Here is a 56,118-nt window from a genome sequence, read left to right on the forward strand (position 1 = left end):
CGAGCAGTTGGAGAAGTCGAAGGCCGGGGAGACGAAGTTGGCGACAATGTTGATCCCGATGGTCGCGGTGATCATCGTCAGCAGGCCGATAGCCACCGCCAGGTCGTTGCCTACGCGGCTTACGGTTTCAATCGGGTCGGTTATCATCCGGCCGAACAGCGACTGCGTCCCGGAGACAATCACCACGGTAACGATAGAGAACAGCAGGAAGTTGAACGGCAGGCCCCAGCGGTTGCCGCGGCGGATTTCACCCATGCTTTTGCCATAGCGCGAGAAGTCGCCAAAGTTAAGCAGCGGGCCGGAGAAGTAGGAGACCACCAGCGCGGTCGCGGTGATCATCTGCCAGGTTTGCTCCCCGGCGCTCAGCGACTTGCTGGCGAGGGTAAAGGAGATTCCATCGAAGCCGGTCTTGTATACAATCCAGCCCGCCAGCGCCAGCATCACCACGTAGACCGCCGGACCGGCGATATCAATGAAGCGCTTGATGGCGCTCATCCCGTGCCAGAACACCATCGCCTGCAGCAGCCACATGGTGGCGAAGCACAGCCAGCCAAGATGCGACAGCCCGAGGAAGCTGCTCGCGGTGAGCGTCGCCAGCGACGGCCAGAACTTTAGCATCACCAGCATCAGCGCATTGGCGGCCAGATAGGTCTGGATCCCGTACCAGGCAAAGGCGATAAGCCCGCGGATCACCGCCGGAATATTGGCGCCGAAGACGCCAAACGCCTGTCGGCAGATCACCGCATAGGGCACGCCCGCCATCTGGCTCGGCCGGGCCACCAGGTTGGCGCACAGCTGGACAATACAGATGCCGACCAGCAGGCACAGCAGCACCTGCCAGCTGGCTAAGCCGAGGGTAAAGAAACTCGCCGCCACGACGTAGCCCCCCATGCTATGCACGTCCGACATCCAGAAGGAAAAGATGTTGTACCAGCTCCAGTTCTGGTCGCGCGTCGGCGCCAGATCCTCGTTGCACAGCCGTGGACTGTAGCCGGCGCTGGAGCCCGTGGCCTTAACCTGATGCGTATTTTGTGAATGTGGCATGAAACCTGCTCCTCTTGATGAAACCCCTGAATATGGATTGCTGAGGCTGTTGCAGGAATTAGGCCAAAATAGTTAATCTTGTATGCAATATTTAATTTTTATGTATACAGTTTGATGTCGAAACGTGAATACGGAGCCGGTTAATGAGTCACGAAAATCGTCTGCACGCCGCGCCAGGCCTGCAGGACAAGGATGAAGCCATCTATCAGGCGCTGATGACCGCCATCGTTGAACACCAGCTGCCGCCGGGCAGCAAGCTGCCGGAAGAGGCGTTGGCGGAGGTCTTTGGCGTCAGCCGCACGGGGATCCGCAAGGTGTTGCAGCGACTCGCCGCTGTGCAAATGGTCACTCTGACGCCCAAGCGTGGTGCACAGGTTACCAGCCCCACGGAAGAAGAGGCGCGGGAGATCTTCCGCACCCGAGAGCTGCTGGAGGTCGCCAATCTGCCCGACGTACTTGCCCGCTGTCAGCCGCCGCATCTGGCGGCGCTGGAGGCGATCATTCGCCAGGAGCAGCAGGCGCATGAGGCCTGCAACGGCCCGGCAGCGATCCGCTATTCAGCCGAATTTCATATTCAGCTGCAGGCGATCTCCGCCAACCAGGTGCTTACCGAGATGGTCACCCGCCTGAGCCAGCGCTCGTCATTAGCCGTTGCGGCATGGGGATCGCCGTGGCGACAGGGCTGCCGCTGCGACGATCACGGGCAGCTGATCGGGCTGCTGCGCGCCGGGGAGCTGCAGCCGCTGAGCGCGGCGCTGACCCACCACTTTGCCCATATCGTTGCCAGCCTGCGCTTTGACACCGCGGGTGTTTCCCTGCCCGATTTCGCCCGGCTGTTTGCCGGCTACAAGGAGTCGTAATGTCCTCTGTTTGTATACAAGTGATTAATCCCAACACCAGCCGCGCCATGACCGAGACCATCGGCGCCGCCGCGCGGGCGGCGGCCGCGCCGGGGACCGAGATTGTGGCGGTCTGCCCGACGGAGGGCGTGCCCTCCATCGAAGGGCACTTCGATGAAGCCATCGCCGCGGTCGGGGTGCTCGAACAAATTAAGGCCGGGCGCCAGCAGGGGGTCTCGGGTCACGTGATCGCCTGCTTTGGCGATCCGGGGCTGCTGGCGGCGCGGGAGCTGGCGCAGGGGCCGGTGGTTGGCATCGCCGAGGCGGCGATGCATATGGCCACCCTGGTCGCCACCCGCTTTTCCATTGTCACCACGCTGCCGCGCACGCTGATTATCGCCCGCCACCTGCTGCACCAGTATGGCTTCTACCACCACTGCGCCGGGCTGCACGCTATCGATCTGCCGGTGCTGGCGCTGGAGGACGGCAGCGGTCGGGCGCAGGAGCAGGTACGTCAGCGCTGCATTCAGGCGCTGAAGGAGGACGGCTGCGGGGCGATTGTGCTGGGCTGCGGCGGGATGGCGACGCTGGCGCAGGAGCTCACTCGCGAGCTGCATGTACCGGTCATCGACGGCGTCAGCGCGGCGGTAAAAATGGTCGAGTCGCTGGTGGCGCTCGGCCTGTCGACCAGCAAGCAGGGCGACCTGGCTTTCCCGGAAGCAAAAAATTTAGGCGGCAGGTTTCAGTCATTTAACTGATGGTGATGAATAAAGAGGTGGGAGATGGATCAGCAGTCAGCGCTTTTTAATCAGGATTATCCTCGCGATCTGCGCGGCTATGCCGGCCAGACGCCGCGCGCGCCGTGGCCGCAGAATGCGCGTATCGCCGTACAGTTTGTTTTAAATTATGAAGAGGGGGCGGAAAACCACGTCCTGCACGGCGACGCGGGCTCCGAGCAGTTTCTCTCCGACATTATCGGTGCGGCCAGCTACCCTGACCGACATATGTCGATGGACTCGCTGTATGAGTACGGCAGCCGCGCCGGGTTCTGGCGCATTCACCGCGAGTTCAGCCAGCGCGGGCTGCCGCTGACCGTGTTCGGCGTGGCGATGGCGCTGGCGCGGCATCCCGATATCGTGGCGGCGATCAAAGAGGCCAACTACGACGTGGTCAGCCACGGCTGGCGCTGGATCCACTATCAGCATATGGATATCGAGACCGAGCGCGCGCATCTGCAGCAGGCGGTGCAGGTGTTAACCGATCTCTTCGGCAGGTCGCCCACCGGCTGGTACACCGGGCGCGACAGCCCCAACACTCGCCGGCTGGTGGTCGAGCACGGCGGCTTTGATTACGACAGCGACTACTACGGCGACGATCTGCCGTTTTGGGTCGAGGTGCCGTGCGGCGACGGTTCGCGTAAGCCGCATCTGATCGTGCCCTATACCCTTGATACCAACGACATGCGTTTTGCCACCGCGCAGGGGTTCAATACCGCGGAGCAGTTTTATACCTACCTCAAAGATAGCTTTGACGTGCTGTATGAAGAGGGGCGCGAGGCGCCGAAGATGATGTCTGTCGGCATGCACTGCCGTCTGCTGGGCCGGCCGGGGCGCTTTCGGGCCCTGCAGCGCTTCCTTGATTACGTCCAGCAGCATGAGCAGGTGTGGGTCTGCACCCGTCAGCAGATTGCCGACCGCTGGCGGGAAACCTATCCGTTTCGTCGCTAGCCGATAGCCGGGCCGGAGTTCGCTCCGGCCCGGCCAGGGCTGCCGCGTTCATTAGCTCATCAGGCTCACCTGGGCGGCGACAATGCGCCAGCCGAAGGGAAAACGCACCCACGTCTGCTGCTGGCGGCCCACGCGATCGCTGCCCTCACGGGTGAACTCGGTGCTGCAGACCGCGTAATCCTCGCCGAAGCTGACGATCACCGTGTGGCGCAGCTCGCGCTGGAGTCCGGCCGCCGGACGGGCGGCGCGGAAAGCGCGGATCTCGTCGGCGCCGTAGAGATTCTCCCCGGCGCCGAGGCGCACCGTGCGTTTATCCTCCCAGAACAGCTCGTCGAGCACCGCGACGTTGTTGCTGACCAGCGCCTCTTCATAGCGATAAAAGGCGGCCGTGACCTCGGCCAGAACGCGAGGCCGGTTAATATTGTCCTGATCGATCATGCTATTACCTCCGCAGGGCTGGCATCGGTCAGCCCCATCTCTTCCAGTACGCGCGCCGCCCGCAGGCAGGCCTGTTCATTAAACGGGGCCGCGATCAGCTGCAGGCCAATCGGCCGCCCGGCGGCGCTGCGCAGCGGCACCGTGGTGACCGGCAGGCCCACGAAGGAGATGGGCTGGGTGAGCATCCCCATACTGGCGCGGACCGGCAGCTGCTGGCCGTTGATCTCCATGGTCTGCTCGCCAATGAGCGTGGCGCTGCACGGCGTTGCCGGCGCGATCAGAATATCGGCGTGGGCAAACAGCGCCTGGAACGCCCGCTGGGCGTGGCGGCGAAAGCGCTGGGCCTGAATATACCAGCTTGCCGGGACCATCGCCCCGGCCAGCAGCCGCTCCCGGGAGTGGGGCTCGAAGCGCTCCGGCTCGCGGCGCAGGGCGGGCAGGTAGTGGTTGCCGCCTTCGGAGGCGCTGATGATAAACGCCGCCGAGCGGGAGAGCTCGGCTTCGGGGAACTGCAGCTCCTCGCGGGCGTCGAGCGCCTGCGCTACCTGGGCGACGGCGGCGCGGGCGTCGTCATCGCACCAGCGGCTAAAATAGCCGCCGAGTACCGCGCAGCGCAGGCCTTCGAGACCGCGCGGCAGCAGGTTGCTGGTGCGCTCGCTGGCCTTATCGGCCTGGAAACCGTCGCCGGGATCGCGCCCCTGTAGCGCATCGTAGACCGCGGCGAGGTCGCCGACGCTGCGGGCGAGGGGGCCGATGTGGTCGAGGCTGGCAACAAACGGATGGCTGCCGGATCGCGACAGGCGGCCAAAGGTCGGCTTGAGGCCAAAAATACCGCATAAGGAGGCCGGCACGCGGATGGAGCCGTTGGTATCGCTGCCCAGCGCGAACTGCACCAGCCCGGCCGCTACCGCCGCCGCCGAACCGCCGGACGAGCCGCCGGCGATGCGCGCCAGGTCGTGCGGGTTACGCGTCGCGCCGTAGTGGCTATTTTCGGTGGTAAAGCCGTAGGCGTAGGCGTCCATATTCAGCATCCCTGACAGCAGCCCGCCTGCGGCGTGGAGCTGGCGCACCGCCCAGCCGTCGGCCGTGGCGGGCGCGCGTTCGCTAAACAGCCGGGCGCCGGCGAGGGTGGTCTGTCCGTAAACATCGAACAGATTCTTTACCGCGTAGGGGACTCCGGCCAGCGGCGGCAGCGGCTGCTTACCCCGGCGCAGGGTATCAATGCTGTCCGCTTCGGCCAGCATTCGCGCTTCCGTCACCGTGGTCCAGGCGTTGATGTGCGGGTTGACCCGCGCAATGTCGTCCAGAGTCCGGCGGGCGATCTCCCGGGCGCTGAGCTCCCCGGTCTGCAGGGCGCGCTGGATCTCGCTAATCGTCATTTGGTTAAGCGTCATGCTTTATACACTCCGGCGATTTCCAGGCGTTCGTCGAGGGGGAAGGCCATCAGCGGTTCGGCCATGGCGGCGATGCGGCTGAACTGCAGCTGAAGCTCGGCGCGGCGGGTTTCATCCAGCTCCAGGCCGAGGATCTGCTCCATTTGTGCCAGGTACGTGCTCCAGTCGAGCGTCACTTTTTGCATGCTGAACTCCTAATAACCGGCGGCTGAGCCGTTGCTGCGCGGATCGGATGCCCCTTCGAAGAGGCCATTTGGATGACGGACGATGGCGCCGGCGTGGCCCATGGCCTCGCTGAAATCGTCCAGCACTTCGACCTCATGACCCAGCGCCCGCAGGCGGGCGATGCTCTGCGGCGTAAAGCGGCCCTCCAACTTCAGCGAGTCGGAGGTTTGTCCCCAGGTGCGGCCCAGCAGCCAGCGCGGCCGGGAGATGCTCTCCTGCAGCGGCACGCCCTGCAGGATGTAGCGGGTAAAGAGGGCGGCCTGAGTCTGCGGCTGGCCGTCGCCGCCCATCGAGCCGTACACCATCACCCGGCCGTCGCTGAGGCGGGCCGCCGCCGGATTAAGGGTGTGGAACGGCTGCTTGCCGGGGGCCAGCGCCAGAAGATGCTGCGGATCGAGGCTGAACGAGGCGCCGCGGTTCTGCCAGACAATCCCGCTCTCCGGCAGCACCACGCCGCTGCCGAACTCGTGGTAGATACTCTGAATAAAGGAGACCGCCAGCCCGCTGTCGTCCATGACCCCCATCCATACGGTATCGCCGGGGCCTTTGCCGGCGCCCCACGGGGCGGCCTGCTGGTCGCTGACCCGCTCAGCCAGCGCCTGCAGCGCCGCCGGTTCCAGCAGGCTCTGAATATCGACATCGAGGTGGCGCGGGTCGGTGATATGGGCGTCGCGCAGGCTAAAGGCCAGCTTGGTGGCCTCAACGATGCGGTGGACGGTCATCGCCTCGTCGGCCTCGGCCATCGCCAGGCGATCGGTAATGCCGAGAATGGCCAGCGATACCAGCCCCTGGGTTGGCGGCGCGAGGTTCCACAGCTCGCCGTTCTGATGGGTCAGTTTTAGCGGCGCAGGGCGGCGGGCGCGGTGCTGGCGGAGATCGTCGAGGGTGACGGGCAGTCCGTACTGCGCCATGCCCGCGGCCAGGGTTTCAGCCAGCGGGCCGCGATAGAAGCTGTCCAGCCCCTCGTCGACCAGCCGCCTGAGGGTGTTGGCCAAAGCGGGCTGGCGAAAGCGGCTGCCGGCAACCGGCGGCTGGCCGTCGACCAGAAAGGTTTCGGCAAATCCCGGCAGCGAGCGGAGCTCGGCAAACTTGCCGGCGGTGGCGCTGGCCTGGGATTCGGTGACCGGGATCCCGTCGCTGGCGTAGCCGATAGCGTCTTCCAGCAGACGCGCCAGCGGCAGCGCCTTGCCGCTCAGGGAGTGCGATACCCGGAGCGCTTCGTCCCAGCCGCTGACGGTCCCGGCGACGGTCAGCGCGGCGCGCGGGCCGCGGTGCGGGATCTGCCTGAGGTCGGAATAGGCCTCCGGCGTCGCCCCCGAGCCCGCCGCGCCGCTGGCGTCTATTGCTATCGGCTCCCCTTGGGGAGGGACGATGAGCCAGAAGCCGTCGCCGCCGAGCCCGTTCATATGCGGATAAACCACGGCGATGGTGGCCGCCGCGGCGACCATTGCTTCGATTGCGCTTCCGCCTTCGCGCAGTACGGCAAGCGCGCTTTGGCTAGCCAGGTGATGGGGGGCGACCGCCATCCCACGGGTGGATACATGACTGTGCATTCGTTGTCCTCGTGACGCGATGTATTCTCTCAGGGTGCAAAAGCCGTTCCACTTCTGAACCCAAAGTTTCATTCCCTGCCGCCGGTGCTTTTTGCCGGAGTGGCACGCATCGTGAAAGGAGAGGTATTCAAGGTCATACGCGCCGCGGGTCGGGTATAAACGGCGACAACAGCGCGAGACGCAGCGCCAGCGCATAGGCAACGCGGAATATGACGGGTATAGTGCGATGAAACAAAAGTTACAGGGGCCTTATGCAACAGCTTGATGAACGACTCAAAGGACAGTACGCCTCCCTGTCGCCCCAGGAGCAGCGGGTGGCGGATTTTATTTTCGATCACTTTGATGACCTGATTAGCTACAACAGCGCCGAGCTGGCGCAGCTCAGCGGGGTGTCGAAAGCGACGGTGAGCCGCCTGTTCAAGCGGCTGGGGTACGAGAAGTATAAGGATATGCGCGACGAGCTGCGCACCCTGCGCCAGAGCGGGATGCCGCTGACCGATAACCGCGACGCGGTGCAGGGAAACACGCTGCTGGCGCGCCATTATAAGCAGGAGATGGCCAACCTGACCCAGTGGGTCAACGCCCTCGACGCGCGCCAGTTTGCCGAAGCGATTAACGCGATGGTGAGCGCCGAACGGGTGGTCATCGTCGGCATGCGCAACGCCTATCCGGCGGCGCTGCACCTGCGCCAGCAGCTGCTGCAGGCGCGCGGTCAGGTGCAGGTGCTGCCCCAGCCGGGGCAAAGCCTGAGCGAGGAGCTGGTGGATCTGTCGGCCAGTGACGTGGTGGTGGTGATGGCCTTTCGCCGCCGCCCGCGCCTTATTCGGCCGCTGCTGCAGCAGCTCCAGGCTAGCGGCGTGCCGGTGCTGCTGATGTGCGAGCCGCAGGCGCACGGCCTGTTCCCGCTGGCGCGCTGGCAGCTCTGCGCGCCGCTCGATAGCGTCTCGGCCTACGATAGCTACGCCTCGGTCAACAGCCTGATCAACCTGCTGGCCAACGCTTTTCTGCATGAGATCCTCGATAAGGGCCGCCCGCGGATTCACGATATCGCCACCCTTTATCAGCAGCTGGACGAGCTCGAGCAGCGATAATGGGGCGTCAGTCTGGTGCTTTGCATTATTTTAGTGCGGGTTTCCGGCGGTGAGAGAAGGCGATATTGCCGCGCATTCTCTCTCTCTTCCTTGTTTCATCACTCTTTTATGGCATCTTCCGCCTCGGCAGCGGCGCGGCGTATATCTGGCACATTAGTTGCAGAAGTTTATTTAAAGAATCTTTTGTTTCATACTAACGTAACGGGTAAACATCATGAAAAAACTGTTGATCGCACTGGCCGGGGCCGCCTGTCTGTTTACGCAAATGAGCGCGGCCAGAGCCGACCAGCTGCAGGATATCGAAAAGCGCGGCGTTATCCGTATCGCGGTGCCGCAGGATTTCCCGCCGTTTGGCTCGGTGGGCACCGATCTCCAGCCCCAGGGTTATGACATCGATATGGCGCGCTACCTGGCAAAGCAGATGAAGCTCAAGCTGCAGCTGGTGCCGGTAACCAGCGCCAACCGGGTGCCCTATCTGCAGACCGATAAGGTCGATCTGGTGATCTCCAGCCTCGGCAAGAATGCGGAGCGCGAGAAGGTGATTGCGTTCAGCCGCGCCTACGCGCCGTTCTTCCTCGGCGTTTTCGGGCCGAAGGGGGCCGAGCTGAAGGATGCGGCGGCGCTGAGTGGCAAAACCGTCGGCGTCACCCGCGGCGCGGTGGAGGACATGGTGCTGAGCGAGCTGGCGCCGAAAGAGGCGCAGATCAAGCGCTACGAGGATAACAACACCACGCTGTCAGCCTACCTCTCGGGACAGGTGCAGTACCTGGCGACCGGCAACCTCGTGGTGGCGGCTATCTCCCGGCAAAATGCGCAGAAGGCGCCGGTACCGAGCTTTATGCTGAAAGATTCGCCGTGCTTTATCGGCCTGAAAAAGAACGAGCCGGCGCTGAAGGAGAAGGTGGACGCGCTGATTGAGCAGGGCGTTAAGGACGGCACGCTCAACGCGCTGTCGCAGCAGTGGCTGAAAGCGCCGCTGCCCGCAGGCTTTGGCGCATAAGGCCCCGGCATGACGGAGCAACTTCATTTTTCTGAGCTCTGGCCGCACTGGCCAGAGCTGCTGGCGGGGCTGTGGGTCACCGTGCAGCTGACGGTGCTGGCGACGGCGGGCGGCCTGGCGATAGGCATTTTCGGTGCCGCCATTCGCAGCGGGCGGGCGACGTGGTTCAGCCGCATCTGGGGCGGCTACGTGGAGCTGATACGCAATACGCCGTTCGTAGTGCAGCTGTTTTTTATCGTCTTTGGCCTGCCCAACCTGGGCTTAAAGATGACCGCCGGTGAAGCCGCGCTGCTGGCGATGGTGATCAACCTCGGGGCCTACAGTACCGAGATCGTGCGCGCCGGGATTCAGGTGACCCCCAAGGGACAGTGGGAGGCCGGGCGCGTGCTGGGGCTGAGCCGCACGCAGACCTTTATCCAGGTGGTTCTGCCGCCGGCGCTGCAGCGGATTTATCCGGCGCTGGTGAGCCAGTGCATCATCGTGATGCTGGGGTCGTCGGTGGTTTCGCAGGTTTCCTATGAGGAGCTGACCTTCGCGGCGAACCTGATCCAGTCGCGAACCTTCCTCAGCTTTGAGGTCTATCTGGTTACCACGGGGATCTACCTGGTGCTGTCGATAACAATGCGCCAGCTGCTGATGGCAGCAGGGCGAAAATGGCTGGGAGTACGGGCATGATGGTCACCTTTACCGACTGGGACATTATCCGCAATCTGCTGCTGGCCGGGCGCTGGACGGTGCTGCTGTCGCTGGTGGCGTTTCTCGGCGGCGCGCTGGTGACGCTCCCGCTGCTGCTGCTGCGCCTCACCGGCGGCCGCCAGGTCAGGCGGCTGATCCGCGGCTACGTTGAGCTGTTCCAGGGAACGCCGCTATTAATGCAGCTGTTCCTCGCCTTCTTCGGCGTGGCGCTGTTCGGCATCGACGTCTCGCCGTGGACCGCCGCGTCGATGGCGCTGACCTTCTACACCAGCGCCTTTTTACTCGATATCTGGTTCGGTAGCATCCGCGCGCTGCCGAAAGGGCAGTGGGAGGCCTCGCGCTGCCTGGGGCTGAACTTCACCCAGACGCTGTGCCGGGTCGTTGCGCCGCAGGCGCTGCGCATCGCCATTGCCCCGACGGTGGGCTTCGCGGTGCAGGTGGTAAAAGGTACCGCCCTGGCGTCGATTATCGGCTTCGTCGAGCTGACCAAGGCCGGGACGATGCTGACCAACGTCACCTACCAGCCGTTTAAGGTCTTTGCGCTGGTGGCGCTGGGCTACTTCATTCTGTGCTACCCGCTGTCCCGCTACAGCCGCTATCTGGAGAACAAATTCAATGCCTCTCATCACCATTAATCAGATGCAGAAGTACTACGGCGACAACCACGTGCTCAAAGGCGTCGATCTGGATATCGATATGGGCGAGGTTATCTCGATTATCGGCCGCAGCGGGTCGGGAAAAAGCACGCTGCTGCGCTGCATCAATGGCCTGGAAGGGTATCAGGACGGCAGCATTAAGCTGGGCGGGATGACCATCACCGACCGCGATTCGCAGGCCCGCGAGATCAGCCGCTCCGTCGGGATGGTGTTCCAGAACTTTAACCTGTTCCCGCACATGACGGCGCTGGAAAACGTGATGCTGGCCCCGCGGCGGGTGCTGAAAAAGAGCGCCGCCGAGTGCCGCGAGCTGGCGCGGCAGATGCTGGAAAAAGTGGGGCTTGGCGACCGCCTGGACTACTATCCGGCCAATCTTTCCGGCGGCCAGCAGCAGCGGGTGGCGATTGCCCGGGCGCTGGCGATGTCGCCGAAGGTCCTGCTCTGCGATGAGATAACCTCGGCGCTGGACCCCGAGCTGGTTGGCGAAGTGCTCAAGGTCCTTGAGCAGCTGGCCGCCGAGGGCATGACGCTGATCCTCGTGACCCATGAAATGAATTTTGCCCGTGAAGTGGGCGACCGCGTGGTGTTTATGCATCAGGGGCGCGTCTGGGAGCAGGGCGACAGCAAGACGCTGTTCGCCAACCCGCAGACCCTCGAGCTGAAGCAGTTTATCTCCTCCGTGCGCGGCTTAAATCAATAAGGAATTAACGATGGATATCACTCAGTTTTCGCAAATTAACCCGCCGCCGCGCCTGCTGATGGGGCCGGGACCGATCAACGCCGACCCGCGCGTGCTGCGCGCCATGTCGAGCCAGCTTATCGGCCAGTATGACCCGGCGATGACCCACTATATGAACGAAGTGATGGCCCTGTATCGCGGCGTGTTTCGCACCGATAACCGCTGGACGATGCTGGTAGACGGCACCTCGCGCGCCGGCATCGAGGCGATTCTGGTCTCCGCCATCCGTCCCGGCGACCGGGTGCTGGTGCCGGTATTTGGCCGCTTCGGTCACCTGCTGTGCGAAATCGCCCGCCGCTGCCGCGCCGAGGTCCATACCATTGAGGTGCCGTGGGGAGAGGTCTTCAGCCCGCAGCAGATTGAGGATGCCATCCGGCGCGTCCGCCCGCGCCTGCTGCTCACGGTGCAGGGCGATACCTCCACCACCATGCTGCAGCCGCTGGCCGAGCTGGGCGAAATCTGCCGCCGCTACGACGTGCTGTTCTATACCGATGCCACCGCGTCGCTGGGCGGTAACGCCCTCGAAAGCGATGCCTGGGGGCTGGACGCGGTATCGGCGGGGATGCAGAAGTGTCTCGGCGGCCCGTCCGGGACCTCGCCCGTGACCCTGAGCGCACGGATGGAGGAGGCTATTCGTCGCCGCAAGTGCGTAGAAGAGGGGATCCGCACCGAGGCCCATCTCGACGGCGTTGATGAGGCTATCTACTCCAACTACTTCGATCTCGGCATGATCATGGACTACTGGGGGCCGGAGCGCCTCAACCACCATACCGAGGCCACTTCGGCGCTGTTCGCCGCCCGCGAATGCGCCCGCCTGATCCTTGAGGAGGGGCTGGATAACGGCATTGCCCGGCATAAGCTGCACGGCGATGCGCTGCTGAAGGGGATCCAGGCGATGGGGCTGGAGACCTTCGGCGACCTCAGGCACAAGATGAACAACGTCCTCGGGGTCGTTATCCCGCAGGGGATCAACGGCGACCAGCTGCGTAAAATCATGCTCGACGATTTCGCGATAGAGATAGGCACCTCGTTCGGCCCGCTGCACGGCAAGGTATGGCGTATCGGCACGATGGGCTACAACGCGCGCAAGGATTGCGTAATGACCACCCTCAGCGCCCTGGAGTCGGTGCTGAACCACCTCAAGTTTGCCACCACCCAGGGCGCCGGTATGCAGGCGGCATGGGATCACTACCGCAGCGAGACTCCGCAATGAGCCAGACGGTACGCCAGCAGGCGGAGTGGGCGCAGGCCGCGGCGCGGGTGATGGCGCGGGCCGACGAGCTGGCCGCGATCAGCGAAAGCGCGGATGCGCTGACCCGGGTCTATCTTTCACCGCAGCATCTGCAGGCTAACCAGCAGGTCGCCCGCTGGATGAGCGAGGCCGGGATGCGCGTCTGGCAGGATAGCGTCGGCAATATCTGCGGCCGCTACGAAGGTGAGCAGGAGGGCGCGGCGGCTATTTTGCTGGGTTCGCATCTCGATACCGTGCGCAATGCCGGGCGCTACGACGGCATGCTGGGGGTGCTGACGGCGATCGAGGTCGTACACAGCCTCTATCTGCAGGGACGACGGCCGGCGCGGGCGATTGAGATTGTCGGCTTCTGCGACGAGGAGGGGACCCGTTTCGGCATCACCCTGCTCGGCAGCCGGGGGGTGACCGGCACCTGGCCCGAGGGCTGGCTGGCGCAGACCGACGCCAAAGGCATCAGCGTGGCGCAGGCGATGGCGCAGGCCGGGCTCGATCCGACGCGGGTCGCGCGCTCTGCCCGCCGGGTGGAGGAGATTGCCGCCTATCTGGAGCTGCATATTGAGCAGGGGCCGTGCCTCGAACAGGCGGGGCTGGCGCTGGGCGTGGTTGAGGCGATCAACGGCGCGCGTCGCCTGAACTGCCGTTTTCTGGGCGAGGCGGGCCACGCGGGGACGGTACCGATGAGCCACCGCCGGGACGCGCTGGCCGCCGCCGCCGAATGGATGACGCTGATTGAGAGCCGTACCCGCCAGCAGGGGGGCAACCTCGTGGCGACGGTGGGCACCCTGCACTGCGCGCCGGGGGCGGTCAACGTGATCCCCGGCGAGGTCACGCTGAGCCTTGATATTCGCGGTCCGCACGAGGATCCGCTGGAGGCGCTGCTGGATACGCTGCTCGACGATGCGCGGACGATTGCCGACCGCCGCGGCCTGCAGTTTGGCTGCGAGGAGTTCTACCGGATTGCGGCCACCGCCTGCGATCAGCGGCTGCAGCAGGTGCTGAGTACGGCCGTGTGCCGGGTGCAGGATTGCTCCCTGTCGCTGCCGAGCGGCGCCGGACACGACGCCATCGCGATGGCCGAACGCTGGCCGGTAGGTATGCTGTTTGTCCGCTGCAAAGGCGGCGTCAGCCATCACCCTGCGGAGTCGGTGACGGCGGCGGACGTTGCGCTGGCGATCGCCGCGTTTAGCCAGGCAACCCTCGCCCTGAGCGATATGACCTGACGCTCTTCCCCCCGCGTTGGCGCCGGAAAACCGGGGGGATGTGTAAAGAAATTAGCACTAAATGCTAAAAATGCCGCAGGCGATCGCTATACCATCCGCGGCACTGACCTCGTCGCCATGGATTGGTAGTCAGTTGGAAAAATTCCGCGGGGTCAGTCCACTCTCTTCCTCCACCGTTGATACCCCCTTAGTGCTCCTGATTTACGCCGCCGCAATGCGGGTTTTTGATGTGCCGAATCTCATCGGGCTGGTATGCTGCGTTTTGAGAGAGACAACGTTGTTTGAGAGACATGCCAATGCCTGATTTACAAAAACATTTGCCTCCCAAGGCCCCGCTGGCCGCTGGCCGGGCCAACCTGCTGCCCGCGCTATTGGTGATTATCGCCGTATCGGCGCTCTGTATTTTTATCTCAAAACCCTTAGGCCCCTGGAACGTGATATTTGCCAACTCCGGACTCTATATCGATCTGCTGGCCCTGCTGTTTCTGGTATTTATGCTGTGGAATTCGGCAAAAGTCAGAATGAGCCACGTGGCGGTAAACTGGGTGCGCTACGGGCTGCTGCTGTGGATCGCCGGCGGTACCTTCGATTTAATGGATGAGATTTTCGTCCAGCCGCGATGGATGGGCTACTACTGCGAAGATCTGCTGCGCCTGTCCGGCATGCTCCTGACCACTATCGGGATCTACAAAATTATCGATCGCATTAACATCCTCTACGTCGACGCGCGCTCGCAGTCGCTGAAGGATGAATTAACCCAGCTGCCCAACCGGCGCTTCTTTATCGATACCATTCGCGAAAAGCAGGGCCACCAGCTGGCGCTGATGATTCTCGATATCGACTTCTTCAAGAAAATAAATGACACCTACGGCCACCTGATGGGCGATGAGGTGCTGTTTGCGCTCGGCAAGCAGCTGGCAAAATTAACCAGCGACAAAATACAGCCGGCGAGGATTGGCGGCGAAGAGTTCGCCATTATCGTCGACGGGATGTCGCCAGAAGAGGTGCGTAGCCTGGCGCAGTCGATTCTGGAGAACGTCCGCACCATTCTGATTAACAGCGATTACCCGCTGTCGGTGAGCATTGGCGTCGGCATGCGCGGGCGCGATGAGCCGCAGGAGGCGTTTATCAAGAAAGTAGATGAAGCGCTCTACAAGGCGAAAAACAGCGGCCGCGGCCGGGTGGAGTGGGCCGCAGCCTGAGGCGGAAATTACGCCTGCTGCGCGCTGCGGCAGTGGCGACGATATTCTGAAGGAGAGCGCTCGGTGTAGCGTTTAAAGACCCGGCAAAAATAGTTGCTGTCAACGAAGCCGCAGTTATGGGCGATCTCTTTGACCTTTAAATCATAGCCGCGCAGCAGCTTTTTGGCTTTTTCCAGCCGGACGCGGGTCAGATATTCGTTGAACCCAACGGAGCCCGACTTCTGGAATATATGCGAGAGGTAGTTGGGGGTAATATGGAAACGTTTCGCCACCGACTCCCGGGTTAAGGGCTGGCTGAGGTTGTCCTCCAGAAAATCCTGGACGGCCAAAAACAGATCGCGGCTCCGGCTAACCTGCATCTCAAGGCCGACGAGCTGCTCAAGACAATGGTTTAATAGTGCAGACACCACCAGCCTGGCGGTGACCGGGTCCGGCTGAAGGCAGATTTCATTCAGCGCCAACAGCAGATACGATCCGACGCGAGGCCCCAGTCGGGCGACGTTCTGCTTCTCCGTGTGCAGCTGCTTGCCATCCCAGCGCTGGATGCAGAATCCCAGCTTTTGTCTACCGAACAGGATACTCAGCGTAGAAGCCGGGCCGGTCCACTCCGGTAGCGTCCATTTCCCTGCCTGCACGTACAGCACCTGCGATAGCGTTAGCTGGCTATCAGACAGCGGCAAACCGCGCTCTTTAAGCTCGCCATCGAGGACAATTTCCAGCCGGGGGAAGGGCACTTTATAGGCCAGCTCAGGGACCGATACGTCCGGCTCCGGGAATCTGACCTGCAGCGTATCCTGCTGATTGACCAGGCGATGTAGAATTTCAGGCAGATCCGCAATCATCCTCTAAACCCCGAAAGATAGCTATTATCCTTTTGATTATAAACTATTTTATAAATTAATGACGCGATTGGATCACCTTGCAGAGCGCTGGCTTCGCCGCGGGCGGTAGCAGATGCGAAGATTTTGATGGCAATCACAGTTTGCTCTCCCGCGTACGGATATCCAGTTTTTCGTAGGATTAGCCTCATGTATTTCAGCAGGCCGGCGTTTAAAGTTTATTTCGTGTTATCGAAAGGTTAAGGGAAATAAATATGGAACATCAGTCTGCCGTATATCTGGATGCGCTTGGCGCCAATATTGCGCTCACAGAAAAGATGAAAGAGGAGCTGAATACCCTCGGCTACACTGTGGTGCATCGCGTCGCCGACCCGCAATGGCTGGAAGCAATGCGGGACCTTATCGACGCGATTGTTGAGAAAGAGGGGGATAATCTCGCCATCGAACACCATCAGGAAGCCACGGCGACCCGTATTGCCAACCTGATTAACAAGGGGGTGATTTGGGAGAAAGTTTGGTCCCATCCGCTGATCCTCTCCGCCTGTCGCTATATTTTTCAGGGCGATTTTAAGGTTTCCAGCCTCAACGCGCGGGAAGCGTTGCGCAACGGCGGCAGCCAGCCGCTACATGCCGACTGGAAAAAACCGCGGCCGGATTTTCCGAAAGTGCATCTGGTCAATACGATTTGGGCCATTGATGATTTAAGCGCCGAAAATGGCGCACCGCGCATTATTCCCGGCACTCATCTGCGACCGGAACTGCCGGAGGAGGTGCTGGAGGACCCCGAACTGCCGCATCCTGACGAGGTGGTGTTCGCCGCGCCAGCGGGAAGCGTGATGATTTATAACGCCCATACCTGGCATGGCGGCACCTGTAATCACATCGGCAGCAGAAGGCGCGTGCTGCACGGCCTCTATATTGACAGACAAGATACGCCGCAGCAGGACCAGCAGCGCTGGCTCAAACCCGAAACGGCAAGTCGTCTCACGCCGGCGCAAAAATGGTTGCTTGATGTGAAGTAGGCCAGCGCAATAAGGGCGGATTCAGGGGATCCGCCCTTTGCTGAAGAGACGCTCAGGGAATGTCCAGATAGACGACCGGTTTTTTCATGATGCACTTCACCGCCTCAATAATCTGCTGCGGCTGAAGTAAAAAAGTTTTGATACTGGTTTTAATGGTTCGAACGCCGATAAACCGTTGCGCATCGTCAATTTCAATATCTGTCACCAGCAGCACCACGTCGGCGTGGGTAATATCGTCAGGGTTGATCTTATTCTCAACGCCTAATGCGCCCTGGGTTTCAATTTTCATATGCCATTTTTCATGGTGCCCGACTTTTACCAAACGTTCCGCCGCCATATAGGTATGCGCCACGCCGCTGACGCAGGCGGTCACCGCTACGATATTCAGTTCCATATTCTCCTCCGGGCGCTAGCCGCCGATGGTGACGTGAAAACCCGCTTTCTCAGCCATCATCCTGAATGGCTCAATCTGTGAGGCGTCCGGGGCTTTAATTTTCGCCATCGACCACTTCCTGCCGAGCAGCGCGTATTTAGGCTCGCCATATTGATGGAACGGGAGAAGATGGATTTCAGGAAGCTTAAAGGGCGCCAGAAACGCCAGAATTTGCCGGAAGTTCGCTTCGCTAAGCGTATACCCGGGAATGAGCGGAACCCTGGGAATAACCTGAATGCGCTTGTCCACCAGCCTGCTGAAATTATCTAACACCCGCGGTACATCGATCCGCAGCTGAGCCTGTGCACGTTCAATATCCATGATTTTCAGATCGAACAGCACCTCATTGCACTGTCTGGCGAGCAGGTAAAAGCGGCTGAATGCAGCATCGCCTGCCGTTTCAATTGCCGTGCGTATTCCCAGCTGGCGTAAGGTTTGCAGGAAGCGGGTTGCAAACCCGGCCTGCATTAATACTTCGCCGCCTGACAGGGTGACGCCGCCGCCGGAGGCGCGAAAGAAAACGTCATCCTTGAGGACTTCCTTAACTAAATCATTCAGCGTGACGTCGCGGCCGATTTGCTCCCATGCGCCGGAGGGACACTCTTCGACATCCTGCTGGCAGCGCGTACAGCGCAGGCATTTGCTCTCCCGGCGTACGGTCTCTATTTTAGCTGAGATAGACTCCGGGTTGGCGCACCACGGACAGAGGTGCGGACAGCCTTTAAAAAAGACCACCGTCCTGATCCCCAGGCCATCGTTCAGCGAGTAGCGCTGGATGTTAAAAATGCGCGCCCGATCGGCGCGCGTCTCCAGAACCTCACAGCTGATGCGCGGTGCGGTGGATAATGTCATCCTGAATCTCCTTTGATAGCTCGACAAAGAAGGCGCTGTAACCCGCGACGCGTACCACCAGACCGGCAAAATCCTGGGGACGCTGCTGCGCTTCGCGCAGGGTATCGGCATTGACCACGTTGAACTGGATATGCTGAAGCTTGAGTTTGCTGAATGCCTGCAAAAAGTCAGCCAGCTTATTGAGGCCGCCGTCGCCGGCAAGGGTAGCTGGCGTAAACTTCACGTTAAGCAGCGTACCGTTGGATAAAAGATAGTTGTCCAGCTTGCTGACGGATTTCAGTACCGCCGTCGGCCCTTGAGAGTCCTGGCCGACCATGGGTGAGAGCCCGCCGTCGGCTAGCCGATCGCCAGCCAGACGACCGTCTGGCGTGGCGCCGACGACTGACCCCAGGGGCACATGCGCTGAGACGGTGTAGGAGCCCGGCGTGAAATGTCCGCCGCGCGGATTGAGATGTTGCTCGACTTCTTTACAATAAAAACGCAGCAAATCGGCGCTGATATTGTCGACCTCATCGATATCATTGCCATATTTTTCAAAACGGTTAATCAGCCGCGCGCGGATTTTTTCCCCTTCCTTGGTTTTGAAATTGGCCTTAAGAACCTGAATGAGCTCATCAAAACTCATCCGCTGCTGCTCAAAAACCATTCCCTTTAGCGCATGCAGAGAGTCGCTAAGGTTGGCGATACCAATGCCCTGCACGCCGGAGAAGTTATAGCGCGCTCCGCCCTCGGTGATATCTTTACCGCGTTCAATACAGTCCAGAATAAAAGAGGAGAGCAGGGGAACCGGCGCCTGGTCGCGATGGCCGATATCGCAAATATTGCTGCCGTTAATCATCAGCTTGATGTAGTGGCGAATTTTTTCGCGGATTTGGTTGAGCAGTCCGTTCCAGCTCACGTCGGGATTGCCTTCATTCTCGAGGATGACGATCTCCATAACCTTGAGCAGGTTAAACATCGCAATATCGTGCAGTCCGTAAGTTCGCCCGGGGATCGACAGCTCAACGCAGCCGACGACAGCGTAATCGCGAGCATCCTCGAGCGATACCCCGCGATTCAGAAACGCCGGAATCACGACTTCATCATTAAAGACCTGCGGGATACCTGTCCCAAAGCGGATCGTTTCCGCGGTCTTACGCAGGAACGCACGGTCGATCAGTTCATTGATGCGAACGCCAAGATTAGGCTGCGGTAGCCGGACTTCCTGATACGCATCCAAAGCCAGAAACGAGAGTACGTTCACCGCGCTGCGCCCGGTTTCGCTTAGTCCGCCGAGCAACGCGGTGTAGCCGGTTGGGAAGCCGGCAAAGTAGCGAGCGCTGCTTGACGAGCGCAGCAGGACGATATCGTTGCACTTGACCCACAATGACTCCAGCAGCTCCTGCAGGAAAGCCGGATCCTGGCCCCGATTTAACGATGTCTGATAGAACGGCAGCATGTACTGGTCGAAGCGCCCCAGCGAGAGGGAGCTGGCGTTAGACTCATGCTGCAAAATAATATTCATATACCAGAACAGCTGGCAGGCCTGGTAGAAATCCTCCGGGCGATGAACCGCGTTATGCCGGGAGATCGCGGCGATGGCGGCGAGCTCCTGACGCCGCCTGGCGTCGCTGCAGGCGGCGGCCATCTCGTCGGCCAGCAGCGCATAGCGCAGAATGTGCCGCTGCGAGGCCTCCAGCAGAATCAGCGCGGCCTGATAGAAGTGGTTGCATGGCGCGCTTTCGGCTGCTGCCCTGAGTTCTGCAACCAGGGCCGCGAGGCCATTATTGAGCAGTCGGGGGTAGTCGATAATGATATGCCCCTGGCCCTTATCGGTCTGGTTGACGCTGAAAATCTGGGTGCTGACGGCCGCTTTGACCTCATCGGTCATGCGGGCGTTAATAAAGTCTTTCATCGAGCGCTTTTCCCAGTAAGGAAACAGCGCTTCGCGGTAAATACGCTTATCTTCTTCGCTGATGGCAAAACGATCCTGGGGGCGAGAGGCGAAACCGTCCAGTTCGTTCAGTAACCAGTAAGGGTCCATTTCCGGGGAGACGATCCCGGCCCGCGGCTTGACCGTGCGGTTGCCGGCAACGAGTTCATCCTCACGAATCGAGATCTGCACATGGTCAAGGATCCACGCGGTGGCTTTCGCCCGGCGTAACACTACCGGCTCACCCGCCGTTTGTTTGTGGCTTGCGGTATACAGCAGCGCCCGCTCAAGCGAGATCTCCCGCGGCTGGGCGAACAACCTCTCTTTTAAGCGTTGAGTACGATTCGTCATGACAAACTCCATGTTAGTCCGGCGGAGCGCCAGCGCGCTCCGCTCTGTTCAGGCTTTCTGTGCAAGATGGCCGTCGATTTTTTGCATGATGGCCTCCGCGCGTTTCACCGCATCGCTGATATTGACGCGGACGATGGTTTTAGCGGAAAAACGCTCTTCAAACTTGATGCCGATATCCCTGGTCATGATCACGATATCGGCGCGGGCGACATCCTCCGCCGTCAGTTCGTTTTCGATCCCGATAGAGCCCTGGGTCTCGACTTTGATCTGCCAGCCTTTAGCTTTGGCGGCGCTCTCCAGCGACTCGGCGGCCATATAGGTATGCGCGACTCCTGACGGGCAGGCGGTGACGGCAATAATGTGGGTCATAGACTTATCCTCTCTGCTTCTCAGTTAATTTCGAAATCAAGATCCAGCTCGTCATCGGCATTAGCGGCCGGCGTTTTCTTTTTTGTCAGCGCCTTAAGCGTGATGACGCAGGCGGCGGTGACGCAGGCGCCGACCAGCAGGCCCGCGATAAATCCGCCTTTACCCTGCACGACCGGCAGCACGATTAGCCCGCCCCAGCCGGCATAGCACTGGACGCCGAGCAGGGCGGTGGTGACGCAGCCGCTGGCGGCGCCAATCATAATGGAGGGGATCACCCGCAGCGGGTCGGCGGCAGCAAAGGGGATGGCACCTTCGGAGACGCCTACACAGCCCATCACCAGCGCGGCTTTGCCGGTTTCACGCTCTTCGGCGCTGAAATATTTGCGCCCAACAAGCGTTGCCAGCCCCATGCCCAGCGGTGGAATGGCGATACCGACGGCGGCGATGGCCACGACGCTATAAATGCCCTGGGAGACGCAAATCAGCATAAAGGCGTAAGCCACTTTATTCACCGGGCCGCCCATGTCGAAGGCCAGCATCAGGCCCATGATGATGGCGAGCAGGACAATACTGCCCTCGCGCATTCCCTGGAGCCATCCGGTCAGGCTGGCGGTCAGCGCACCGACCGGCTCGCCTAACCCCCACATCATGATCCCGGCGGTTATAAATGTGCCGACGATCGGGATGACAAATATAGGCATCACCGAACGCAGCACCTTGTGGACCGGGATCTTCTTGAGGTAATAGACCACCAGACCGCCGATCATCCCGGCGATCAGCGCGCCAAAGAAGCCGGCGCCAAAGCTGTTGCCTACCCACGCCCCGATGGCGCAGGGCGCCAGAGCCCCACGATCCGCTATGGAGTAGCCGATATACGCTGCCAGAAAGGGCACCATCAGCGTTAAACCGGCGACGCCAATATCAAACAGTTTTTTCAGATTCGGATCGGTCGCGACATCCGGGACCGCGCCCTTGCCGTACAGCATGACGGAGATGGCGAGCAGGATGCCGCCGGAGACCACGAAGGGGATCATATGTGAAACGCCGGTCATGAGATGCTGGCGTGTATTTTTTAGTATTTGCACCAGTTCGTTCATTGCTTGCTCCTGAGCGTGCTCTTCGCTCGTGACGGTATTGATGCCTCAACAGTAGGAAAATGGCGGTACAGAAAATAGAAGAGAAAAAGTGCATTTACTGGATATTTGTAAGGTGAGAATAAAATTGCGATCCACCTCAAATCTTAGCGTTGGCGGGTGTAAAACCAATTTACATACCGCATTTGTGACCGCGGGCATGAAAAAGAATGCTGTGTACAATAGTCCAGTAATTAAGAGTTATTTCGCGTAGTGCTGGCAGGGTTCTTTCTTTACCTTTTGGGTAACTAACGTATTGCTCAGGAGAAAGGCGATGGCTCTGGTCATTAAATTCATATGCGATTTGTCGAATGGCGTTCACGCCCGCCCGGCCAGTCTGGTCGAAACGCGCTGCAATACCTTTTCGTCCACCGTTGACTGGCTGAATACGCGCAGCACAAGGCGCGGGAATGCGAAAAGCGCGCTGGCCATCATCGGTACCGATACCGTTAAGGGGGATGAGTGTCAGTTAATCATCAGCGGCGATGACGAGCAGCAGGCCTTTGCCGCGCTGTCGACGTTTATTGTGGAGGAGTTTCCGCACTGCGATACGCCGCTGGCAAGGGTGAACAGCGTAGACGTGCAGCCGGTTCCTGAATCGCTTTCCCGCCTGAACCCGACGCTATTTCGCGGCCAGCCCGTCTGTGGAGGGAGTGCGGGAGGCAGGCTCAGTCATCTGAAGTCTCTTGCGCTCAGCGATCTCGGGCCGCTGCCCGCTGCCGGCAGTATTGAAGAGGAGCAGGCGCTGCTGGATAAGGGATTGCTGCTCCTGGTGAGGAATATCGAATTCCGCCTGCTGGACAACGACGGTACCGCCGGCGCCATCCTTGAAGCGCATCGTTCTCTGGCAACCGATGCTTCCTTGCGCCAGCATCTGCTCGACGGGCTGCTTGACGGATTGAGCTGCGCACAGGCGGTTGTCGCCAGCGGCGAGCACTTCTGCTCCCGGTTTAGCGAATCCGCGAATAGCTACCTGCAGGAAAGGGTGCTCGACGTCCGCGATATCTGCTTTCAGCTGCTGCAGCATATCTACGGCGAGGCCCGTTTTTCGGCGCCGGGACAGCTGAACGCGCCGTCAGTTTGTCTGGCAGAAGAGCTAACGCCCGGCCAGTTTCTTGAACTGGACAAGACCCTGCTCAAAGGCCTGCTGCTGCGCAGCGGCGGGACCACCTCGCATACCGTGATTCTGGCGCGTTCGTTTAATATTCCTACGCTGGTTGGCGTCGATATGGACGCGCTGCTCCCCTGGGTCGGCCAGGCGGTGCATATCGACGGCAACGCCGGGCTGGTGGTGGTCAATCCCGATGAGGCGGTCGCGCGCTATTATCAGCAGGAGGCCTGGGTTCAGGCGCAGGTGCATAGCCAGCAGCAGGCGTGGCTGGACAAGGAAGGGCAGACCCAGGACGGCCTGCGTCTGGAGGTGGCGGCAAATATCGCGCACGCCGTTGAAGCCGCTGCGGCATTCAATAACGGGGCGCAGTCGGTAGGTTTGTTCCGCACCGAAATGCTGTATATGGACCGGCCAGGCGCGCCGTCCGAGTCCGAGCTCTATAATATTTTCTGCCAGGCGCTGGAGCCGGCCGCTGGGCGCAGCATTATCATCCGCACGATGGATATCGGTGGCGATAAGCCGGTGCCCTATCTGAATATTCCTGCTGAAAACAATCCGTTCCTCGGCTACCGTGCGGTGCGGATTTATGAAGAGTATCAGGCGCTGTTTCATACCCAGCTCAGGGCCATTCTGCGCGCCTCCGCGCACGGTTCGCTGAAAATCATGATCCCGATGATTTCGTCGATGGAGGAGATTCTGTGGGTGAAAGATCGGCTGGCGGAAGTCAGGCAATCGCTGCGCGATGAACATATCCCGTTTGATGAGAAGATCCCGCTCGGCATCATGCTGGAAGTGCCGTCGGTGATGTTCATCATCGATCAGTGCTGCGAAGAGGTCGATTTCTTTAGTATCGGGAGTAATGACCTGACGCAATATTTGCTGGCGGTAGACCGCGATAACGCGAAAGTGACGCGTCACTATAACAGCCTCAACCCCGCTTTTTTACGCGCGCTGGACTACGCGGTTCAGGCCGTGCATCGCCAGGGAAAATGGATTGGTCTTTGCGGCGAGCTGGGCGCGAAGGGCTCCGTCTTGCCGCTGCTGGTCGGCCTCGGAGTGGATGAGCTGAGCATGAGCTCGCCGTCAATTCCGGCCGCGAAATCGCGCCTGGCGCAGCTCGATAGCCGGGCGTGTCGCCAGCTGCTGAACCAGGCAATGCGGTGCCGAACCTCGCTGGAGGTGGAACATCTGCTGGCCCAGTTCCGTATGACCCAGCAGGACGCCCCGCTGATCGCCAGCCAGTGCATCACCCTGAACAGCGACTGGCGCAGCAAAGAGGAGGTGATTAAAGGCATGACTGACAACCTTCTGCTGGCGGGCCGCTGCCGCTATCCACGCAAGCTGGAGGCCGATCTCTGGGCGCGGGAGGCCGTATTCTCCACCGGGCTGGGCTTCAGTTTCGCCATTCCGCACAGCAAGTCGGAACATATCGAACAATCGACCATCAGCGTTGCCCGCCTGGCTCAGCCGGTGGCGTGGGGCGACGACGAGGTGCAGTTTGTCATTATGCTGACGCTGAATAAGCACGCCGCCGGCGACCAGCATATGCGCATTTTCTCCCGTCTGGCGCGGCGCATTATGCATGAAGCGTTCAGAAACTCGCTGGTCATGGCACAGAGCAGCGACGCTATTGCTGAACTGCTACACCGCGAACTCGAACTGTAAAGCGCTGCGGACTCTGCGGACCTGAGAAGGGCGCGGAAAAAGCAGATACCCGAGCCCGGCGTCTTCGAGAGTCAGGCCGCGTCAGCGACGCGGCCTCTATTCTGCAGGCCAATGCCAGTAGCGTTTCCTGAGGGATCCTGTGCATTATTCCTGAATAGAGAATCGTCCAGCGTATCTGGCGTTCCACTTATAACAACATTTACAGCGTTAACGCCTGTTCCGCATGATAGATTGATGGGTAGCGATTTTATGGCTTTTATTGAATTGCCAGTGAACGCGTCGGTGCGATTTAATATTCGGGTAGTGATAGTAAAATTCCCCTTGGGCTGTGTGGATGCAAATAGAGAAAACGGAAATAACATAGTTAAAAGGCCGGGTGTTACCATCACTCTTTTAGTAAAACGTCCCTGTTTTATCAGGTGTAATAAATAAGAAAAAATACACATAAAATAAAACACCTACCTCTATGATTCATAATGCTCTACATACTTAATGTAGTAGCAGACTCCATCCGAAAGATAAGTGATGTTGTAAGTCCCCCTGAAATTATAGGATCTCAGGGGAAAGAAAATATCTTTAATAGAGACCATCCCGGTCGCTCAATCCACTGTCCAGGCCTCGCTAAACGCTTCGCAGATAAAAATCTCAGCCAGCCCGCTGATTTGTTTCAAGCGTAACACTTCGTCCTGGTCCATCCCGAGTTCTTCACCGATCCGTTTTTCATTCCATCCCAGACGCGATAAGTCCCGTACAATATCGGACATTGCCGCAATCTGATGCTTTCCTCTGGCGCGATTATGCCGGATTGTGGCGGCAATGCGTTCTTTTTGTCCCCGCTGTGAGTCCTTGATAAGGGTGACGGGAAGATACCCATAAAGTCGACGAAACAGTTCCGGTCGTGACGATCCAATAAGATGCCGGTGAAACCCGTCAACAACAAGGTGTGTGTCCTGGTTCCGGGAAACGACAACCGGTTGTGTGAATCCATCCGCTTCGATAGAACGTTCCAGGAGTTTCTTCTCGACTGTCGCCATAACGTTTGGATTATAGTCATTGGCTTTTATTGACGAAGCCTTTACCCAAAGAACGCAATCTACAGGTTCATTACAGAAGGGGCTATGAATATGGATCAACTTTTTTAATTCGTTAATGGCCTGTATTTTACTGTTTACATCCTCAAAGGACCCCAGATAGCTGGCTACAGATTTCATTATCTCAGATGTCATTGCATTATTTTCCATTCTTCTCTTTTTTTACGTATTAACTGGCAATATTTTTCATAGTGCTTTGATTTTGTAGGACTGAACGATAGCAGCCGGCACCAGAAGTCATTTTTGAGTATTGTTTTACAAATTCTTCGCCAGGATGGCACATCCCGATAACCCAGATCGTTCTCCTGTGTGTCAGGAATATCCTCCGGATAATCCCGGACCTTATACCAGCTCAGGTAGATTGCAATTTTATTGCGATAATGCTCCGCGGTGCTGGCCGGCATGCTGTCCAGCAAAAACATGGCATAGCTTCGCCAGGTGAGATGCGCTGGTTTCTGAATTTTTGTGTTGAGGGCAAAATACCCTCCGCTTTGGTTGGCGTAAATAGCGCCACTATGCGCACCACAGACCCGCCGACACATTTTCTCCCAGGTTTCAGGTTCGAGCGTGTGATACAGCCATAACCCCCGCCGCTGTTCAGGACCAAAGGGCTCACAAACCCTCATGTTTCTTAATGGCACCCCTGCGCGATACATCAAATCATAGAGCGGGTTATAAGGAAGTTTGGATTTCGCGTTAAAGATCCAGATATCCCTGGTCTTCCAGTCATACAGCGGGTAGCAGGTGTAGCTGAAACCTTCCGGAGAAGCGGTTGTCCAGGGTTTGTCAGTTGCATAACGTAATTTCTTTTTCGATGTTAGCGCCATATATCTGTGCAATGACTCATCCGTGCGAATGCCAATTAATGAAGCCAAACTTCGTCCTGCAGCGAGCCATGTTATAAATTCAGGAATAAATGACTCGAAGGTCATGGCATCTTCATAAAACGGAAAGAAAGCGGGATCGGTGATCGCATCCTCAGGTGGCTGACGAACCCATTCAACGCCCGGTTGCCAGGCCGTCCACTCTGGCTGGTACTGTGATACGCCACTGACGGTGGTTAGTGGTAAGGCCACCCAGTAAAAATGGGAGATGACATCCTGATAGGTGCTCTTCATTACCTGGATATGCTGAACAGTTAAGGAATACTGAGCTTCCCAGTCAACGAAAAGAACACTAAATTTTTTGCGTTTTTGCCTGGCTACGGCTGCAGCTAAATGGAACAGTACGGTCGAATCTTTCCCCCCTGAAAAAGATAAACATACCCCCGCGAAAGTATCGAATACCCACTCCAGACGTAATATGGCGGCATCAAATACATCAATATCGAGTTTTAAAGGATTCACGCGTTCCTCACGTAATAGTTCATTAGTTCCAGCCTTATTCCATTGCCGGTCGATCACGTTAAGGGGGGGAACTGGCGTCCCCGGGCGTGGAACCGGATCGGGGAAGTGTCCCCTTAGGGGACATTGAAGGTAACGACATAGTTCGTAGATGTTATTCGGCTCATGGTGGGGTTAGGTGGCGAACCGCCTGCGGTCACGCTGCAGCCTATCGGGACGAAGATTGCCGGTTGGTACGTAGTGTATGTCTCCACGGGGCAATCCCCACCCCCTCCGGTCGTGTATGTTTCTACGATGCTAGTGTCGGCAGCCATAAGGGTGAATTCTAAGTTGTAGCCGTGTTCCGTGAAGCCGCTGGCTGTTGTCGTGATCAGAGCGTCGCAAAGGAATAATTCACACGTAAGCATGTCGGGGTATTGCACCGAGATGGTACCAGTGAAATGCTCCAGAGGGATATTTTTGCTGGTCCACGGGTTGACATCCATATAGCAAGTGACGTCCAGGGAGTGCCGCACATTAACGGTGGGGGGGACTTTAGCTGCGAGATCAGCCAGCGTGCTCGCGATGGCTGATGGTCCGTCGTTCCAATAATTGACGAGGGTGTTGCTGGGGCGGTCGTAGATAGTGCAGTTAGATACTCTTGCGTCAGATGACATTATTAGTATCGATTCGACATTGTTCGGCGTGTTGTAGTTTGGAGAGAGCAGGTAATCGGTCTTGGTCGTACCAGCATGCGCGAACCCGGAGGTGAGCGCGGCGAGGATTATCAGAAATTTCATGATCTATGTTCCAATATTATTTGTGAGGGCGCCAGCAGCATTAAACAAACTATTTTCCCAAATATCCCATCGACGTCATACGTTTGCACCCGTCGTACAGCCTCATCGTGAGAACTAACTGCCGACGAGTTTGCTCATAAAAAAGCCGCACCCGTTGATCCTGATGGTTTTGTAACGCTCGCGGCGACAAGGTGGTCCTCTGACTGTCAAAACAAGGGCTCAGCCAATCAAATCCATTACTCATTTTTCCGATTTGCATTTTATGTGGATGTTGTTCAAAACCACCGAATTCAAAAAAATAACCGAGTTGGGCAATAGTACTTCTGAGCTGCCAGTGCGTTCGCGTAAAAAACAAGAAATCGTCCATATACCTTGCATAATAAAATCCGTCATTCTCTTTTGGTTCGGTGAAATAACCATCTATGTGTTACGGTAAAGCTGCACCAGTTAGCGGGCTAAGCGCACATCCCCGGGGAATACCTGCAAGGGGGCATGTATTTCCCCACCGAACTCAACGCTGTAAAACACATATTGTTCAAGAGGTGAGGTGAGATATCACAAGAAATCATAAAGCATCATTACTTATAATTCAGATTAATATATGTCAATTACAGGTATTCAAATCTCAGGTTAATCACAGATACAAAACTTCCGCCTGTAACCTTTCCGGGTTTTGTCGCTACATATCCAGCATCAATTGGCAGATAATAACTGCTACCGGATGAATGCATAACAGTAAACGTTCTGTCGCCTGCAGGTCTGGCAAGAGTACCATTAACGTACACTTTCATTCCTAACCCACTGGCACTCCCCGTATTTTTAAATAAATCAGGGTTATCATTATCGGCTATGCCAAATGCAACAACGTTTACTATTGGGGGTAATGGGCACGTTATTCCTATTTTTACATTGTGACTATTAGTTCGATTGTTGTTGATAAATAACTTAGCAGGTATATCATCAAAAAAAACTGTATAGATAGGCTTATCAAATGAACAAGTATTAATAGGCCATTGTCGAGTCACTGTAAAGGATGTCGTGTCTCTATATGCTGCCATAACAGAGGTGGAAGTCATATAAAAAACCATAAAAAATATGATTATCGTAGATACCCCATAGCTGATTTTCATTACAAATTCATCCCGTGTATTTTGTGAAACAATCCATCAACATTGGCCACCGACCATGTGAGAGCTTTCTCCTGAAGACGCTTTAGTATTACTAGTATCCCCGATTTCATTAAGGTAACCATGTGGAGTACCTTTTCGTGTCATTATCCACCCATTCCCGGACTATTATTTTTAATTGCATGGTCATTTACTGGCATTCAGCGGTGATCCTGTTAATGACAGACGTCTTTGTCATGTCGCTAAGACTGTAACTGGTAGTGCAGGACTGACCACTATCTTTACCCCATTTCGCGCTGATTTCCCCTCGTTCTGGCATGCCTGCCATGTAAACTTGTCCGTCATCACCCACAAGACCGGTGGAGTTAACGGTGGTTACAACAGTGCCAAATGGTAATACTTTACCCTTGTGCATCAGTGTGAACAGGATGCGCTGACCCCGACGAACATTAAAGTCAGTCCTCACAATGGCCCCCTTTGTTGGCACAACGTTCGCCACGCCACCGTCGGCAAGATCGGTTTCATCATCCAGGGCTTGGGTATCGACAGCCACGCGGTTTTCACGATAGGCAGAGGTATAAGGCTTGATTGTAAATCCCCGCCAGTCGGTTCTGACGCCGGGTTCATTCTGAATGCTGACGTCCGAAACCCCATCTGTCGCAATCAGTACCGAGGTTTCTCCGAGAGGCTGCCCAAGCGTCAATCCGTCACGGTGCAGGATCATGCCGCCGGAGGCATTGTAGCTAATTTGCTGGTAGTCCCTGGCGTAGTTGTATCCAACGCCGGCATTCCCGTACTTCGCTTTATAACTTACGCTGGCATTACCCGACTGGCTTTGTGCTCCGCCCCCGATGCTGTGAGAAGCGCTCCAGTCCAGATTCCTGTCTTCCAGCAGCGTTCCGCTGACGCCCGCCATTGAACGCGTGTTCCCTTGCCCATCCCGGCTACCATAAAACGTGGCGTACACGGATGGGGTGTCGGAGGACGAACCAAAGAGTTTTTCCAGCGGCACTGAAACTGATAAGCCGATCGTTTTGTCAGTAAATGACGAAGCACCCGTACTTTTCTGGCGAGAATAGCCATAGTTAATCGAAAAGCTTGCCGGACCGACAGTGCTGCTGTACCCGATCTGCAGCGAGTCGTTGCTCGCACCGTCATTCCAGAAAGTTTGCCTGACTCCACTTAACCAGAAGGAACCAAAGCTGCCCACGGACTGGGATATATTGGCTTCAAAACGGGCCCGTTTACTGTTATTAAGATTGTAATAGTCGTATGTTTCCGGAAGCCGATTACCGTTCTCGTCTAAAGCATTCGGGTCAGACAGGCGGCCGCTCATTCTTTTCAGTGCCGTTTCATCTAGAGTATGAAAGCCTTTAGTTGAGTAGCGATAGCCCGTTAGACGAAAACGTGTTCCTGTTTCATTGAAGGAGCGGGCATATAGGAAACGTACTGACTGTCCGGTATAGTCTTTCCCGTTAGTCAGAGTGCTGTTGGCATGGGTAATATCAGCAGATACAGCACCCAGCCGCCCAAGATTAACCCCTGCTCCCGATTGAATAGCACGATAGTCAGCGGAATACTGAATTCCTCCATAAAGCGTCACATCATGAGGCCCACCCCATGCAAGGGTGCCCTGAAGGAATTCAGGACTTTCGTAGCGGGAACCGGAGGCACTTCGGTATCGCGCCGCAGTTAAACCGTATTTAAGACGGCTCTCGCGCAGCAGAACAGGGACTGAAGTATACGGGACAGTGAAAGTACGGACCTGCCCACTGGCCTCTTTGACGGTGACATTCAGGTCTCCACTGGCCATCATGGAGTTCAGGTCGTTGATTTCAAAAGGTCCCGGTGGAACTGATGTTTTATAAATCGTATAACCGCTCTGCATGATGGTCACCTCAGCATTACTTTCCGCTGTGCCGCGAACGACGGGGGCAAATCCACGCATTGTATCCGGATACATATTGTCATCCGTCGCCAGCTGAATACCACGAAAACGCAGCGCATCAAAAATATCCCCCGAGGTCGTTCCTTCCCCGGCAATAAAGGTGCTCTTGAGCGGAATAACGGCTCTCTCCAGATAGGAGTTAATTCGTTGCCATTGCTGACGCCGGCCGTACTGACTTTCATAATAGTTCCAGGCACGATAGTCCCTCAGGCGCCATGGCCCGATATTCACTCCGCTACCCAGGTTCAAAAAGTAACTCTTATTGTTAAAGGTGCTTGCGACCCGATTATTACCGCTTAAGTTATAGTTTAAAAATGCTGCGGTTATACCATTATCCCAGAGAGTAGGGTCAATATATCCCTGAGATGTGTTGCGCACATACATCTGAGGTATACTGACATCCAGCCGAAGTTTAGAAATGCTGAAAGAATAGAAAGCCGCCGGAATATATTGTGTTAATTCAATACAGTTGTTCTCTGCCGCTAACTCAAACCCGGGAAACAGTTCAGTCTTAACGCCGGCGTCACTCAAATCTTTTAACGAAAGGCAAGGGAGAAGACCACTGCTGTCCTTTACCCCTGATAACGAATTAACAGGTAATGATATAAAGTTAACAACTCTGTTTTTTATGTAATTGTCATTAACATAAATATCAACCTGGTATTGCCCTGGTAATTGACTTCCATCGGCACTGAACTTAGATAAATCGGCAATCTCGCCATTGTTATTTGTATTTAGAAATTCGGTTGGAAAAAACATCTCAGCCCAACTCTGAGTAGTAAACAAACAAAGGGAAGCTGACACAAAATAAGCTAAATTTTTATAAGGGTTCATAACCTGAGGCCAGAAAAATAGTTAGGGTTATCAATTTATTTTTGCTTTAATTACCTCAGACATACCACCGTAATCATTAATTACTCTGAAGCTCAGTTCCGATGCCGAAGGCGAGGGAAATGAAGCGCTAGCTTTTGGAGCAACCATGAGATTCTTATCTATATCTTTCTCGCCAGCCTTTATTTGCACCATTGTGATGAAGTACGGTGTTGGATTTGAAACGGAAATTTCAGAACCGCGCCGGCTGAAGGTTATCAGTGAAGGGGCCTTGCTTACTTCAGGTTGCAATCCATCAGGACGAACAAATAGTTTTATTCTTGTAGCTGTGGCCAGCAACAAGACATTTTGTCCTTTCATTTTTTCCTTATCAACGGCGGGGATTGATTTTGCAGTCAGGTAATAAAGGGTTTCACGGTCAGTAGGTAAGGAAGGGCCTGCATACATTACTCGTAGCGAATTCTCATCTTTTGGATTACTGACAAACAGTGGTGGTGTCATAATAAAATCGGAAGTTTTTTTTTCATTAGCATCATCGATCCATGATTGCACCATGAAACGGTCAACCTCCGAGGTATTACGTACAGAAACACTGACCTGCTTTTGCTTTAATGGGTAAATAATGCGCGTTCCGCCTAGTACAATGCCATTTGCAAAGGAGAGAGACGGAATAACGGCAGAGAATAAAAGAATTGAGAAAGTTAAGTTCTTTTTGCAGAGTGGAAACATAAAATGAGTACCTGTAAAGTCCGGCTTGTTAAGTCCGTGATCACCGCTCCCTTTAATAGGAACGGTGATTATTTATTGTCTGTAATGATTTACTCGTAATTGAGAGTAAAGCTTGCCGATGCATTTGCTTCGCCAGCGGCAACGCTGTTTGAGAGAGCAATATAGCGAGCGGTAAAGTCAAGCGCATTGTCACCTTCAACCAGAGTTTGAGCCGTTGAAGCCTGAGAGCCGTCCAGCTTCAGAGGAGCACCATCCTGCAGAATCTGGATACCTACATTGGTAATATCGCCCTGCGAGGTTTTCAGTACAGAATCAGCTGTCGTATCACCGCTGAAGGTTACGGTCGCAGTTGTCACACTTGGAGCACAGTCAGTCAAGTTGATAGAAAATGACTTTCCGCCAGTGGTTGCGCCAGAACCCGCATCAAAAGCATTGGAGGATACGGAGCCCAGATCAACCGCCTTATCACGAGAGTCAGTAGATAAGGAACAAGTTGCTTCAGTGATATTACCCTGGAATTGAACAGTGCTTGTTTCACCTTCAGCAGCATATGCAGAAGAGGCAATAAACATTGCTGGAATCAGAGCCGCAAAAAATTTAACTTTCATTTAAATATTTCCTTATGATTCAATTTATATTGAGCAAAATGCACTCATTACTATTCGCTTAATCAACAAGCCATGGTGATAACCCATGATAAAACGATTTTTTCAGGTTCCTGTTATATTCAAGAGCCAAGATTTTTCTCAATAAAAGTAGGCTTGCTGCACCACTTCTATCTATTCCATATAATGTCAGGGCGCGATGTTTTCGCTGATATAAAAACTTTGTCGATAACCTTGCCCTGGAAGCAACATGTTTAAAATGTACTCCTTCCCACAACAGCTTTAGAACAAACCAGTCCATTCGAGACAAAAGAGGGCGTTTATGTTCTGCACCAGGGCAGTGGTTGTTTTGCGCTTCTTTAATTGTATGCAGCAGGGTCTTAATGTTCGTTTGCTTGGGTAAAAACAATTTTTTGTCTTGTGTTCCAATTTCTCTACTCTCGCCGATAGTTCTCAGGACCAAAAGAATGTTCTGGTGTTCATCAGGTAATCTGTTAAGCACATATTCTATTTTATAGATACATTCAATGGCCACTACACAGAGTGAAGAGGGTTGGATGTTTAAATCAGGCATACCAGTATTCACATTAATGAGCACAAGATCAGTTCCTGTATTGCAGGATTCATGCAAAAAACCTGCAAGGAAGAACCCATCATCGGAAAAAATATATGTGGTATTCACCTTATCCCAATCAACAACACTCACAATAAAATTTCCTCAGGCTCAACATATAACCTTCTGATATAAGAATACTCAACGGAAACACCGCGTCTGGGATGATTTACAATCAAATTTTCAGGTGCGCCTACTTGTTCAAGACATGATTGTAACTCTTTAATTATTTGCCATAATCTTTGCTGTGACGTGCAAAGGCCTGCTTCGTCAAAGGCTTCTTGTAAAAGAACTCGCTTTGCAATAGGCCCTTTCCTGCTATTTTTAAGTAAGAAAGAGATGAGTGAAAGCGGCCCTTTTTTTAAAGGAGACATCGCCCAGACAAAAGACTTTCCATTCTTGTGAAGGATATACTTCACAAGCATAGCCCCTTCCAGATCAATAAGAATACCTGGGTCAATAATGTAACCGTAAACTTTAAGTGGGGTTGTAATGTCCATATCAACAGTATCCAGCCTGGCTTATTACTATCTTCCGAATTTAGAAAAATTATCCCAATTAAAAGCTAAAGGATGCAATGCGCAATTCAACCGCTCGAATCCCTCTGTTTGTGGTGTAAATCACCACAGGTTGCTTTTTTTGCAGTCAAAGTGCGATGGCTTGTCCATTGATTAAGTTGATTTACCTGGATGTTGTTAAGTGCCAAATATGAACATAATATCTTTTTTTTAATGCATTTATTAACACGTATCCTACAGAGGTAATACAAGACTTAAACATTAATAAAGCTCTAATCAGAAACAAAATTTCCATGGCGTTGGTGAACGCAGCAAAGATACGATACGGTCAAAAAAAAACCTACTCAGTTTGCGTAAGTTTTCCGCACATTTGAGTTATCAGGCTTACTCAGGTTTTATCAACTTTTGTCAGTCTGCCTGAGTATGGAACTTCAGCTATAATAGAAGTCCAGGAATGCCGGTTTCTCGCGGCATAAATGAACGAGTGAAGGTGGGTTACGCTTCAAGATTTTTCTGGTGCTAAAAGGGTTGCCTCTCTCTATCAGTTTCGTTGGACGGGTAAAGAGAGGTCTTCTACAAACCTGACTAGAACACATTCAAAGCCAGACTGATGAATGTTGAGTAAAAATCAGTACGTGGTTGTATATGGCTACCTATGAGTCTGTGAACAAAGTCAACTTTACGTGTTAATAAACATGAAAAAACCTCTCTCGCTTTCAGACATTGAAAGTATGGTGATCGGTGACAAATTTGAATTTCTTCCCCTACTCAGAGAACTTAGAGTACTTGAGACACAGGAGAATGCCATCCTTCACTCTACTGCAAGCCAGTGCCTGCTACTGCTGTTATGCCATCAGGGGCAGATTTTGACCCGGGAAGAACTCATTGAGTTTGCATGGGGAGAAAAAGCGTCTAATTTTGTCACCAACCATACGTTTTACCAGACCATATCTGTGCTGAGGAAAGCCCTGGTCGCTCTCGGTTGTGATGACATTATCATAACGGTTCCACGGAAAGGATTAACTGTGGGAGCTGGAATCAAAATTAGTACCATATATTCTGTGGCGGCGAGTAAAAAAATATACAACACGGGCAGTAACTCTCATACATGGTATTCATTTTTATCTGCAAAATTCCTTTTCACTATTGCCGGGATCATGCTGTGTACGGGTATGGTACTGGTTGTAACGAAAACTAATACCGATCCATTTTCGTTTTATCAGGACTATTCTCTAGGGAAATGCATAATAAAATTCTCAGATTCACGAAAAGTTACTTTTGATTCATCGATTGTCAATCGATTAGGGATTAATTGCGAAGATGGAAATAAAACTGTTTTTATTACAGTTAATGAAGACATCAGGCGTGATTCAGCGATTGTCTGTGATACGTTTAATCGCGACAAACAAGATTGCCATACCATCCGGATGATACGATAAATGAGAATAGTGAAAGTGGTGTCTATAGTTGTTACAGGCATTGCGGCGCTAATCCTGTTCTGCAGTGTGTGGTATGTTTATCGGCCAACCACTGATAATTTCAGCTGTACCAGTGATGATTTTTTGCTGCATGAAGGTATGCAGATGCGTGCGCGATATATACTGTCTATCGTTGATGGTAATGGTAGTATCAGAGTTATTGGCGCGGTAACCAGTAAAGGTGAAAGCTACCCTGTTAGCCGACAGATTCACTTTACCTATACGAGGCAGGATAATGAATACTTGCTTACCAGTACCCATATTGTGACCTTCAGCAATGATAAAGGGATAGAGAGTGCGGCTAACAAGCACTATCCTGCTTTTTTTTCTCTTGCTGGCCAAAAACTAACTGTCAAAATCCTAAATGATCGGTATGACAATAAGGTCATATATTTTGGTGGGGTTCCGCTTTTTTATTGTCTCAGAGATCGTTAGTCTTCGTTTTTTTGCTGATAATGAGTACGTCAGCCAGCACGGGCGCTAAAATTTTGCTGTAACATAATAAGCTCGGTCTAATCTGACTGTAATCAGTACTGGTCCATATAGTTGCAAAGCCGGGAGCGTTCAATAAATTATTGGATATTATGATTATTGACTGCCGTGAATCCATCAGTCTGGATCTTGAGCCTGATAATCCTGGCCGGTGGCTCAATAGGGAAACAACAATATTATTCTGCTTCAGCTGCTGGTTGATGGTGGCATCGTTGAATCTGAATGGCGCTGGCGAACAATCGGCAAACCATTATGAGCAGGGCGCTGCCCGTTCGACAGCAGACTCCCCCTCAGCGCAGAATGGCCTGACAAATCGCCTCGCTGACCTGCTGAGTTGAGGCCGTGCCCTGCATATCCGGCGTTTTCGGCCCGCTGGCAATTACCTGCTCGATGGCTGTCAGAATGCCGCTGTGCGCCGCTTCGTAGCGCGCGTCGCCGGCGCCGAGGAAATCAAGCATCATCGCCCCGGCCCAGATGGTCGCTATCGGGTTGGCGATATTTTTGCCGTAAATATCCGGCGCCGAGCCGTGGACCGGTTCAAACAGCGACGGGAAGGTGCGCTCGGGGTTGAGGTTTGCCGAAGGCGCGATACCGATGGTGCCGGTACAGGCCGGGCCGAGATCGGAGAGAATATCGCCGAACAGGTTCGAGGCCACCACCACGTCAAAGCGTTCGGGCTGCAGCACGAAGCGGGCGCAGAGGATATCGATATGCTGCTTGTCCCAACGGATCTCCGGGTAGTGCTCAGCCATCGCCTCAACCCGCTCGTCCCAGTAAGGCATGCTGATGGCCAGACCGTTGGACTTGGTCGCCGAGGTCAGGGTTCTGCGCGGCCGACTCTGCGCCAGCTCAAAGGCGTAGCGCAGAATGCGATCGACGCCGCGGCGGGTGAACACCGACTCCTGAATCACCACCTCGTGCTCGGTGCCCGGGTTCACGCGTCCGCCGAGGGACGAATACTCGCCTTCGGTATTCTCACGCACCACGTAGAAGTCGATATCACCGGCCTTTTTCCCCGCCAGCGGGCAGGGGACGCCGGCGAACAGGCGCACCGGGCGCAGGTTGACGTACTGATCGAACTCGCGGCGAAACTTCAGCAGCGATCCCCACAGGGAGACGTGGTCCGGCACGGCGTCGGGCCAGCCGACGGCGCCGAAATAGATGGCGTCGAATTCTTTGAGTTGAGCATGCCAGTCGTCCGGCATCATTTTGCCGTGGCGGGCATAGTAGTCGCAGCTCGCCCAGTCAATCTGCTCAAAGCTGAGCGCCAGGTCCCAGCGCTCGGCCGCGGCCTGTAAGACGCGAATACCTTCGGGCAGAACTTCTTTACCAATACCGTCGCCGGGAATGGCGGCAATCCGCCAGGTTTTCTTCATACGGGTTCTCATTTGTTGGCCTGCGAAATTGACTTCCCCTCTATCCTATAATTGACTGGTTCATAATTAATCATGCCAACTGGTGAAACATAAAACACACTTTATGAATAATCTGCCGCTGCTTAACGATCTCCGCGTGTTTATGCTGGTCGCCCGCCGCGCCGGTTTTGCCGCCGCCGCCGAAGAGCTGGGTGTCTCACCGGCCTACGTCAGCAAGCGGATCGCCCTGCTTGAGCAGGCCCTGAACGTGGTGCTTTTGCATCGCACCACCCGGCGCGTCGCCATTACCGAAGAGGGCGAGCGCATCTACGAATGGGCGCAGCGCATTTTGCAGGATGTGGATCAGATGATGGACGAACTCTCCGATGTCCGTCAGGTCCCGCAGGGGACGCTACGGATTATCAGCAGCTTCGGTTTCGGTCGGAGGGTGGTGGCGCCCGCGCTGTCGGCGCTGGCCCGGGAGTATCCCCAGCTGGAGCTGCGCTTCGATGTTGAGGACCGGCTGGTGGATCTGGTCAGCGAAGGGGTGGATTTAGATATTCGCGTCGGGGACGATATTGCCCCGAACCTGATTGCCCGCAAGCTGGCGACCAATCAGCGTATTCTCTGCGCCTCGCCGGACTTCCTCGCGCGCTATCCGCAGCCTAAGCAGCTTAGCGATCTGGCGACCCTGCCGTGCCTGGTGATTAAAGAACGCGATCGGCCCTTCGGCGTATGGCAGCTGCAGGGCAAAGAGGGAGAGAGGGCGATTAAGGTCGGCGGACCGCTGTCGTCGAACCACGGCGAAATTGTGCATCAGTGGTGTCTCGACGGTCAGGGGATCGCTTTACGCTCCCGGTGGGACGTCAGTGAAAATATCGCCAGCGGCCATCTGGTTCACGTGCTGCCGGACTATTACCAGCCCGCCAACGTCTGGGCGGTATACGTGTCGCGGCTGGCGACCTCAGCTAAAATTCGCGCTAGCGTGGAGTTTTTGCGCCACTATTTTCAGCAGCACTATCCCCAGCACTATCCCCAGCATTATCTGCAGCAGAGCGTGGTCAGCGGCGAGGTGAAATAGCCGGCGGCGCTGGCCGCCGGCCGAGGGCGTTACGGGCGAGTCACGTTGTGCAAAATAGCCAGCGCGCTGGCGAACTGCGCGTCCGGGATGGTGAGCGGATAGAGGAAGCGAATCACGTTGCCGTACTGGCCGCAGGTCAGCAGCAGCAGGCCCTGCTCCAGCGCCCGACGCTGGATCGCCTGCGCCAGCGCCGCCGAAGGCTCGCCGCTTGCCGGGTCAACGAACTCGGCGGCAATCATCGAACCCACGCCGCGTACCTCCGCCAGTCCCGGACACCAGGCCTTTGCCTCTTCCAGGCTTGCCGTCAGGCGCTCGCCGAGGGCGTTCGCGCGGGCGCACAGCCCCTCTTTATCAATGATATTAAGCACCGCGTGGGCGGCGGCCACCGCCAGCGGGTTACCGGCATAGGTACCGCCTAATCCGCCTGGCGCCGGGGCGTCCATAATCTGCGCGTTGCCGACCACTCCGGAGAGCGGCATGCCGCCTGCCAGGCTCTTCGCCATGGTCATCAGGTCCGGCTTATCGGCATAGTGATCCATGGCGAACAGCTTACCGGTGCGGGCAAAGCCGCTCTGCACCTCATCGGCAATCATCACGATGCCGTGCTCGTCGCACAGGCGGCGAACGGCGGCGACCAGCTCTTTCGGCGCGACGTTAAAGCCGCCTTCGCCCTGTACCGGTTCAAAAATAATCGCCGCCACCTGTTTGGCTTCAATATCGGCCTTGAACAGGCGTTCGATGGCGGATAGCGCGTCCTGGGTGGTGATGCCGTGCAGGGCCGACGGATAGGGGACGTGGTAGATGGAGCCGGGGAACGGCCCGAAGCCCAGTTTATAGGGCGCCACTTTACCGGTCAGCGCCATCGTCATGTAGGTGCGGCCGTGGAAGCCGCCGCCAAAGGCGATAACGCCGGGGCGTCCGGTATGGGCGCGGGCAATTTTAATCGCGTTTTCTACCGCTTCGGCGCCGGTAGAAAAGAAGGCGGTTTTGGCCGGGCCCCGCACCGGCGCCAGCTCGTTAAGCTTCTCGGCCAGCGCCACGTAGCTCTCGTAGGGCACAATCTGGTAGGCGGTATGGGTAAACTGCTGCAGCTGCTGCTGCACGGCGGCGACCAGTTCCGGATGGCGATGCCCGGTATTCAGCACGGCGATCCCGGCGGCAAAGTCGATGTAATCCCGACCTTCGACGTCGGTCAGGGTGGCGTTTTGCGCCGATTGGGCAAAGAAGTTGCACATCACGCCCACGCCGCGCGGGGTCGCTGCAAGACGACGCTGATGAAATTCGCTGTTGCTCATGTTTAACACCTTTTAGCAAAATTAATGACGTTGACCGGCGCGGAGGCTTACACCCCGAGGCGATCGCGCAGGCTGTAGTAGGCGGCGCCCATCGCGGTGAACGGAATGCGCAGGCTGCGCCCGCCCGGGAACGGGTAGTGCGGCAGTTTGGCAAAGGCGTCGAAGCGCTCGGCGTCGCCGCGCAGCAGCTCGGAAATCAGCCTGCCGGCGAGGTGCGTACAGGTCACGCCGTGGCCGCTGTAGCCCTGCATGTAGTAAATATTCTTATCGAGACGGCCGAACTGCGGCATCCGCGACAGGGTCAGCAGGAAGTTGCCGGTCCAGCGATAGTCGATCTTCACGCCCTTCAGCTGGGGGAAGGTTTTCAGCAGCTTGGGCATAATCAGGCGCTCGACGTCGTCCGGATCCCGGGCGCCGTAGACCACGCCGCCGCCGTAGAGCAGGCGGTTATCGCCGGTTAAGCGGTAGTAATCCAGCAGGTAGTTGCAGTCCTCCACGCAGTAGTTCTGCGGGATCAGCGAACGCGCGACTTCATCAGAGAGCGGCTCGGTGGTGACCACCTGGGTGCCGCAGGGCATGCTGCGCTTCGCCAGCTCCGGCTCGACCTTATCGCCGAGATAGGCGTTACCGGCGACGATAACGTAGCGCGCGGTGACCTGGCCGCGGGCGGTGCTGACCACCGCCGGGCTGGTGTGCTGAATCTGCGTGACCGGCGACTGCTCGTACACCCGGCCGCCGTTGAGGCGGATGGCATCCGCTTCGCCAATAGCCAGATTCAGGGGATGAATATGGCCACCGCTGTGGTCGAGCAGCGCGCCGGTGTAGCGATCGCTGTTAACTTCGCGACGGATAGCGTTGGCGTCCAGCAGCTCCAGCTGGCTATTGCCATAGCGCTCCCAGTTCTCTTTTTGCTCTTCCAGCGTCTCCATCTGCTTAGGGTTCATCGCCACAAACAGGCCGCCAGGGCGGTAGTCGCAGGCAATCTGATAGCGCTTGATGCGCTCGCGAATAATATCCCCGCCCTCAAACATCATGCTGCCCAGCATCTTTGCCGCATCCGGGCCGTAGGTGCGTTCAATCACGTCGATATCGCGGCTGTAGGAGTTAACCAGCTGGCCGCCGTTGCGGCCGCTGGCGCCAAAGCCGATGCGCGCGCCTTCCAGCAGCACCACGTCATAGCCCATCTCCGCAAGATGCAGGGCCGAGGAGAGGCCGGTATAGCCGCCGCCGACGACGCAGACGTCGCAGCTGATGGATTCATCCAGCGTCGGGAACGGCTCATAGGCGTTGGCGCTGGCGGCGTAATAGCTGGTGGTATGTTCGGTCATGATTAGGACTCCAGAGCAATCCAGATGGTTTTCAGTTCGGTGAATTTTTCCAGCGCATGCAGGGACTTATCGCGTCCGTTTCCGCTCTGCTTGTAGCCGCCGAAAGGTACGGTCATATCACCATCGTTATAGTTGTTGACGAAGACCGAGCCGGCCTTCAGGCGGCGGCTCAGACGGTGGGCGCGGGAGAGATCGCGGGTCCACACCGCGGCGCCGAGGCCGTAGCGGCTGTCGTTGGCCAGCTGCAGCGCCTGTTCTTCCGTTTTGAAGCGGGTCACCACCAGCACCGGGCCGAAGATCTCTTCCCGGCTGATGGTCGAGGTGGGATCGACGTCGACAAAAATGGTTGGCCCAATCGCCGCCGGCCACGGGTTTTTGCGCCCGTCGAGCAGCAGAGTGCTTTTGCTCTCTCCGGCGCGAATAAAGCTGTGAACGCTATCGGCGTGGGTGTTATCGATAAGCATCCCCATGGTGGTGTTCGGATCGAGCGGATTGCCTGGCTGCCAGAGGCTGGCCTGCTCCTGCAGACGCGCGAGAAACTCGTCGGCGATACTCTCTTCCACCAGCAGGCGGGTGCCGGCAATGCACACCTGGCCCTGGTTATAGAAGATGCCGCCGGCGGTGGCGTTCACCGCTTTTTGCAGATCCGGGCAGTCGGCGAAGACGATGTTGGCGCTTTTGCCGCCGGCCTCCAGCCACACGCGCTTCATATTGCTGTCGCCGGCATCTTTTAGCAGCTGCTTGCCGGTGCGGGTCGAGCCGGTAAAGGTGATGACTTCAACGTCCGGGTGCAGGGAGAGGGCCTGGCCCGCGTCGTGGCCGAAGCCGCTGATGACGTTGAGCACGCCGTCCGGCAGCCCGGCCTCTTTTGCCAGCCCGGCAAGGCGCAGCGCGCTGAGCGGCGATTTTTCTGACGGCTTAAGGATCACGCTATTGCCGGCCGCCAGCGCCGGGCCCAGCTTCCAGCAGGCCAGCAGCAGGGGGAAGTTCCACGGCACCACCGCGGCGACGACGCCAATCGGCTCGCGGACGATCATCGCCAGCTCGTTCACGCCGGTCGGGGCAACTTCGCCATAGACTTTATCGATAGCCTCGGCGTACCAGCGGATCGCGCGGGCCGCGCCGGGAATATCATCGCGCAGGCTGTGGCGAATCGGTTTGCCGGTGTCGAGGGTTTCCAGCAGGGCCAGCTCTTCGCGATGGGATTCCATCAGGTCGGCAAATTTATGCAGCACCGCTTTACGTCGGGCCGGCGAGGCCTGGGACCAGTCGCCGCGATCGAAGACGCTGCGCGCGGCCTGAACGGCAAGCTCGACGTCGGCTTTTTTACCGCGCGCCACGTGGGCCAGCGTTTGCTGAGCGGCGGGGTCGATGGTTTCAAAGGTGCTATTATCGGCGGCGGCGCAATATTCACCATTAATAAATAAACGGGTTTCCGGTTGCAGGCTATTTGCTTTTTCCTGCCAGTAGTTTAGATGCTGAAAATCCATATATAGACTCCATCATAATATAAGCGGGTAAGAGTATTCATAAAGTAATCGGATAATAATATTCGGTATTTCCAGACAGCGCGGGGCGGCTTCGGCCAGAGCGCAAGCCGATGCGTTGGGATACAGATGTTCCCCGGAGTCAGATACCGTTCAGCGCTATTTATTGGCGCATTTTATTGAGGCCGGCGGAGAGTGATATTACCGCGCTGCGCAAATGGATTATTTGCGTACTCTTCGCGCCGGCGGAAATATTTCATCCGCCGGCGCGGGCCTGAAGAAAACCTGAAACCTGCTCAGGCTAAAATTAGAACGTGGTGGGGGTATGGGCACTGATAATTCGGCAAATACCGGCCGAAGTGTTGCTGAAGCTGTGCGGTATGCCGGTATTAATGGCATAGCTTTGCCCGGCAACCAGGTGATACGACTGACCGTTAACAATCAGCACAACTTCACCTTCCAGTACGGTGCCTATCTCCTCACCCTGATGTTTGATCCTCTCCCCGGTAGTGGTTCCAGGCTGGTAAGTTTCAAAAATCATCGCCAGCGTACGGTTCGGATTTCCGTTGTGAACCAGCTTCATCGAAACGCCCTGACTGCCCATTTCGATAAGGTCATCCTGATTAATAACCACCTGCGGTTCATCAGGTTTTTCTGGTTCAGAAAAGAATTCCGAGAGCGACAGCCCATAGACTTTCAGCAGCTTTTGCAGCGTGCTGATGGCAGGACTGACTTTATCCTGCTCTATGGTACTGATGGCACTATGTGTTAACCCAGACAGTTCGGCGGCACGACGTTGTGAGAGACCCAGCTGTTGCCGGATCGCTGACAGACGTTTCCCTGGCGCCAGTCCGTCATCGCTCATATTTGCATTTCCTTAACTGTAGTGGTCAGAGCCGCTGCTTTTCAGCAACGTGGTTCTGACAGGCGGTGATAAAACCTTCAAACAACATACGCGACAGGGCGTATTCGCTACTGTTCCATTCAGGATGCCACTGTACGCCCAGCGCGAAAGGGTGGTCGTTAACGCTGACCGCTTCCGCCAGCCCGTCCGAAGAGCGGGCCTCCACGCGCAGACGTGGGCCTAATGTTTTTGCTCCCTGCCCGTGTAGCGAGTTTACCCAAAACGTGTTGCAGCCCGGTATTAACTGAGAAAGTAATCCTCCTTCCTGCACCTGAACCTCGTGAGAGGGAGCGTACTGCTCCTCTACCGGAAGCTCGGGGTCTTCGCGATGTTCAAGCAGTTCCGGCTGCTCGAAAAGACGACGATACAGAGTCCCGCCGGTGGCGACAACCAGTTCCTGCAACCCACGGCAGATGGCGAAAATGGGGATGCGCCTTTCGAGTGCGGCGGCAATTAATGCCATGCTCAGAAGATCACGCCCGGGATCGGCGTCAGGCTCATCGCCGTTTTCACCATAAAGGTGCGGCTGGACGTTGCTGGGGCTGCCTGGCAGGTAGATTCCGTCAAGCTTGGGTAACAGAGCGGCAAGCATTTCCGGTTCGGCCAGGGCGTGCGGCAGGGCAATCGGCAGCCCACCGGCGTTAATAATCGCATTCAGGTACTTCTCCTGCAGGGTCTGGGTCTGGTGACCCTTAAGTCTGTTCCTGCACATCACGACGCCAATAACTGGCTTGTACATTATATTTTCCATGATCGCCCTCACAAAGTGGACTAAATTATGACCATTTAGGGTGTTAAAAGGCCATATCGTTCAATATTTTCTCAATCTAGCAGCGCAAATAGCCGTTTGCAAACTTAATTTAACATTTGACAAACATTTTGTTTGCATACACATTCGAAGGGTGGACATTATATTTAACGGCAAGCAGGCCGAAGTCCGAAACCAACACAACGGCGGTGAATGATGGAAACCAATATCGTAGAAGTTGAGAATTTTGTTCAGCAGTCAGAAGAGAGACGGGGCAGCGCATTTACTTCTGAAGTAAAGCGCTACCTTGAACGCTACCCTGATACCCAGTACGTCGACGTGCTGTTAACCGACCTGAACGGCTGCTTCCGCGGCAAGCGCATCCCGGTCTCCAGCCTCAGCAAGCTGGAGAAGGGCTGCTACTTCCCGGCGTCGGTTTTTGCGATGGATATTTTGGGCAACGTGGTTGAAGAGGCGGGCCTTGGCCAGGATATGGGCGAGCCGGACTGCACCTGCGTCCCGGTGCAGGGCACCTTAACGCCTTCCGCCGCCGATCCGCAGTACGTCGGCCAGGTGCTGCTGACCATGATTGATGAAGATGGCGCTCCCTTTGACGTTGAGCCGCGGAACGTACTTAACCGCCTCTGGCAGCAGCTGCGCCAGCGCGGGCTGTTCCCCGTGGTAGCGGTAGAGCTGGAGTTCTATTTACTCGATCGCAAACGCGATGCCGAAGGCTATCTCCAGCCGCCCTGCGCGCCGGGCACCGACGTGCGCAACACCCAAAGCCAGGTTTACTCCGTGGATAACCTCAACCACTTCGCCGACGTGCTGAATGATATCGACGAGCTGGCCCAGCTGCAGCTGATCCCGGCCGACGGCGCGGTCGCGGAAGCCTCGCCGGGGCAGTTTGAAATCAACCTTTACCACACCGATAACGTGCTCGACGCCTGCGATGATGCGCTGGCGTTAAAACGCCTCGTGCGTTTAATGGCGGAGAAGCATAAGATGCACGCCACTTTTATGGCCAAGCCTTATGAAGAGCACGCCGGTAGCGGGATGCACATCCATATCAGCATGCAGAACAATAAGGGTGAAAACGTGCTGGCGGATGCCCAGGGTGAAGACTCCGCGCTGCTCAAGCGCGCGCTGGCCGGAATGATTGACCTGATGCCGGCGTCGATGGCGCTGCTGGCGCCGAACGTGAACTCGTACCGTCGCTTCCAGCCGGGAATGTACGTCCCGACTCAGGCATCGTGGGGACACAACAACCGCACCGTGGCGCTGCGCATTCCCTGCGGCGATCGCCATAACCACCGCGTCGAGTATCGAGTGGCGGGAGCGGATGCCAACCCGTATCTGGTGATGGCGGCCATCTTCGCCGGGATTTTACACGGCCTGGACAACAATACGCTGCCGCTTCAGGAAGAGGTGGAGGGCAACGGGCTCGAGCAGGAAGGGCTGCCGTTCCCGATTCGCCAAAGCGACGCGCTGTGGGAGTTTATGCAAAACGACTCTCTGCGAGCGCTGCTCGGCGAGCGCTTCTGCCACGTTTACCATGCCTGTAAGCATGATGAGCTGCTGCAGTTTGAGCGCCTGATCACCGAAACAGAGATTGACTGGATGTTGAAAAACGCCTGATCGCCGCCCCGCAAGGGGCCAACGGGTGAGAACTATCGGTAGCATCATACGGCCTGAGCGGAGCCTGGCCGAAAATTTTGCTGGGGATCCAGCCGTTTCCCGAATGTCGCGTTAAGGAGCGCAGGCGACAGCGGGGCTTCAGTTAACGACACAGTGTGTGACGAGGTAGGAGATGATGCAGATGTTCAAATATCCGCAGGGAGAAGGGGGCCATGAGGGCCGCTATGAATGTGAACCCGCCGCCGTTCGCCGGTACGTTTTGCCCAGCTATTTACGATTAACCCCCTTGCTAAGCAGGTTTGTAACCCGGTCGCTGTACCCACAAACCCGTGCCTGCCTGGGGGAGAGCATCTATGGCTGCTAATACTTCTCTTAACCTCCCGGCCGAGGCGGCAAAACCCCGGCTGCGCAAGTCGCTCAAGCTCTGGCAGGTGGTGATGATGGGCCTCGCCTACCTGACGCCGATGACGGTGTTTGATACCTTCGGTATTGTCTCCGGTATCAGCAACGGCCACGTCCCCGCCTCCTACCTGCTGGCGCTGGCGGGGGTGCTGTTTACCGCCATCAGCTACGGCAAGCTGGTGCGTCAGTTCCCGGAAGCGGGGTCGGCGTACACCTACGCGCAAAAATCAATCAGCCCCCACGTCGGCTTTATGGTCGGCTGGTCGTCGCTGCTGGACTATCTGTTCCTGCCGATGATCAACGTTCTGCTGGCTAAAATCTATCTCTCCGCCCTGTTCCCCGAGGTTCCGCCGTGGGTGTGGGTGGTGTCGTTTGTGGCGATCCTCACCGCTGCGAACCTGAAGAGCGTAAGCCTGGTCGCCAACTTCAATACCCTGTTTGTGCTGGTGCAGATTTCGATCATGGTGGTCTTTATCGTGCTGGTGGTGCAGGGGCTGCATAAAGGTGAAGGGGTGGGGACCGTCTGGTCGCTGCAGCCGTTTATCAGCCAGAACGCGCATCTGATCCCCATCATCACCGGGGCAACGATCGTCTGCTTCTCGTTTCTCGGCTTCGATGCGGTAACCACGCTGTCGGAGGAGACGCCGGACGCCGCGCGGGTGATCCCGAAGGCCATTTTCCTCACCGCCATGTACGGTGGCGTTATCTTTATTGCCGCCTCGTTCTTTATGCAGCTCTTTTTCCCCGATATCAGCCGCTTTAAGGACCCCGACGCGGCGCTGCCGGAGATTGCGCTTTACGTTGGCGGCAAGCTGTTCCAGTCAATTTTCCTCTGCACCACCTTCGTCAATACCCTGGCGTCGGGGCTGGCTTCGCACGCCAGCGTCTCGCGTCTGCTGTACGTGATGGGGCGCGACAACGTCTTCCCGGAGCGCGTTTTCGGCTATATCCACCCGAAATGGCGGACGCCGGCGCTGAACGTGATTATGGTCGGCATTGTCGCCCTGTCGGCGCTGTTCTTTGACCTGGTCACCGCCACGGCGCTGATCAACTTCGGCGCGCTGGTGGCCTTTACCTTTGTCAACCTGTCGGTGTTCAACCACTTCTGGCGGCGCAAGGGCTATAACAAAACCTGGAAGGATCGCTTCCACTATCTGCTGCTGCCGCTGATTGGCGCGGTGACGGTAGGCGTGCTGTGGGTGAACCTGGAGGCGACATCGCTGACGCTGGGCCTGGTGTGGGCCGCAGTCGGTCTGCTGTACCTGACCTGGCTGACCCGGCGCTTTCGCAAGCCGCCGCCGCAGTTTGACGGCGCCAAAGCGGAGCAGGCCTGGGAGTCGTAGCGCAAAGGTGGACGCTGAATAAAGAAAAGCAGGCATAGCCTGCTTTTCTTTTGTCGCTATCGCGGAACGGGGGTTATTTTTTCTTCTTGTGGAAAGGCAGCTGGCTGGCGCGACGCTCTTTGACGTATGACACCAGACTGTAAAGCGCAACCCCCAGCAAAATGACCGCGGCGAGAAGGAGAATAATACCGGACATACACAATCCTGGGTCCTGGTTGAAAACGATGCACTCTATAAATACGCGGCTAAGATAGCATCGGGATATGTCTGAAATATGACTCTTCCATCGGTAAAACCTAACAACTGCCGCAGAGTAAACCTGTTGTTTTGTCGGGCGGGGTAACACTCCGTTAAGCGATTTTACAGACGCGCGGCCTCGAGGCTGCTACTCTGCACGCGAGTACGAATTGTCTGAGAATAATATTGAATGCGTAATAAACATGTCGTCAGCCTGTCAGGGGTGGCACTTATCCTGGTCTCGTTTGCTGCACAGGCAGAGACCGAACGTCAGCAAACCCGGGAACGGATCGTCGATCAGGTGCTCAAGCCCTGCGAAGGCAAGAAGGCCGGAGACAAAGTGGTGATGGTCGATCGCCGCGGCGGAGAGCATGAGGCTATCTGCACCCTGGCGGCGGTGCCGCTGCCGGAGTAACCGCGACCGCCGCCGGGGAGATGAGAGATTTCCCGTGCCGCCATCCACCAGCAGCTCGCTTCCCACCACGTAGCTGGACTCGTCCGACGCGAGATACAGCGCGGCCTTCGCCAGCTCCTGCGGCGTGCCCATCCGCCCGAGCGGGACCCGGTTTTTAATCTCCTGCTGCAGGGCGCCGAGCGCCTGCGCGCTGAGGCCGAGCTTATCCAACGCTGTCGTGCTCACCGGGCCAGGGCGCAGGCTGCGGAAAATAATTTTGTCCCCCCCGGTCTGCCCGATGACCAGCTTCGTTAACCTGCTCGCCGGGAAGTGGGCGAGCTCGGGCTGTCGATGCGCGAAGCGCTGCAGTCTGGCGGAGTGGATGAACCACAACGGCCATCGGCTTAGGCGCTAAAAGAATGCCCGCGGCCTCAGTTTGCGCGCTGTCGTCTGGCAAAATGTCATAAATTTGTCACAATCAGGACGATGCTAATCACTGACTGAGGGTTAAGGGATGAGAAAAAGTCTACTCGCCGGCGCGATTGCCGCTGGCGTTTTGCTGTCCGCGGGCGTCCAGGCGCAGGATCAGGCGGCCCCGCAGGGCTATCAGCTCCAGCAGGTGCTGATCATGAGCCGCCACAACCTGCGCGCGCCGCTGGCGAATAACGGCAGCGTGCTGGAGCAGTCAACGCCGAAATCCTGGCCGGAGTGGGACGTTCCGGGCGGGCAGCTGACCACCAAGGGCGGGGTGCTGGAAGTCTATATGGGGCACTATATGCGGGAGTGGCTGGCGCAGCAGAAGCTGGTGACCAGCGGCGAGTGCCCGCCGGACAACGCGGTGTATGCCTATGCTAATAGCCTGCAGCGCACCGTCGCGACCGCCCAGTTCTTTATCACCGGCGCCTTTCCCGGCTGCGGCGTAACCGTCCACCACCAGCCGCAAATGGGCACCATGGACCCGACCTTTAACCCGGTTATCACCGATGACTCCGCGGCGTTTAGCGAGAAAGCGGTGCAGGCAATGGAGGCAGAGCGGCAAAAAATGCAGCTCACCGAGAGCTACAAGCTGCTCGAAGAGATGACCGACTATCGCAATTCGCCTTCCTGCAAAGAGAAGCAGCAGTGTTCGCTGAGCGACGGGAAGGACACCTTCAGCGCCAAATATCAGCAGGAGCCGGGCGTTTCCGGGCCGCTGAAGGTCGGTAATTCGCTGGTGGACGCGTTCACCCTGCAGTATTACGAAGGCTTCCCGCAGGACCAGGTGGCGTGGGGCGAAATCAAAACCGATAAGCAGTGGCAGGTGCTGTCGAAGCTGAAAAACGGCTATCAGGATAGCCTGTTTACCTCAACGGAAGTGGCGCGCAACGTCGCGAAGCCGCTGGTGAAGTATATCGACAAGGCGCTGGTGGGCGACGCGGCGCAGGCGGCGAAGGTGACGCTGCTGGTGGGGCATGATTCCAATATCGCCTCGCTGCTGACGGCGCTGGATTTTAAACCCTATCAGCTGCACGATCAGAACGAGCGCACGCCGATTGGCGGCAAAATTGTCTTCCAGCGCTGGCACGACAGCGGCAGCAACCGCGAGCTGATGAAGATTGAGTACGTCTATCAAAGCACCGCGCAGCTGCGCAACGCCGACGCCCTGACGCTGCAGTCTCCGCCGCAGCGTGTGACTCTGGCGCTGAACGGCTGTCCGGTGGACGCCGACGGGTTCTGCCCGATGGAGACCTTTAAAACGGTGATGAACCAGGCGGCAAAATAAAACAAAAAACCCGGAGCAATCCGGGTTTTTTTATTCTGCTGCGTCGTAGTTATACGTTTTTACGTTCGATGGTTTGCTCGCCCCAGAACAGCGAATCTTTATCGGTTTTCGCAAAGGCCAGCGGCAGCACTTCATCGCTGCCTTCTTCCCAGATTTTTTCTGCTAACTTTTCATCGTATTTTGCTAATTCGAAAATCGCCTCGGCGATCTCCACCGAGGTATTGCGTAAACTTGCCCATTCACCGACGCGGTGAGCTTTTGCTTCTTGAGTTGGCATGCAAATCCTCCTGCTAAGGGTTAACCGTGTAATTTAACCGCCAGGCCGGCGACGTGTTCGCCCTGGTAGCGGGCGATCGCCAGCTCTTCCTCGCTCGGCTGGCGAGAGCCGTCGCCGCCGGCAATAGTGGTGGCCCCGTACGGCGTACCGCCGCGCACCACCGAGACGTCAAACAGTTCCTGCGCGCCGTAGCCAATCGGCACGATCACCATCCCGTGATGGGCGAGGGTGGTCCAGGTCGAGGTAATGGTCTGCTCCTGTCCGCCGCCGGTGCCGGTGGAGCTGAATACGCTGGCCAGCTTGCCGTACAGCGCGCCGGATGCCCACAGACCGCCCGTCTGATCGAGGAAGGTGCGCATCTGTCCGGACATGTTGCCGAAACGGGTTGGGGTACCAAAGATGATGGCGTCATACTCTGCCAGCTCCTGCGGCGTGGCGACGGGCGCATTTTGCGTTTTCCCGCCTGCTTTGGCGAATGCCTCAGCATGCATAGTTTCCGGCACGCGCTTCACCACCACTTCCACGCCGTCTACTCTGTTCGCCCCTTCGGCGACGGCATGAGCCATGGTTTCGATGTGTCCATACATTGAGTAATAAAGCACCAGAATTTTAGCCATTTGCATCACTCCTCGGTTGCGTTATAGGCCAGCCAAACGACTGGCTACCTTTAAAGATAAGGCGTCTGGCGGAGAGTGCAAATCTAACAATCATTTATTTGATTTATAACAAAATTGCAAAGATTGCCTCTGTCGCAAAAAGATACATTTTCCGCTGCGCTGTTTTCGTCTGCCATAAGAGTAGCTTAGCGCACTGGCGGGGCGGGAATATCCCGACAGCGCCGAAAGCTGTTGCAGGATGTTACTATTTGCCGGATGAATGAGTTTCATTCACTACGCTTAAAGGCACGCGATACGCTAATGGTTATGCCATAGGCCGCAGACGCTGCGGCTGCGTATTGCGCGTAATGCAGCATGATGTCTAACCAAGCGGAGGTCAGTGATGGCAAACCATCGTGGCGGTTCCGGCAACTTTGCCGAGGATCGTGAAAGAGCATCAGAAGCAGGTCGTAAAGGTGGACAACACAGCGGGGGGAACTTTAAAAACGATCCCCAGCGCGCCTCGGATGCGGGCAAAAAAGGGGGCAAAAACAGCCACGGCAATCGTCATAGCTGATTTATCGCCAATGACGCAGGTCGGGCGTTTTATGATGCGGGGTTAATCTCCCTGGCACCCTGCGCATCGCCCTCGCCGCCGGCATCTGCCGGCGGTTTTTTTATTGCCAACGGTTGCGCTCCCGGCGGGCTAATTGCACACTATCCGGCTAATCATTCGCTACCGGCCGCGCTATGTCTTCGTTCAAATTCTCCATCAAACCCCAGGAAGCGATCCTTATTGTGATCACCATGTTCTGGGGCGGTACCTTCCTCGCCGTACAGTACGCCGTGACGCTCAGCGGGCCGTTCTTTTTTGTCGGCGTGCGTTTCGCGACCGCGGCGCTGGCGGTTGCCCTGCTATCGCTTCGCGTCCTGCGCGGGCTGACGTGGCTTGAGCTGAAGGCCGGGGTGGCGATTGGCGTCTCGATAGCGCTGGGGTACAGCCTGCAAACCTGGGGCCTGCAGTCGATCTCCAGCAGCAAGTCGGCCTTTATTACCGCCATGTACGTCCCGCTGGTGCCGCTGCTGCAGTGGCTGTGCCTCGGCAAAATGCCGGGAGTGATGTCCTGCCTGGGCGTGGTGCTGGCCTTTACGGGCCTGATCCTGCTGGCCGGGCCGGAAAATAATCTGCTGGCGCTCGGCGTCGGCGAAGCGATCACCCTCGCCAGCGCGCTGGCGATCGCCGCAGAGATTATCTTAATTAGCGCCTGGGCCGGAAAGGTCGACGTTCGACGGGTGACGGTGGTGCAGCTGGCCACCGCGTCGCTGGTAGCGTTTGCGGCGATGGTGCCGGCAGGGGAAGCGATCCCTGCGATGTCGCCGGGGCTGCTGGGCGTTGCGCTGGGGCTGGGCATTTTCAGCGCCATTATTCAGGTCACCATGAACTGGGCGCAGCGCAGCGTCTCGCCGACCAGGGCGACGCTTATTTATACCGGCGAGCCGGTGTGGGCGGGGATTTTTGGCCGTATTGCCGGCGAGCGCTTACCGCTGCTGGCGCTGGTGGGCTGCGCCTTTATTCTGGCCGGCGTTCTGGTGAGCGAGCTGAAGCTTAAGCGGAAAAAGGCCTCCTCTACGCAGGAGGCCCCGGCGGAGGCCGGGGCGCTGCCCGAGCTTGCGGAGCGCCCGGACCCCTAATCCCGGTCGGTCTGGCATGACCGGGAAGGCACCCTTTATACCGTGGCGTTAGGCGCTTCTGCTGCCCGCGCGCGGCGGCTAAGCAGCGCGTGCAGGAGAATGGCACCAAAGGTCGCGGTGCCGATCCCGCCGAGGGTGAAGCCGCCCAGCGAGAGGGCAAAATCACCGGCGCCAAGCACCAGGGTGACCGCCACCATAATCAGGTTCCCGTTCTGGCTCAGATCGACCCGGTTCTGCACCCAAATCCGCGCCCCGGCCACCGCAATCAGCCCAAATACCACGATCGAGGCCCCGCCGATGACCGGCCCGGGAATGGTGTGGATCAGCGCGCCAAACTTGGGTGAAAACCCGAGCAGGACGGCAATCAGCGCGGCGGCAACGAACACCAGCGTCGAGTAGACTTTGGTGACCGCCATCACCCCGATATTCTCCGCATAGGTGGTGACGCCGCTGCCGCCGACGGCGCCGGAAAGCATCGTCGCCAGCCCGTCGCCGACGAACGCCCGGCCCATATACGGGTCCATATTGCGCCCGGTCATTCCGGCTACGGCCTTCAGGTGTCCGAGGTTTTCAGCAACCAGAATCACCGCCACGGGCGCAATCAGCATCATCGCCTGACCGTTAAAGGTCGGGGAGGTGAAGTGGGGAAGACCAAACCACGCGGCCTGTTCCAGCAGAGAAAAGTCGAGCGGCTTGCCCAGCCCGAGGCCGTTTGCCAGCAGCGCGTAGAGCACGCAGGCCGCAATCAGGCCGACGAGGATCAGCAGCCGCTGCAGCATGCCGCTGGTGAAGACCGCCACGAGGCCGATGCACAGCACGGTCAGCACCGCCATCCAGCCGTCAAACGGCGTCGCTGAAACGCTGCGCACCGCAATCGGCGCGAGGTTCAGGCCAATCGCCATCACCACCGCGCCGGTGACCACCGGCGGCATCAGGCGTTCAATCCAGCGGGTGCCGGCTTTCATCACCACCACGCCAATCAGGGTATAAAGCAGGCCGCAGACGATAATCCCGCCGAGGGCGACGTCCAGGTGCGGGTTCAGCCCCTGGCCGTTAAAGCCGGTGACGGCGATGACCACGCCGACAAAGGCCGCGCTGGAGCCCAGATAGCTCGGCACCCGGCCGCCGGTCACCAGAAAGAACAGCAGGGTGCCAATGCCCGACATCAGGATCGACAGGTTGGGGTCGAGCCCCATCAGTATCGGCATCAGCACGGTGGCGCCGAACATCGCGACCGCGTGCTGCACGCCCATAACCACGGTTTGCCCGACGGAAAGGCGTTCATCGGGAGCCACCACGCCGGAAGCGGCGGAGGGGGAGGTCAACTGCCAGCGAGGAAAATCGAAAAGTGCCATGATGATATCCCGGGTTCAAGGTTAACAGGCTGGGCGCATAAGCGTGTGATAGCCGCGGTCAAACCACATCAGCCCGCGCGGCTGCGGATGCTTAACGATGGCGGCGACCTCGCAGAACAGAATGTCGTGGCTGCCGACGCTGACGACCTGGCTGATGCGGCAGTCGAAGCTCACCAGCGCATCGTTCAGGCGCGGGCAGCCGGTGACGCCGGGCTGCCATTGCGCGGCGGCGAAGCGCTCCGCCATCGGCGTTTTACCGCCAAACAGATTGGAGAGCGGCTCCTGTCCCGCCGCCAGGGTATTGACGCACAGCGCCTGATGCTGGCTAAAGGTCGGCCACACCGAGGCGGAACGGTTCAGGCAGACCAGCAGCGTCGGCGGCTCGTCGGTCACGCTGCACACCGCGCTGGCGGTAAAGCCGGCGCGGCCCGCCGGACCGTCGGTGGTAATGATGTTAACCGCGGCGCCGACCTGGGCCATGGCGTCGCGAAAGCTTTGTTTATCCGCAATAGGCATGGAGGCTCCTTATGCCAGCCGGCAGGCATCGTCAAATGAGAGACGCGGCAGGCGATCGTAGAGCTTTGTCTCATCGCCATAGCCGATGTTAATCAACAGGTTGCTTTTCCAGGCGCCGTCGGCAAAGAAGGCCGCGTCGACCTTTTTCCGATCGAACCCCGACATCGGCCCGGTATCGAGGCCAAGGGCGCGGCAGGCGAAAATGAGATAGGCCGCCTGCAGGGAGCTATTGCGAAAGGCGGTCTCCTCGGCGTGCTGGGGGCTGGAGGTAAACCAGCTGCGGGCGTCGCCGTGGGGGAACAGCGCCGGCAGGCGATCGTAAAAGGCGCTGTCCCAGGCCACGATGGCAGTGACCGGCGCGCTGAGAGTTTTTTGCAGATTGCCGCTGGAGAGCGTCGGGCGCAGCTTCTCTTTGCCCTCCGGGGTGCGGACAAAAACGATCCGCGCCGGCGAGCAGTTGGCCGAGGTCGGGCCCATTTTCATCAGCGCGTAAATCTCCTCCAGCAGGCCGTCGGACACCGGCTTATCCAGCCAGCTGCCGTGGGTTCTGGCGTGTCTGAACAGCGTGTCGCACGCGCTTTGGCTAATACTCTCACTCATAAACTCTCCTGGCCGGCGGGCAGCATTGCGGCCAGCCCGTCGCATAAAATGGGGTTAAAGGTAGCGGTATCGGTGACGTTACAAGCATGGCCGCCCCAGGCCATCTCCACCAGCTGGCTGCCCGGGATCGCGGCCTGCAGCGAACGCGAGCAGGAGGCGGGCACCAGCAGATCGTCACGGGCGCTGATCACCAGGGTCGGACAGGTCACTGCCGCCGCCTGACGAGAGAAATCGGCCTGCTTCAGCGCCTGTAGCCGCTTCAGCAGGTTGTCCTTACCCTGAAAATGGCTGAGCGCAAGGGCGTCCTCCGCCTCCATGCGCGGCGCGCGCTCGGCCATCCACTCCGCCGGATAGAGGAACAGCGGCTGCGCCTCCACCCACGCCTGGGCGCCGCCGGTATGCAGCAGGCGCTCGCGTACCTGGAAGCAGCGGCGGGTATGCGTCGACAGCGTCAGCCAGGCGTTAACCAGCACCAGGGCGCTGACCGCCCGGGGTTTGTCGAGCGCCAGCTGCAGGCCGATCAGCCCGCCCAGCGCATGGCCCACCAGCGCGAAGCGCGTGATTCCGGCCTTCTCCAGCGCCTGCCACAGCTCCTGGGCCATGGTTGCCATGCTGTAGGCGGCGGGCAGCGGGCCGGCGTTTTCGCCGGTGCCGTTCTGGTCATAGGTCACCAGCTGGTATTGCTCGGCCAGCGACGCGCGCTGCGCGGTCCAGTAGCTGCCGGCACCGCCCAGTCCGGCGCTCAGTACCACCACCGGGGCGCCGGCATAAGGCGCAGGGGCGATATTGAG

General features: G+C 57.3%; 55 protein-coding genes and 1 pseudogene (2 of these 56 running past the window's edge). 22 read left to right on the forward strand and 34 right to left on the reverse strand.

What is annotated here, in order from left to right; translation table 11 throughout:
• On the reverse strand, positions 1–1,044 hold the 5' portion of the coding sequence (locus RTE01_RS03330; protein ID WP_123551184.1) for an NCS1 family nucleobase:cation symporter-1. Its footprint begins 456 nt before the window's first position; 1,044 of the gene's 1,500 nt are visible here — the first part of the coding sequence; its start codon is at positions 1,042–1,044; its stop codon lies off the left edge, out of view.
• 143 nt (positions 1,045–1,187) lie between these two features.
• Here RTE01_RS03330 and RTE01_RS03335 point away from each other — a divergent pair, with 143 nt between their 5' ends.
• The 3 genes from RTE01_RS03335 to puuE (RTE01_RS03345) are packed head-to-tail and all read left to right on the forward strand — an operon-like array spanning position 1,188 to position 3,610.
• The gene (locus RTE01_RS03335; RefSeq protein WP_123551185.1) at positions 1,188–1,904 is read left to right on the forward strand and encodes a GntR family transcriptional regulator; all 717 of its coding nucleotides are present in this window, start codon (positions 1,188–1,190) and stop codon (positions 1,902–1,904) included.
• Positions 1,904–2,641, forward strand: a complete 738-nt coding sequence (gene hpxA, locus RTE01_RS03340) for an allantoin racemase (protein WP_041144878.1) — start codon at positions 1,904–1,906, stop codon at positions 2,639–2,641. The genes RTE01_RS03335 and hpxA overlap by 1 nt, the downstream gene beginning before the upstream one ends.
• 24 nt (positions 2,642–2,665) lie before the next feature.
• Positions 2,666–3,610, forward strand: coding sequence for an allantoinase PuuE (puuE, locus tag RTE01_RS03345; RefSeq protein ID WP_134525496.1), 945 nt, complete (start codon positions 2,666–2,668; stop codon positions 3,608–3,610).
• Positions 3,611–3,661: 51 nt separating this feature from the next.
• On the opposite strand, the gene hpxZ is transcribed toward puuE (RTE01_RS03345), so the two are convergent.
• Genes hpxZ through hpxW form a run of 4 tightly spaced genes read right to left on the reverse strand, consistent with a single transcriptional unit; the run spans position 3,662 to position 7,220 of the window.
• On the reverse strand, positions 3,662–4,048 hold the full coding sequence (hpxZ, locus tag RTE01_RS03350; RefSeq protein ID WP_041144880.1) for an oxalurate catabolism protein HpxZ: 387 nt from the start codon (positions 4,046–4,048) through the stop codon (positions 3,662–3,664).
• Positions 4,045–5,442 (reverse strand): AtzE family amidohydrolase, encoded by a 1,398-nt coding sequence (locus RTE01_RS03355; protein ID WP_041144881.1) that lies wholly within the window; start codon positions 5,440–5,442, stop codon positions 4,045–4,047. Before RTE01_RS03355 ends, hpxZ begins: the two co-directional genes overlap by 4 nt.
• Positions 5,439–5,627 (reverse strand): oxalurate catabolism protein HpxX, encoded by a 189-nt coding sequence (gene hpxX / locus RTE01_RS03360; protein ID WP_041144882.1) that lies wholly within the window; start codon positions 5,625–5,627, stop codon positions 5,439–5,441. Before hpxX ends, RTE01_RS03355 begins: the two co-directional genes overlap by 4 nt.
• A 9-nt stretch (positions 5,628–5,636) precedes the next feature.
• Positions 5,637–7,220, reverse strand: coding sequence for an oxamate amidohydrolase (gene hpxW / locus RTE01_RS03365; RefSeq protein ID WP_115193181.1), 1,584 nt, complete (start codon positions 7,218–7,220; stop codon positions 5,637–5,639).
• Between the two features lie 251 nt (positions 7,221–7,471).
• Here hpxW and hpxU point away from each other — a divergent pair, with 251 nt between their 5' ends.
• The 8 genes from hpxU (at position 7,472) to RTE01_RS03405 (ending at position 15,076) form a co-directional block, all read left to right on the forward strand.
• The gene (gene hpxU / locus RTE01_RS03370) at positions 7,472–8,311 is read left to right on the forward strand and encodes a MurR/RpiR family transcriptional regulator HpxU (RefSeq protein ID WP_134525497.1); all 840 of its coding nucleotides are present in this window, start codon (positions 7,472–7,474) and stop codon (positions 8,309–8,311) included.
• A gap of 214 nt (positions 8,312–8,525) precedes the next feature.
• Positions 8,526–9,311, forward strand: coding sequence for a transporter substrate-binding domain-containing protein (locus RTE01_RS03375; RefSeq protein ID WP_041144885.1), 786 nt, complete (start codon positions 8,526–8,528; stop codon positions 9,309–9,311).
• A gap of 9 nt (positions 9,312–9,320) precedes the next feature.
• Complete coding sequence (locus RTE01_RS03380; RefSeq protein ID WP_041144886.1) at positions 9,321–9,986, forward strand: amino acid ABC transporter permease; 666 nt, start codon at positions 9,321–9,323, stop codon at positions 9,984–9,986.
• A complete protein-coding gene (locus RTE01_RS03385; RefSeq protein WP_041147572.1) occupies positions 9,986–10,642 on the forward strand; it encodes an amino acid ABC transporter permease in 657 nt (218 codons plus the stop codon). The genes RTE01_RS03380 and RTE01_RS03385 overlap by 1 nt, the downstream gene beginning before the upstream one ends.
• Positions 10,623–11,363 (forward strand): amino acid ABC transporter ATP-binding protein, encoded by a 741-nt coding sequence (locus RTE01_RS03390; protein WP_041144887.1) that lies wholly within the window; start codon positions 10,623–10,625, stop codon positions 11,361–11,363. The genes RTE01_RS03385 and RTE01_RS03390 overlap by 20 nt, the downstream gene beginning before the upstream one ends.
• Before the next feature lie 10 nt (positions 11,364–11,373).
• Positions 11,374–12,615, forward strand: a complete 1,242-nt coding sequence (locus RTE01_RS03395) for a pyridoxal-phosphate-dependent aminotransferase family protein (RefSeq protein WP_141334683.1) — start codon at positions 11,374–11,376, stop codon at positions 12,613–12,615.
• Positions 12,612–13,874, forward strand: coding sequence for an allantoate amidohydrolase (gene hpxK, locus RTE01_RS03400; protein ID WP_141334685.1), 1,263 nt, complete (start codon positions 12,612–12,614; stop codon positions 13,872–13,874). The genes RTE01_RS03395 and hpxK overlap by 4 nt, the downstream gene beginning before the upstream one ends.
• A 296-nt stretch (positions 13,875–14,170) precedes the next feature.
• Entirely contained in the window at positions 14,171–15,076 is a 906-nt protein-coding gene (locus tag RTE01_RS03405; protein ID WP_041144891.1) for a GGDEF domain-containing protein, read from the forward strand.
• Between the two features lie 8 nt (positions 15,077–15,084).
• On the opposite strand, the gene RTE01_RS03410 is transcribed toward RTE01_RS03405, so the two are convergent.
• Positions 15,085–15,918 (reverse strand): helix-turn-helix transcriptional regulator, encoded by an 834-nt coding sequence (locus RTE01_RS03410; protein WP_041144892.1) that lies wholly within the window; start codon positions 15,916–15,918, stop codon positions 15,085–15,087.
• A 251-nt stretch (positions 15,919–16,169) separates the two neighbouring features.
• Between RTE01_RS03410 and RTE01_RS03415 the strand changes: the two genes are divergently transcribed.
• Positions 16,170–16,937 (forward strand): phytanoyl-CoA dioxygenase family protein, encoded by a 768-nt coding sequence (locus tag RTE01_RS03415; RefSeq protein ID WP_041144893.1) that lies wholly within the window; start codon positions 16,170–16,172, stop codon positions 16,935–16,937.
• A 52-nt stretch (positions 16,938–16,989) separates the two neighbouring features.
• Here the strand turns inward: RTE01_RS03415 and RTE01_RS03420 are convergent, their stop codons facing one another.
• Genes RTE01_RS03420 through RTE01_RS03440 form a run of 5 tightly spaced genes read right to left on the reverse strand, consistent with a single transcriptional unit; the run spans position 16,990 to position 21,951 of the window.
• Entirely contained in the window at positions 16,990–17,331 is a 342-nt protein-coding gene (locus tag RTE01_RS03420; RefSeq protein WP_134525498.1) for a PTS fructose-like transporter subunit IIB, read from the reverse strand.
• Between the two features lie 15 nt (positions 17,332–17,346).
• On the reverse strand, positions 17,347–18,222 hold the full coding sequence (locus tag RTE01_RS03425) for a [formate-C-acetyltransferase]-activating enzyme (RefSeq protein ID WP_134525499.1): 876 nt from the start codon (positions 18,220–18,222) through the stop codon (positions 17,347–17,349).
• Positions 18,188–20,485, reverse strand: coding sequence for a formate C-acetyltransferase (locus tag RTE01_RS03430; protein ID WP_141334687.1), 2,298 nt, complete (start codon positions 20,483–20,485; stop codon positions 18,188–18,190). The genes RTE01_RS03425 and RTE01_RS03430 overlap by 35 nt, the downstream gene beginning before the upstream one ends.
• Positions 20,486–20,533: 48 nt before the next feature.
• On the reverse strand, positions 20,534–20,854 hold the full coding sequence (locus tag RTE01_RS03435; RefSeq protein ID WP_134525500.1) for a PTS fructose-like transporter subunit IIB: 321 nt from the start codon (positions 20,852–20,854) through the stop codon (positions 20,534–20,536).
• 20 nt (positions 20,855–20,874) lie between these two features.
• Positions 20,875–21,951, reverse strand: a complete 1,077-nt coding sequence (locus RTE01_RS03440) for a PTS fructose transporter subunit EIIC (RefSeq protein ID WP_041144898.1) — start codon at positions 21,949–21,951, stop codon at positions 20,875–20,877.
• A gap of 310 nt (positions 21,952–22,261) precedes the next feature.
• Between RTE01_RS03440 and ptsP the strand changes: the two genes are divergently transcribed.
• Positions 22,262–24,763 (forward strand): phosphoenolpyruvate--protein phosphotransferase, encoded by a 2,502-nt coding sequence (gene ptsP / locus RTE01_RS03445; RefSeq protein ID WP_134525501.1) that lies wholly within the window; start codon positions 22,262–22,264, stop codon positions 24,761–24,763.
• Positions 24,764–25,362: 599 nt separating this feature from the next.
• On the opposite strand, the gene RTE01_RS03450 is transcribed toward ptsP, so the two are convergent.
• The 9 genes from RTE01_RS03450 to RTE01_RS03490 form a co-directional block, all read right to left on the reverse strand.
• Complete coding sequence (locus tag RTE01_RS03450; protein WP_407576007.1) at positions 25,363–26,004, reverse strand: IbrB-like domain-containing protein; 642 nt, start codon at positions 26,002–26,004, stop codon at positions 25,363–25,365.
• Entirely contained in the window at positions 25,986–27,200 is a 1,215-nt protein-coding gene (locus RTE01_RS03455) for a phosphoadenosine phosphosulfate reductase (protein WP_134525502.1), read from the reverse strand. Before RTE01_RS03455 ends, RTE01_RS03450 begins: the two co-directional genes overlap by 19 nt.
• A 113-nt stretch (positions 27,201–27,313) precedes the next feature.
• Positions 27,314–27,976, reverse strand: coding sequence for a hypothetical protein (locus RTE01_RS03460; RefSeq protein WP_134525503.1), 663 nt, complete (start codon positions 27,974–27,976; stop codon positions 27,314–27,316).
• Between the two features lie 608 nt (positions 27,977–28,584).
• Positions 28,585–29,106: a fimbrial protein gene (locus RTE01_RS03465; protein WP_134525504.1), complete on the reverse strand. Its 522-nt coding sequence runs from the start codon at positions 29,104–29,106 to the stop codon at positions 28,585–28,587.
• A gap of 187 nt (positions 29,107–29,293) precedes the next feature.
• On the reverse strand, positions 29,294–31,885 hold the full coding sequence (locus RTE01_RS03470; protein ID WP_141334689.1) for a fimbria/pilus outer membrane usher protein: 2,592 nt from the start codon (positions 31,883–31,885) through the stop codon (positions 29,294–29,296).
• A 30-nt stretch (positions 31,886–31,915) separates the two neighbouring features.
• Positions 31,916–32,611 (reverse strand): fimbria/pilus periplasmic chaperone, encoded by a 696-nt coding sequence (locus RTE01_RS03475; protein ID WP_141334691.1) that lies wholly within the window; start codon positions 32,609–32,611, stop codon positions 31,916–31,918.
• Between the two features lie 89 nt (positions 32,612–32,700).
• Positions 32,701–33,219 carry a fimbrial protein gene (locus tag RTE01_RS03480; RefSeq protein WP_134525512.1) on the reverse strand — a complete coding sequence of 173 codons (519 nt, stop codon included), beginning with the start codon at positions 33,217–33,219 and terminating at the stop codon, positions 32,701–32,703.
• 58 nt (positions 33,220–33,277) lie between these two features.
• Entirely contained in the window at positions 33,278–33,922 is a 645-nt protein-coding gene (locus RTE01_RS03485) for a hypothetical protein (protein WP_134525514.1), read from the reverse strand.
• Complete coding sequence (locus RTE01_RS03490) at positions 33,919–34,329, reverse strand: hypothetical protein (RefSeq protein ID WP_134525516.1); 411 nt, start codon at positions 34,327–34,329, stop codon at positions 33,919–33,921. The genes RTE01_RS03485 and RTE01_RS03490 overlap by 4 nt, the downstream gene beginning before the upstream one ends.
• A gap of 713 nt (positions 34,330–35,042) precedes the next feature.
• On the opposite strand from RTE01_RS03490, the gene RTE01_RS03495 reads away from it, so the two are divergent.
• A complete protein-coding gene (locus RTE01_RS03495) occupies positions 35,043–35,786 on the forward strand; it encodes a winged helix-turn-helix domain-containing protein (protein ID WP_134525518.1) in 744 nt (247 codons plus the stop codon).
• Positions 35,787–35,795: 9 nt separating this feature from the next.
• Positions 35,796–36,260 (forward strand): hypothetical protein, encoded by a 465-nt coding sequence (locus RTE01_RS03500; protein WP_166793718.1) that lies wholly within the window; start codon positions 35,796–35,798, stop codon positions 36,258–36,260.
• A 347-nt stretch (positions 36,261–36,607) separates the two neighbouring features.
• Here the strand turns inward: RTE01_RS03500 and RTE01_RS03505 are convergent, their stop codons facing one another.
• Complete coding sequence (locus RTE01_RS03505; RefSeq protein ID WP_134525522.1) at positions 36,608–37,693, reverse strand: tartrate dehydrogenase; 1,086 nt, start codon at positions 37,691–37,693, stop codon at positions 36,608–36,610.
• Between the two features lie 82 nt (positions 37,694–37,775).
• Between RTE01_RS03505 and RTE01_RS03510 the strand changes: the two genes are divergently transcribed.
• A complete protein-coding gene (locus RTE01_RS03510) occupies positions 37,776–38,753 on the forward strand; it encodes a LysR substrate-binding domain-containing protein (protein WP_166793719.1) in 978 nt (325 codons plus the stop codon).
• 29 nt (positions 38,754–38,782) lie between these two features.
• On the opposite strand, the gene puuE (RTE01_RS03515) is transcribed toward RTE01_RS03510, so the two are convergent.
• From puuE (RTE01_RS03515) to puuD, 5 genes are all read right to left on the reverse strand, one after another.
• The gene (gene puuE, locus RTE01_RS03515) at positions 38,783–40,048 is read right to left on the reverse strand and encodes a 4-aminobutyrate transaminase (protein WP_134525524.1); all 1,266 of its coding nucleotides are present in this window, start codon (positions 40,046–40,048) and stop codon (positions 38,783–38,785) included.
• A gap of 47 nt (positions 40,049–40,095) precedes the next feature.
• Positions 40,096–41,376: an NAD(P)/FAD-dependent oxidoreductase gene (locus tag RTE01_RS03520; protein WP_134525526.1), complete on the reverse strand. Its 1,281-nt coding sequence runs from the start codon at positions 41,374–41,376 to the stop codon at positions 40,096–40,098.
• Positions 41,377–41,378: 2 nt separating this feature from the next.
• Positions 41,379–42,866, reverse strand: coding sequence for an aldehyde dehydrogenase PuuC (gene puuC / locus RTE01_RS03525; RefSeq protein WP_134525528.1), 1,488 nt, complete (start codon positions 42,864–42,866; stop codon positions 41,379–41,381).
• Between the two features lie 304 nt (positions 42,867–43,170).
• Positions 43,171–43,728 (reverse strand): HTH-type transcriptional regulator PuuR, encoded by a 558-nt coding sequence (gene puuR / locus RTE01_RS03530; protein WP_041144904.1) that lies wholly within the window; start codon positions 43,726–43,728, stop codon positions 43,171–43,173.
• Between the two features lie 25 nt (positions 43,729–43,753).
• The gene (gene puuD, locus RTE01_RS03535; protein ID WP_195709582.1) at positions 43,754–44,506 is read right to left on the reverse strand and encodes a gamma-glutamyl-gamma-aminobutyrate hydrolase; all 753 of its coding nucleotides are present in this window, start codon (positions 44,504–44,506) and stop codon (positions 43,754–43,756) included.
• 225 nt (positions 44,507–44,731) lie between these two features.
• Between puuD and RTE01_RS03540 the strand changes: the two genes are divergently transcribed.
• Both RTE01_RS03540 and RTE01_RS03550 read left to right on the forward strand, forming a co-directional pair.
• A complete protein-coding gene (locus RTE01_RS03540; RefSeq protein ID WP_134528440.1) occupies positions 44,732–46,153 on the forward strand; it encodes a glutamine synthetase family protein in 1,422 nt (473 codons plus the stop codon).
• A 353-nt stretch (positions 46,154–46,506) separates the two neighbouring features.
• Positions 46,507–47,898 (forward strand): APC family permease, encoded by a 1,392-nt coding sequence (locus RTE01_RS03550; protein WP_041144907.1) that lies wholly within the window; start codon positions 46,507–46,509, stop codon positions 47,896–47,898.
• 73 nt (positions 47,899–47,971) lie between these two features.
• Here RTE01_RS03550 and RTE01_RS03555 read toward each other — a convergent pair whose 3' ends face one another.
• On the reverse strand, positions 47,972–48,094 hold the full coding sequence (locus tag RTE01_RS03555; protein ID WP_095096195.1) for a small membrane protein: 123 nt from the start codon (positions 48,092–48,094) through the stop codon (positions 47,972–47,974).
• 231 nt (positions 48,095–48,325) lie between these two features.
• Here RTE01_RS03555 and RTE01_RS03560 point away from each other — a divergent pair, with 231 nt between their 5' ends.
• Positions 48,326–48,550: a hypothetical protein gene (locus RTE01_RS03560; RefSeq protein WP_041144908.1), complete on the forward strand. Its 225-nt coding sequence runs from the start codon at positions 48,326–48,328 to the stop codon at positions 48,548–48,550.
• Positions 48,551–48,574: 24 nt separating this feature from the next.
• Here RTE01_RS03560 and RTE01_RS03565 read toward each other — a convergent pair.
• A pseudogene (locus tag RTE01_RS03565) lies at positions 48,575–48,835 on the reverse strand (SDR family oxidoreductase); the annotation flags it as partial.
• 208 nt (positions 48,836–49,043) lie between these two features.
• Between RTE01_RS03565 and agp the strand changes: the two are divergent.
• On the forward strand, positions 49,044–50,291 hold the full coding sequence (gene agp / locus RTE01_RS03570; protein WP_123551198.1) for a bifunctional glucose-1-phosphatase/inositol phosphatase: 1,248 nt from the start codon (positions 49,044–49,046) through the stop codon (positions 50,289–50,291).
• Positions 50,292–50,340: 49 nt separating this feature from the next.
• Here agp and RTE01_RS03575 read toward each other — a convergent pair whose 3' ends face one another.
• Together RTE01_RS03575 and wrbA are read right to left on the reverse strand one after the other, a co-directional pair.
• Positions 50,341–50,568: a YccJ family protein gene (locus tag RTE01_RS03575; RefSeq protein ID WP_041144910.1), complete on the reverse strand. Its 228-nt coding sequence runs from the start codon at positions 50,566–50,568 to the stop codon at positions 50,341–50,343.
• A 20-nt stretch (positions 50,569–50,588) separates the two neighbouring features.
• The gene (gene wrbA / locus RTE01_RS03580) at positions 50,589–51,185 is read right to left on the reverse strand and encodes an NAD(P)H:quinone oxidoreductase (protein WP_041144911.1); all 597 of its coding nucleotides are present in this window, start codon (positions 51,183–51,185) and stop codon (positions 50,589–50,591) included.
• Positions 51,186–51,567: 382 nt separating this feature from the next.
• Here wrbA and RTE01_RS03585 point away from each other — a divergent pair, with 382 nt between their 5' ends.
• Both RTE01_RS03585 and RTE01_RS03590 read left to right on the forward strand, forming a co-directional pair.
• Positions 51,568–51,741 carry a con-10 family general stress protein gene (locus tag RTE01_RS03585; protein WP_041144912.1) on the forward strand — a complete coding sequence of 58 codons (174 nt, stop codon included), beginning with the start codon at positions 51,568–51,570 and terminating at the stop codon, positions 51,739–51,741.
• A gap of 173 nt (positions 51,742–51,914) precedes the next feature.
• On the forward strand, positions 51,915–52,856 hold the full coding sequence (locus RTE01_RS03590; RefSeq protein WP_141334693.1) for a DMT family transporter: 942 nt from the start codon (positions 51,915–51,917) through the stop codon (positions 52,854–52,856).
• A gap of 35 nt (positions 52,857–52,891) precedes the next feature.
• Here RTE01_RS03590 and rutG read toward each other — a convergent pair whose 3' ends face one another.
• The 4 genes in view from rutG to rutD are tightly spaced (at most 21 nt apart) and all read right to left on the reverse strand, a layout consistent with a single transcriptional unit that may run on beyond the window.
• On the reverse strand, positions 52,892–54,211 hold the full coding sequence (gene rutG / locus RTE01_RS03595) for a pyrimidine utilization transport protein G (RefSeq protein ID WP_134525532.1): 1,320 nt from the start codon (positions 54,209–54,211) through the stop codon (positions 52,892–52,894).
• A 21-nt stretch (positions 54,212–54,232) separates the two neighbouring features.
• Positions 54,233–54,727, reverse strand: coding sequence for an NADH-dependent FMN reductase RutF (rutF, locus tag RTE01_RS03600; RefSeq protein ID WP_041144915.1), 495 nt, complete (start codon positions 54,725–54,727; stop codon positions 54,233–54,235).
• A gap of 9 nt (positions 54,728–54,736) precedes the next feature.
• Positions 54,737–55,327, reverse strand: a complete 591-nt coding sequence (locus RTE01_RS03605) for a malonic semialdehyde reductase (protein ID WP_134525534.1) — start codon at positions 55,325–55,327, stop codon at positions 54,737–54,739.
• Positions 55,324–56,118 carry the 3' portion of a pyrimidine utilization protein D gene (gene rutD / locus RTE01_RS03610; RefSeq protein WP_123551200.1) on the reverse strand. Its footprint extends 6 nt past the window's final position, so 795 of the gene's 801 nt are visible here — the last part of the coding sequence; its start codon lies beyond the right edge, outside the window; it ends in the stop codon at positions 55,324–55,326. Before rutD ends, RTE01_RS03605 begins: the two co-directional genes overlap by 4 nt.

The organism is Klebsiella terrigena (assembly GCF_006539725.1).
Lineage (GTDB): Bacteria > Pseudomonadota > Gammaproteobacteria > Enterobacterales > Enterobacteriaceae > Klebsiella > Klebsiella terrigena.

Excerpts from the sequence above, each read along its gene's own strand:
- RTE01_RS03335 (WP_123551185.1), top strand. The coding sequence starts at position 1,188 with ATGAGTCACGAAAATCGTCTGCACGCCGCGCCAGGCCTGCAGGACAAG.
- hpxA (WP_041144878.1), top strand. The coding sequence starts at position 1,904 with ATGTCCTCTGTTTGTATACAAGTGATTAATCCCAACACCAGCCGCGCC.
- puuE (WP_134525496.1), top strand. The coding sequence starts at position 2,666 with ATGGATCAGCAGTCAGCGCTTTTTAATCAGGATTATCCTCGCGATCTG.
- hpxZ (WP_041144880.1), bottom strand. The coding sequence starts at position 4,048 with ATGATCGATCAGGACAATATTAACCGGCCTCGCGTTCTGGCCGAGGTC.
- RTE01_RS03355 (WP_041144881.1), bottom strand. The coding sequence starts at position 5,442 with ATGACGCTTAACCAAATGACGATTAGCGAGATCCAGCGCGCCCTGCAG.
- hpxX (WP_041144882.1), bottom strand. The coding sequence starts at position 5,627 with ATGCAAAAAGTGACGCTCGACTGGAGCACGTACCTGGCACAAATGGAG.
- hpxW (WP_115193181.1), bottom strand. The coding sequence starts at position 7,220 with ATGCACAGTCATGTATCCACCCGTGGGATGGCGGTCGCCCCCCATCAC.
- hpxU (WP_134525497.1), top strand. The coding sequence starts at position 7,472 with ATGCAACAGCTTGATGAACGACTCAAAGGACAGTACGCCTCCCTGTCG.
- RTE01_RS03375 (WP_041144885.1), top strand. The coding sequence starts at position 8,526 with ATGAAAAAACTGTTGATCGCACTGGCCGGGGCCGCCTGTCTGTTTACG.
- RTE01_RS03380 (WP_041144886.1), top strand. The coding sequence starts at position 9,321 with ATGACGGAGCAACTTCATTTTTCTGAGCTCTGGCCGCACTGGCCAGAG.
- RTE01_RS03385 (WP_041147572.1), top strand. The coding sequence starts at position 9,986 with ATGGTCACCTTTACCGACTGGGACATTATCCGCAATCTGCTGCTGGCC.
- RTE01_RS03390 (WP_041144887.1), top strand. The coding sequence starts at position 10,623 with ATGCCTCTCATCACCATTAATCAGATGCAGAAGTACTACGGCGACAAC.
- RTE01_RS03395 (WP_141334683.1), top strand. The coding sequence starts at position 11,374 with ATGGATATCACTCAGTTTTCGCAAATTAACCCGCCGCCGCGCCTGCTG.
- hpxK (WP_141334685.1), top strand. The coding sequence starts at position 12,612 with ATGAGCCAGACGGTACGCCAGCAGGCGGAGTGGGCGCAGGCCGCGGCG.
- RTE01_RS03405 (WP_041144891.1), top strand. The coding sequence starts at position 14,171 with ATGCCTGATTTACAAAAACATTTGCCTCCCAAGGCCCCGCTGGCCGCT.
- RTE01_RS03410 (WP_041144892.1), bottom strand. The coding sequence starts at position 15,918 with ATGATTGCGGATCTGCCTGAAATTCTACATCGCCTGGTCAATCAGCAG.
- RTE01_RS03415 (WP_041144893.1), top strand. The coding sequence starts at position 16,170 with ATGGAACATCAGTCTGCCGTATATCTGGATGCGCTTGGCGCCAATATT.
- RTE01_RS03420 (WP_134525498.1), bottom strand. The coding sequence starts at position 17,331 with ATGGAACTGAATATCGTAGCGGTGACCGCCTGCGTCAGCGGCGTGGCG.
- RTE01_RS03425 (WP_134525499.1), bottom strand. The coding sequence starts at position 18,222 with ATGACATTATCCACCGCACCGCGCATCAGCTGTGAGGTTCTGGAGACG.
- RTE01_RS03430 (WP_141334687.1), bottom strand. The coding sequence starts at position 20,485 with ATGACGAATCGTACTCAACGCTTAAAAGAGAGGTTGTTCGCCCAGCCG.
- RTE01_RS03435 (WP_134525500.1), bottom strand. The coding sequence starts at position 20,854 with ATGACCCACATTATTGCCGTCACCGCCTGCCCGTCAGGAGTCGCGCAT.
- RTE01_RS03440 (WP_041144898.1), bottom strand. The coding sequence starts at position 21,951 with ATGAACGAACTGGTGCAAATACTAAAAAATACACGCCAGCATCTCATG.
- ptsP (WP_134525501.1), top strand. The coding sequence starts at position 22,262 with ATGGCTCTGGTCATTAAATTCATATGCGATTTGTCGAATGGCGTTCAC.
- RTE01_RS03450 (WP_407576007.1), bottom strand. The coding sequence starts at position 26,004 with ATGGAAAATAATGCAATGACATCTGAGATAATGAAATCTGTAGCCAGC.
- RTE01_RS03460 (WP_134525503.1), bottom strand. The coding sequence starts at position 27,976 with ATGAAATTTCTGATAATCCTCGCCGCGCTCACCTCCGGGTTCGCGCAT.
- RTE01_RS03465 (WP_134525504.1), bottom strand. The coding sequence starts at position 29,106 with ATGAAAATCAGCTATGGGGTATCTACGATAATCATATTTTTTATGGTT.
- RTE01_RS03470 (WP_141334689.1), bottom strand. The coding sequence starts at position 31,885 with ATGAACCCTTATAAAAATTTAGCTTATTTTGTGTCAGCTTCCCTTTGT.
- RTE01_RS03475 (WP_141334691.1), bottom strand. The coding sequence starts at position 32,611 with ATGTTTCCACTCTGCAAAAAGAACTTAACTTTCTCAATTCTTTTATTC.
- RTE01_RS03480 (WP_134525512.1), bottom strand. The coding sequence starts at position 33,219 with ATGAAAGTTAAATTTTTTGCGGCTCTGATTCCAGCAATGTTTATTGCC.
- RTE01_RS03490 (WP_134525516.1), bottom strand. The coding sequence starts at position 34,329 with ATGGACATTACAACCCCACTTAAAGTTTACGGTTACATTATTGACCCA.
- RTE01_RS03495 (WP_134525518.1), top strand. The coding sequence starts at position 35,043 with ATGAAAAAACCTCTCTCGCTTTCAGACATTGAAAGTATGGTGATCGGT.
- RTE01_RS03505 (WP_134525522.1), bottom strand. The coding sequence starts at position 37,693 with ATGAAGAAAACCTGGCGGATTGCCGCCATTCCCGGCGACGGTATTGGT.
- puuE (WP_134525524.1), bottom strand. The coding sequence starts at position 40,048 with ATGAGCAACAGCGAATTTCATCAGCGTCGTCTTGCAGCGACCCCGCGC.
- RTE01_RS03520 (WP_134525526.1), bottom strand. The coding sequence starts at position 41,376 with ATGACCGAACATACCACCAGCTATTACGCCGCCAGCGCCAACGCCTAT.
- puuC (WP_134525528.1), bottom strand. The coding sequence starts at position 42,866 with ATGGATTTTCAGCATCTAAACTACTGGCAGGAAAAAGCAAATAGCCTG.
- puuR (WP_041144904.1), bottom strand. The coding sequence starts at position 43,728 with ATGAGCGATGACGGACTGGCGCCAGGGAAACGTCTGTCAGCGATCCGG.
- puuD (WP_195709582.1), bottom strand. The coding sequence starts at position 44,506 with ATGTACAAGCCAGTTATTGGCGTCGTGATGTGCAGGAACAGACTTAAG.
- RTE01_RS03540 (WP_134528440.1), top strand. The coding sequence starts at position 44,732 with ATGGAAACCAATATCGTAGAAGTTGAGAATTTTGTTCAGCAGTCAGAA.
- RTE01_RS03550 (WP_041144907.1), top strand. The coding sequence starts at position 46,507 with ATGGCTGCTAATACTTCTCTTAACCTCCCGGCCGAGGCGGCAAAACCC.
- RTE01_RS03555 (WP_095096195.1), bottom strand. The coding sequence starts at position 48,094 with ATGTCCGGTATTATTCTCCTTCTCGCCGCGGTCATTTTGCTGGGGGTT.
- RTE01_RS03560 (WP_041144908.1), top strand. The coding sequence starts at position 48,326 with ATGCGTAATAAACATGTCGTCAGCCTGTCAGGGGTGGCACTTATCCTG.
- agp (WP_123551198.1), top strand. The coding sequence starts at position 49,044 with ATGAGAAAAAGTCTACTCGCCGGCGCGATTGCCGCTGGCGTTTTGCTG.
- RTE01_RS03575 (WP_041144910.1), bottom strand. The coding sequence starts at position 50,568 with ATGCCAACTCAAGAAGCAAAAGCTCACCGCGTCGGTGAATGGGCAAGT.
- wrbA (WP_041144911.1), bottom strand. The coding sequence starts at position 51,185 with ATGGCTAAAATTCTGGTGCTTTATTACTCAATGTATGGACACATCGAA.
- RTE01_RS03585 (WP_041144912.1), top strand. The coding sequence starts at position 51,568 with ATGGCAAACCATCGTGGCGGTTCCGGCAACTTTGCCGAGGATCGTGAA.
- RTE01_RS03590 (WP_141334693.1), top strand. The coding sequence starts at position 51,915 with ATGTCTTCGTTCAAATTCTCCATCAAACCCCAGGAAGCGATCCTTATT.
- rutG (WP_134525532.1), bottom strand. The coding sequence starts at position 54,211 with ATGGCACTTTTCGATTTTCCTCGCTGGCAGTTGACCTCCCCCTCCGCC.
- rutF (WP_041144915.1), bottom strand. The coding sequence starts at position 54,727 with ATGCCTATTGCGGATAAACAAAGCTTTCGCGACGCCATGGCCCAGGTC.
- RTE01_RS03605 (WP_134525534.1), bottom strand. The coding sequence starts at position 55,327 with ATGAGTGAGAGTATTAGCCAAAGCGCGTGCGACACGCTGTTCAGACAC.